Source organism: Pseudarthrobacter sp. fls2-241-R2A-127, assembly GCF_030209355.1.
GTDB lineage: Bacteria > Actinomycetota > Actinomycetes > Actinomycetales > Micrococcaceae > Arthrobacter.
This window is the reverse complement of the sequence record NZ_JARVSF010000013.1, coordinates 171,721-225,672: the sequence shown is the minus strand read 5'-3', so window position 1 is coordinate 225,672 and position 53,952 is coordinate 171,721. Positions and strand designations below refer to the sequence as shown.

Here is a 53,952-nt window from a genome sequence, read left to right as displayed (position 1 = left end):
GGAGGCGTCCTTCGCGCACATATGTAAACGCTCGGAATCTGGTGGTACTCGTGGTACACCCGCCGAAAACGCTGATCTGCCAAGGCAATACGGCGTACCACGTCCGCTCGGGCACGTGGTACAGACTCCCTCGGCCGCGGTCGCCTGACCCGCCGTTTGAGCAGGCCAGCACTGGGATCGGGAGGTGTACCACGACACGTGGTACACCTCGGCGCTGCGTCCTCCCGTGCAGCGGAGCATCAGGCCCTGACGGCCCTGACGGGAGCGATCGCGATGGGTCCCGCGTCCTGGTCGACCGGGCTTCCGAGTTATTCCGAGTGATTCGAGACAGACCTTCGAATGGTCGCCGGAATGGGACGCCGACTGCATTGCACATGATGAATCGACACTGATATAGTGGGCATCGGTGTTAGGGCCAGGAACCGTCACCAGGTGTTGTTGTCACAGGAACGTGAAAACAGAAAGGCCGGAGAAGCATCCCCGTGGGAAGGGAGCTCTCCGGCCTTTCTGCGCGTTCACGCTGGTGCGAGGCCCTGGGTGCGCCGGCCGCCTAGAAGGCGGCCGCGCTGCGGCCTCGCCGGTATCCCGCATTGGGGGACTCGGGTATGTGGGCACGGACCCGGTGGCCGTCCTCGACGGCGTACAGGATCTCGTAGGTGATGGAGACGTTGCGGTTGCAGGGCATCACACCCTGCCTCCGGCGCATCTCGAGCTTGCGGAAGCCAGCGACGGACTCGGCGCGTTCGAAGAAGCGGGCAAGCATCTCGCGGGCGCGTTCGTGCGCCTGCTCCGCCGTGCGGCCGCTGGTGCTCATGGTGAAGAAGTGCATGGACCCTCGATCGAAGGTCGGCCTCTCACCGGTGTCGAAGTCGCTGGCGAACCGCGCGCGGCGCACTTCGCTGCCGCTGGGGCGCACGAGCCGGCCTTGCGCGTCATACGCGCACTTGTTGACGACTGCCATGGTGGATCCACCTCCTCTCAGGTCTGGCTGACGAAAATCCTTCAGCCAATCCCCCGGTGACCGGATCACCCCGGTCACCCAAGAGCAGGCCCTCCGGAGCGACCGTCGGCCCACGGCCGAAAGGTCGCCCGGAGGGCACCAGCGTCAGTCCTGCACATTGAGCCCGGCCGCTATGCGGCCTGTGGCTCGCTTTCCCTGCCTTCTTCCCCGCCGGCTTCCCTGTCGTCTTGTGCAGGCCCGGGCGCGGGTGCCGCCATGCGGTACACCGCCAGGGCGCACGCGAGGAACGCCGCGGTCATCAGCAGCGCTGAGACGGGGTTCGCCAATGCGCCCAGCAGCTGGGCGGGGACAAGGACGGCCGCGAGGTTGAAGGCCAGGTGGAGCAGCACGCACGGCCACAGGACGCGGGCGCGTTCGTAGACCAGCGCCAGCAGCACCGCCAGGGGCAGCGTGGCAGCAAACTGGACGACGTTGGCGTGCAGCAGGCTGAAGCCCGCGGCGGTGACGAGCACCGCCGCGACGATGCCGACCCTGCGCCGCAGCAGCGGGTAGAGCAGGCCGCGGAAAAGCATCTCCTCGGCCACCGGCGCTGCCACCAGTGCTAGCAGGAGGGCCACGACGGGACCGGCGTCTGTCCTGGCTCGGGTCGATTCATCGAATCCCGCCGAGCCGCCCAGGGTATAGAGCCACAGGGCCAGGGACTGGCCGGCGAAGAACGCCAGAGCCAGGCACCCAAGCACCGTTCGGGTAAAGCGCGGTGTTCCGGACATCGGTCGGACCGTTGGCGCGTTGGCGAACCACCGGGGCCGGAAGAGCCTGGCAGCGCCGACGAGCAGCGCCACCAGGCCTCCGAGCACCGCCGTACCCAGGACGGGCTCGCCGACCACGGAAACTACGGCAAGGCCAAGTCCCAGGTAGGCGGCGAGCACGCCGAGGGGCACGAGGACACACCACGCGATGGAGACGAGCCGGGACTTGATGGGTGGAGCGGGCATCCCCGCCTCCTTTCCGTGGTCAGACAGACGCGGGGATCTGCTCTTCGATGACGGCCTGGACGCGGGTCTCGCCGCGGAAGGTGTTCAGCTGCAGCTTCGCGATGAAACGCAGCGTTCCGACCTCGGTGCGGCTGGCCGACCGGGTCAGAGCCGAAATCTCCGGCTCCTTCTCCTCGGCGACGTTCCACCACAGGCAGGACAGCCCGGACCTGGTGACCAGCCGCAGATGCTTCTTGCACAGGCGGCACACGCGGTAGCCGCGGGCGTTGGTCATCAGGTTGGCGTCGGTGCGCTCATGGCCGCAGTCAGTATCGGAACCGATCCGGTCCACCCGCAGCCCAAGGGGCTCGACAGCGATTTCGACCACCGGCTCGACGAAGCCGTGGCCGAAGGGCCGCAGCGCTTCCACACGCCGGACGAAGCCGACCAGAGGCTCCAGGTCGTCCAGGCCAGCATCGCAGTCCCGGTCCGGGCCCAGGACCAGGTCGGCCCGGCGCTCATCCTGGACGACAGCCAGCAGGGCAACCTGCGTGGCCTCCCGCAATGCTTCGACCAGACCGTCGAGCAGTTCCGCCCGGTCGACCTTGACGCCGCAGGCCTGCTGGTGGCCGATGGCACGCATGCCGTCCTGGTGCTCGAGCGTGTCGATGATGCCGAACCACGACGGTGCCCGGCCGGAGCCTCCGACGTAGTCATCCGGCCCGACGGGACGGTTGAGCACGACGACCGGGTGGCCGTGGCGCTCCATCAGCCGGTTGGCGAGCAGACCGTACATGCCCGGGTAGGCCTCGGAGAAGTAGACCCAGGGGGCCAGCGGCTGATCACCCTCCTCGAGCTCCTGGGTGTGGACCTCGACAAGCTCCTTGCGGCTCTCGTTGGTCGCGATGACCTGGTGTGCCGCCTCGAGCATCAAGTCCTGGTCAGGCGCGGTGAACACACCGAAGCACGGTGCGAGCGGGTCGCCCGTGCGGCGCGGGGAGTTCATCGCCGGCGCGAGGTAGAACCCGTAGAAGCCCTCGTCGATACTGTCGATGTCGCGGACCTTGCCTGCCTGGCCGAAGGCCTTCAGCAGGACCGCGAAGCCCTCGAAGGCCCGGACGAAGGCCGGGTGGTGCGGGTCGACGCGCAGCAGCTGCATCAGCGTCGACTGCCCGACGTCGATCGCCTCGGGGTCCGGGTCGAAGCCCCAGGGGGTCGGGACGGTGCGCGGCGCGGGCGCGTACAGCAGCCGTGCGATGGACAGCGAGTCGCGCACCAGCTGCCGGTTCTCGTACAGCACTGGCATGACGTCGGAGACGGTGCCCAGGCCGGCGAACAGGCGCAGCAGGCGGATCTCCCAGAGCTTCTCCGGCCGGTGGACGCGGGCATAGGCCTCCAACACCTGGTAGAGCACGTGTGCGCCGCAGATGCCGGTGTTGGCGTAGGTCTCGTCCATCCGACAGGGGTCGACGGTGACGTCGGCGCTCGAACCGGGTTCGAGCTCCTCGTGGTGGTCGGTGACCAGGGTCTTCCATCCCAGAGCCCGGGCGGCGGCGATCCCGCGGTGGGAGTTCACTCCCCCGTCGCAGGTCAGCAGGACCTTGGTGTCCGGCCACGTCGCGGCGATCTCTGCGATGTCCTCGGCCGTGAGGTCGTGGCCGCGGCGGTAGTCGGGCACGTGCAGCTCGACGTCGAAGCCGAGCTCTGACAGTCCGGCGTAGCCGAGCACACCGGAGGAGATCCCGTCCATGTCGAAGTCAGGGGCGATGGTGACCTTGTGGCCGGCGGCGCGGGCGTCTTCCAGGGCCTCGACCATCTCGGCCAGGCCCAGGAGCTCGTCGTGTTCAGCTGATTCGATCTCGCGGAAGTACTCGTCGGTCCAGCCGCGGCGCTGGCACATCAGGGCGAACAGGTCGACGCCGTCGTCCGTCAGTGGATGGTCGTCGACGGTCTGGAGAATGGTCATGGTGGGGGGCCTCTCGATCGTGTCGAATGGTCGGTTTACAGGGGTGGGGAAAGGCACCCGCTGGCAGTGTGATTTTAGCAGTGCTGCGGGTTTATTATGCTGGTATAGCAGCGTTTTCGGCCTATGATGAAGGCATTCGAAAGATCTGTCGTTCTGGCGTGCCCAAAGACTTCTCTAAGGTGGTTCGGATCGTCTACCATTCAAGACATGGCTATTCGAAATATTGTGGAGTCGGACATCAGTGGCAAGCCGGATGCTGCCACAGTCACCTTCGGACTGGGCGACACCTGGTTCGAGATAGACCTGACCGACGAAGAGCGCAAAGAGCTTGAGAAGAATCTCAAGGAATACATCAGTAAGGGTCGAAAGGCCACTAAGAAGGGCGAGAAGAAGCGACTCGTGCCCGAGACGACGCCCGAGGAACGTGAGGAGATCCGTAAGTGGGCGCGCGAGAACGGTCATGAAGTGCCCGAGTTTGGTCGCATTCCGAAAGCTGTCATGAAGGCCCACGATGAGGCACACGGCATCGAGCGGACTCTCTAGCCCCACCCTTTCCGCAGTCTTTCGGGCCATACCGGAGAGATTTCCGGCCACCTATTCGAATCAAGGATCAACAGCCCTGCAGCACCAGCTGCAGGGCTGTTGTCATCTCCGGGGTGTGCACTTGTCAGAACGGAGGCAGGCGCGGGTGGATGATGTCTTCGACCTCGATGCTTGCAGCCAGGGCGCGGGAGCGGGCGTGCACGGTGCCATGTGAGAAGTGCCCTGGCGTTCCGGGCATCAGCTGCTGCTGGCCGGTGCGTTGGTCGCACTTGCTGCAAAGGTCCAGGAAGGCGGCGACACGGACCTCCGCTCCCCCGGCGCGCATGGCGACGAGGGCATCGACCATCCGTTGGTTCCGGGTGAAGCCCGCCGCCTTGGGCTCAGCGCTCCAGTCGGCCGGGAACTCAATTACTTCGAAGCCGGCAGCCCGCCACAGCCGCTCGGCCATGGCGTCAGCACCCTTGGGACAGTGCCCTGAGAGGAGCACGGGTCGGGCGACCGCAGACGGTCCCCAGGCTCTCCAGGCCTCGTTCAAAGCCGCCTTCATGGCCTCCGCGGCGTCCCAGGTCCGGGAACCGGTCACGAGCAGGGCATGGCTGAATCCACTGGTCATCGTGATGCCTCCCGGCTGGTCATCTTGGTCATCGGCATAGATCCCGCCGAGGCCGCCGCGGTGGCAGTCCGGATTGTGATACTCGTCTGTCGCTGCATCATTCGCGTCCTCTTTCGCCGCAATGTTTTCCGGAATGATTCCCGGTGTTCCTTCTCAGTCGGCAGGTCACTACGCGGCAGCTGCCGACGCCTGGGCACTGTTGACCCTGGCACCGCCGCGTTCGTAATGGATTGCCACCCGGACCTTCCGGTCCTCGCTGAGCGGTGCGACGTGAAGGGTGTATCCACCGTCCTTGTCGCGCTCGAGGTAGGCGACGCAGACCGTGCCGCTCTCTTCATCGTCGAAGTCGACCTTGCCAAAGCTCTCCGCCGGAGTCGCCTCAGTGACTCGCTCTCCGTAGGGGATCCACGGCTTGGCCTCGCACCTTGCTCCGGTGTCGTAGGGCGAGAGCTGCGGCTGTGGCCGGCGTGCGGACCTGGATGCCTTCCGGGCGTGTGTCATGACGATGCCTCTTCTGTTTCTCGGGATGCAGGTGTCGGGCATCGAGTGCAGGTCCCGCCAGGGGTCCGCGGAGACTCGATGTACGGTCCAGCTCCCGTGCCAGCTCCGCTGGCCTGACGGCCTACTGGTGAACCGTGTCGGGAACTGCTCCGACTGGGCCGCGCAGCGGGCCGGCCGACGGGCCGTCCTCCTCGGACAAACCTGGTGCGCAGCGCCAGGTGATCCACCGCCTGGCTGCACCCTTTGCCGCGTCGTCCACCTGTGGACAAATGCGGCGGGGCAGGCGGGGTGTCCTCCACTCAAGCGCAGCGCTGGGCATAGCCGGAGGGAGCGCAGCGACTGACGGACCGGCGAGCGAAGCGAGCGGTGGAACCTGTCGGCTATGCCGACCAACAGCGTCTCGAAGCGCAGCGAGAGACCGGAGCGAAGCGGAGGGTCCGCAGGACCGCTGTTGCCAGGTTCCCTTATGCCCTTTTCCTCTCTTGCCGCCATTTCGCCATTCCACGGCTGGAGCGTTAGCGGAAGCCTGGAATATCAGGGGAAACGCCCCGTACACCCTTGACCCGTACACCCCCTCTCCATCCGCGCAGCGGGTGTACGGGTCATGTCGTTTCCGCTGGATTTACGGGCTTTTGGTTGTACAGCCCTTTTGCCGTCCGCTGCAACGCCGTACGGATGCATCTTCCGCACCACCGCGAGGCACGAGCGGGTACCCGTACGGGTCCTCACATGTAGCGTCAGCGACGTCGGGCGCAGCCCGGTCCGCACCCCCTGGTGGATCCTGCTGCCGCAGGCGCATCAGGCCCGGCGCGCAGCGTTCCACCACTCCTCGCGACCTGTCGCGTCAGGCTGTGGAAAACTCTGCTGTCACAGCACTGCACTGATCTGTCGGTGCGCTCGTCGCACCGGTGTGCGGGCGCTCACTCCGGCTCTGTTTCGCGGTCGCGCCAGCACCTGTCGCACCGCGTCCGAGGCGGGCCCACACCGCTTCCTTGCCGGGGTCCGTTCCGGGCCGGCCGACTGCCCCTCCTGGTGGCAGCTGCACCCCCGGATGAGCGACAGCGAGTCCTCGACGGCCACCGCCCGGCCTGCCCCTCGTGGACGCATCAGAAGAGGAGCTTTCCCGGGAAGCATGAAGCCTCCCTGGATCCAACGGCAGCCCCCGCTTCCACAGCGTCACCGAGCCGTCCGGGTCTCCCACCAGGTGCAGCTTCCTGAAGAGGCTCACGGGTTCTTACCTTCTAGACCCCCACCGCCCGTGAGCCTCTTCAGGAAGCGGAGTTTTTGCCCTTTCGCTCCATGCGGGGCCCTACTACCCAGTTCGCCTTTTCCCTCCGCTCTCCTTGCGGCCCCCCCGGGCGGGTCGGTGACGCCACAGGCGCAACCACAGCTGCTCCACCCTGCTCCGATAGCTCCTCCGCTCGCTCCAGGACTGCCTCGAGGTGTCGCAGGCGGGTGTTCCAGGTACCGGTCCGGGCCCGCATCGCTGGACCCCTTCTGGTCCCGGAGTGGACAGATCATTGCACCGGCATGGACAGACAGGGACACAGACCAGACCTACACAAGCCCCGAGAGAGTCCAGAAAGGCCATTCAGACACCATTAAGTGCCGGATGGCGCTCCTCGGGGCCGCTTCGGGCGCACTGCTGGTCTCATGATGGTCTCTCACAGGTCTGCTCTGGTCCGGCTCGCGACGGTGGACTGTTGCTGGTCTCTTCGAGGGCGCTTCTGTGCTTTGTGTGGGACCACCGAGCGCCCTCCAATGTGCCGTGGCCTGATCGAGGTCTTCTGCTGGTCCGCAGCGGACCGCGTGCCGGTCCCGGGTGAGCCCTTGATGAGTCCTGTGTCTTCTGGTTCCCCGGCTGACCCGTGGCCTTCTGCGGGTCCTGCCGGCGGCTCCCACGGGTCCCGCCGCGGCCATGGTCGCTCACGGTGACGCAGGCCTGATCTGCTGGTGGCCTTTTGCTGGTCTTGGCGTGGTCCTTGCAGAGACCATTGAAAGACCAGTAGAATGATGACTGATAAATGAGTCGAAAGGTCCCCGACTGGCAGTAGCGCCTCGGGGACCGCGCATGAGAGGGGGCCGCGATGACCGAGGACAGTGTCCATCAGCACGAGGGCGCAAGGGGGTGCTCGCAATGACCGATAAGGCCGAGCCGCGCCGTCTGCGCTGGAGCGTCCCGCGGGCCGACGAGTCGACGAACCGGTGGCTCGACGAGCAGTACGACATCTCGCGCTCGCTCCAGCTGTTGATCCGCGAGTCCATCCAGCGCGACGGCTACATCGACGTGGTCAACCGTCCCGTCGAGCAGCTTCCCCGGCGCGGCCGCCCGCCGCAGGGCGAGCAGGACCCTGGGCGCAGCGAGGCCCTTGACGGAGAGGAACGCGGCGATGACCGCCGTGACGGGAGTGAAAGCCAGCACGAGAGTCGCGAAGGCCGTGACGAGGCTGCCGTGCCTGTTGCTGTTTCTTCAGAGCCCGTGCAGCGCGTCGAGGCAGCCCAGGCTGTTCAGCCGCCGCCCACGCCTCCTGTCCGCGAGCCCCACCCTGTTCCCGCCGAGGAGCCTTCTGTCCCTTCGGGGCTGGACGCCTTCCTCACCCGCTGATCCGCACCGCACTTCCTGAGACACCGACTTCCTGACCGAGAGGGACACAACCATGAGCAACACCCGCACCGCCGAGAAGACCATCCAGCTCACCGGCGGCATCGACGTCGGCAACGGATACGTCAAGGGCGTCATCCGCGGCGAGGTCCACGGCAAGGAGGTCTTTGACACGATCGACCTTCCTTCTGCCGTGGTGAGCACCTCGCGCTCCACGCCCAAGGTGCCCGAGGCTGACTCGGATGCCTTCAAGATCGTGGTGGAGGACGACTTCTACAACCGCGTCGCCGCCTCGTTCACCACTCCCCTGATCGGGCACTCGGACCTGCGCACCTTCGGCCGCGCGGCACTGAGCACCCCTGGGTCGAAGTTCACGCAGTTCGAGGTCGTCGGATCCCGCTCGAAGGCCGACCAGGAACTGAGCTCGGTGCTCGTCCTGGGCGTCTTCGCCGCCAAGGCCCTGCGCGACTATGTCCGCGAGCACGGCGCGCTGCCGGACCGCGAGCTGCGCGCCACGGTGCGCGCAGGCCTGGCTCTGCCGATTGCCGAGTACGTGCAGCGCCGCAGCGCCTACGCTGCCCAGTTCGTGGGACTCCTGGGCGCGGCCGACCCCACGGTGCACCTGGTGACCGTGAAGAACTTCTCCACGCCGGTCACCGTGCGCCTGCAGTTCGAGGATGTGCAGGTCCTGCCCGAGGGCGCGTCCGCGCAGTTCGCGATCACCGACAAGGGCGCGCCGCTGGCGCAGGCTCTGCTGGACGATCTTCGGGCCTCGGACCCCGAGGAGGCCGCGCGCCTGCAGGGTGTCACCGCCGAGCTGCTGGTCGGTGTGCGCAACACCGTCGGCGTCGACGTCGGCGAGGGCACCGTGAACTTCCCCGTCTTCACCGACGGCGCGTTCAACTCCGAAGCGGCCAGCACGCTGGACCAGGGCTACGGCACCGCGCTGACGAACGCGCTGGACCGGATGAGCACCAGCGGAGACAAGGACCTGAGGTTCAAGAACCGCAAGGCGCTGGCCGACTTCCTGCAGCAGGAGCCCAGCGTATTCCTCCAGGGCAGGTTTGACCGCGCCAAGGGCTACGTCGACGAGGAGGCCGAGTACCTGGCCGAGGAGATCGGCGCACGCTTCGAGGACGTCCTCGCCGAGGTCGGCGGCACCACCGAGGTGGTGTACGTCTACGGCGGCGGTTCGGGCCCGATCAAGGAGATCCTGCGCCCTGTCCTGCAGAAGGCCGCCGGCGGCATCCCGGTGCTCTACCTCGACGCCGCGTACTCGCGCCACTTGAACCGCGAGGGCCTGTACCTGGCGGCGAAGGCCGTCGAGGTCCAGAAGCCCGAGGGCAAGCGCAGCAAGGCCGCGGCGTGACGATCATGCATTCGTGGCCCGGTCCTGAGAGGCTTGCGGTCGGCATCGAGATGATGCGTGCAGGCTGCCGATCGCGTACTGCTTCCTGTGGTACCGCTCACAGTGCTGAGCGGTACCACAGGAAGCCCCGAAAGAGACCACTGATCGACCAACAACAGACCACAGCCCACCCCAGGAGGGATCAATACCATGACCGACCACGACGAGACCCACGACGGACCCAAGAAGGACCAGCGTCAGACCTATGAGAAGCCCTCGGGCATCGTCGCACGGCTCCAGCAGCTGCACGAGGACCGACCTGTAGTCTTCGCCGTGCTCGTGATGGTGGTCTCCGGGCTGGTGTTCCTGCTCGGCGGAGTCCTCACCGGAGCTGTGGACCTCATCGGCATCTCTTTGCTGCCGATGGACAACATGCCGTAGCGCCCGGCAGGCACAGCGCGGGCGAAAAAGAGACCTCCCCGGCGGCAGCTGATGCTGCGCCAGGGAGGTCTTTGCGGTGCTGGTGATCCAGGTCAACAGGATGGTCAATCGATGCCATGCTCGGCCGACAGGGCTGCGAGATCGTGGCTGAGATCTTCCATCGCGGCGATGGCGGCCATGGTGCACTGCTGGGTCGCAGGGCAGCAGAGCGAACGGCGCAGACCTGCTCCGACGATCTCGACGGCCGGCATGTACTTGAAGAGCATGCGGTACATGCGCGAATCCTGGCCGTGGCCGAGCTGGTGCCGGATCGAACCGGCGTTGTCCTTCAGGTCGCTGGCCTTGATGAGCAGCGCCCGGGAACCGGAGTTGGCAAGCCGCGTGAGGTGCTCCTCATAGGAGGTGCTCCCGCCAGGAGTGGTCACCGCCCCAACGAGCACCGAGACGCGCCGGCCGTACAGCCGCGCCAGACAGCCCAGGGGATCCTCACCCGGCTGGCCGAAAGCAGCAAGCAGCTCTTTGCTGCAGTCCTCGACGACATCATGCAGCAGTGCTGCGGCAATCAGTTCAGCGTCGGTGACGCCCCAGCGCAGGAGGCGCAACGCCACGCGCAGCGGATGCTCGATGTACGGCACGCGAGGCATGTCTCCCCTGATGAAGCGGGTCTGCTTCCGGTGCAGGAACGAGGCCGTCGCAGCTGCGCGGGTCACGAGCTCCGTGTTCGTGGGCATGAGGTGTTGGATCTCCCGCTCGAGTTCGAACACGAGCATCGCAGGGTCCATTTGCTTGAGCGGGACACGCGTCGTGGTCAGGGTGGTCATGGCTCTTCCTTTGTTCGGGATGGTTCTCTTGCTGTTGCAAAACACCAGGCGCTGCCCCGCAGCGCGTGGACCCGCCTCAGAGACAGAGCGAGAGCCCCGGCCCCGCGCCGGAGCGCAGGAGCCGGGGCTCTGGTGGGATCAGGCAGGGCGACTGGTCATTGGTGCTGGCTGGGCTGGGTGTCGTTGTGACGGCGTAGCCGGGCAGCCCAGGTCTTCAGGCCCGGAAGTCCAGCAGCCCAGACAGCACCGGACAGGACCACGAGCACCACGCTCGCCGTCCAGTGGCCGGTCCAGGCGCTGGCTGCGATCGCGGGCAGCAGGGCGAGGACGTTCAGCACGATCCCCGTGACGAGGAGCGCCCTGCCGACACTCCGGAGGATCCGCTCGCGGCGGCCGGTGGTCTGCATCGTGTCAGGCATGGTGGTTCACGCTCCTTCGTCGTGGGATGTGTTCTCTCAGAGCTCGATCCGCTTGCCGCGGGCGAGCTCGGCAGCGGGGATGCTCAGCCGGTAACCGCCGACCGGGTAGCTGGGGTGGTCGCTGGCGACGACCGCGCAGTTCCACCAACCAGCGTGGCGCTTGCGAGGACGGGGTTCTTCCTCGCCCTCGGTGCGGGCCTCGCCGCGGTATTCGATGGGCACCACGACGACGCGGTGGCCTGAGCCCCGCTCGGTGGCGTGCCAGGGCAGCTCGATGAGCAGGTCCTGGGGCCACTGCTCGATGGTGACCGGCAGCTTGGACAGTTCGTGGTTGGCCGAGCCCTCGGGCGACTGCGCGAGGCGCTGGGCCTCCTGCTCGGCGGTCTCGACGAATCCGATCTTCTCGAGGAAGGACATGGTGATCAGTGCTCCTGGTTCATGGGTTGGGAAGTCGACGGGTCAGCCTCAACGCTGGACTCGCCGCGGACGAGATCAGCCAGCGCCTGGGCGTAGGCGTCTTTGGCCCGTTCGATTGCAGCCTGCTCGTAGAGTGAGTGGATCTTCTCGCCGGCGGCGATGCGGTCCTCGACCTCGTCCATTGCTATGACGGCGGCGGCGAGCTGGACCCGGGCCTGAGCCTCGGCACGCCGCAGCTCCGGGTAGAAGGCCTTGCTCGTGGCGAGCCGGTGGACGGCGGTAACGCGTTGGGCTTCAGCGTCGAGGTCGGGCTCGGAAGTGGTGGCAATGGACACGGTGATCCCCTCCTGTTTGATGAAGTCGTTTGTTCGATGCCGGACCTGGATCAGCTGCGCTGGTTCCTCAGCCCTCTGCCAGACGGCGGGCGGCCGCCTGGAAATCCGCGAAGGTGGTCTCGGCGCGTTCTGCCCGTGTGCCGTCCGCCGTGAACGCCGTGCCGCACCATCCCGTGACGTAGCGCTGGCACAGCTCGCGGTCGGCCTGGCGGGCCTGCTCGTCGTAGACGGGCGCGCTGACGACCAGCACATCAGAGCCGAAGTCGAATGGCAGCGCGTCCTGCATGGGTGCGGCGATGGTGCTCATGGCGGTTCTCCTCGGAATCCTGTGGGGCACGGCGCTGCACTGCAGGCCGTCCTTCGTCGATGACTCCTCCGTGACAGCTCCGCTGTCACCACCACTGGCTGCACCTGAGAATCGAAGATGAAGAAGAACAACAAGAAGGTTCCAACCCCGCGCCGGCAAAACGCGGATGATCCGCAGCATCGGCACAACCCCTCCACGCACCCTGGGATAGGCTTTCGGCGGAGTTCAAAATTCAACAAAGGGAGAGATTCGTGGCGGGAAGCGCGGTCTATGGCAAGGGCTACCACGCAGGCAAGCAGGATGCCCGTACAGAGGACCTGATCGCCGCGGGGGTCTTGGCGGCTGCAGGTCTGGTCATTGCAGGTGGCGTCAAGGTTTACCGGAAAGTCAAAGAGGCCCACGCAACCCGGCTGGAACAGCGGCTGAAGGACATCGACGACGGAGGTAACTCCGAAGATTCCGGCCAGCAGTAAACCACGGACACAAAAAAGAGACCCCACCGCCGGAGCACGCGCTCTGACGGTGGGGTCTTCTTCAGGCGAACGTCCTGTCCGCAGCGAAGTGCTCGTGCACGGCCTCGCGGGCGGCGGGGTATTCGTCGTAGGGATCCGGGTAAGCAGCATCGAACCGGGCAGCGGTGGTGATGCCCTGGAATCGGAGCAATTCCAGGAGATCCGGCAGGTCCTGTGCACGGCCGGAGAACTCCGCGGTGTCCGCGGCGATGATCTTGGCGCGGGTCAGCGTGGGGACACTGGCCAGCTGAAGCCTGATGCACTCGTACGCTGTGTCGTCGTCGATCCAGCGCGCCTGGTATATCGAGGCCACGAGCTCAGCGTCGTCACCGTCCATCACGTTGTCGTTGTTGATCCAGTCGCGCTCCAGGTTCATTTCGTCGGCCACCTCATGGATTGCCGCCATGACCTCTGGCGCGAAATCGCCGGTGACGCTGTCGATGTCGACGGTGAATGCCCGGTCCGCAGCACGGATGCCGTACTTCATGAGCGCGAAGCCGCCGATCGCACGGATCTGCACCGGGGCGTTCAGCCCCAGGCGCTTCAGCTTTCCGTTGAGCACCTCGAGCGCCCGCTCCAGCTGGGCCAGGCTGCACTTGTGGTCGTCGTGGCTCATCGTGCTGCTCCTTCTGGTCAGGAAGGAGCGGGTGTCTCCTTCGAGTCCAGATCCGGATCGGCTGTGCCGATCTGACGAGCCGCCAGGAAAGAGACGAGCCCGGCACCAGGGGCTCTCCCCCGTGCCGGGCTCTGTTCAGGCTCAGTGCATGCGTTCGATGCGCGTGGATCCGGACCCGTCCTGCAGGCCGGTGGCGCAGTCGTACCAGAAGCCGTTGGGCAGGCGGACCAGCGTGTGCGCCTCACGTCCTGGCCAGTTGCCGGCAGCTGCGATCGCGGGTACCGCCCGGCGGTCCATCACGCAGCTCACCCCCAGCTCCTCCACGACCTGCGGGTCGCGGACGTACTTCGCGGTGGAGCCATTGCGGGGATCGCACGGGACCTGCTTCATCCAGGCGGGGTGGTCGAGGACCCTCTTGACGAGGACCTTGTCGCCGACCTGGAGTTCGTCCAGCTCAGAGGGTGCTGTAGGGATGGGCATGTGGTTCTCCTGGTTCGTAGTCTGTAAGTGCAGCAGCTCAGCCGCGGCCGATGGAGGAGCACTGTGAGTGCGCACCGGCATGCAGTGCCACGGCGTTGTCAGCCGCCGTGCGGTACTCGGGGATCCGCTGGGGCTCCGGCTCGCCCTTGGGGAACCAGGGCATGGCGTAGCCGTCGGTGACCTGCTGTCGCGCGGCATCGTTGTGGGCCGGTGTGATGACGTAGGCGAGAGAACGGCCATAACGGTCAGTTCTGTCTGCCCCGGGGTCGTACTCGATGGTCACTGGCATGCCCTGCGGCAGGATGCCGCCAAGATGATCAGTGGCGGCCCTAGCGCCGCACTCGGGCTCGGCATCCTTGTGATAGTTCATTTCGGGCGCGTCGATGCCCAGGAGCCTGACTGTGTGCTCGGGGATCCCGATATGCTTGTCGGTCGCCTCGAGCAGGCCGGCCACCGGCAGCACGGCGACGGTGTCGCCGTCGATGACACGGATGACTTTGGTCTCCACGCTCGCCGGTTTGCCAGAGGACACCTGTCCCGGGTCCTGGGCTGCCGCAGTGCTGGTGGACGGCGTACCCGGGACGCCGGGGGCCTTCGGCAGGTCCTCGCAGCCGGTCAGCGTGACGATACAGAGCACGGCGGCGATGAGGCCGCCGAAGACAGATCCGGAGGGGGTGCGCTTCATGGTGGGGTTTCCTTGCTGGAGTGGTCGTCGGGCGCTCTGGCCGGGGTGGCAGGCGTGCTTCTCCACGGGCACGCCCGAGCCAGCTGTGCTGGCTGTTCCGGAAAGAGAAAGACAGGACCCCCGGCCCTGAGCGATGCGCTCGGTGCCAGGGGTCCAGTGAGAGAGATCAGTTGCCTGCCGCGACGGATCCGGAGTCGATGGGTTCGACGATGAAGACGCCGTCGGGCTCGCCCGTGAGCTCAGCAGCGAGCCGGCTCAGTGACTGGGCGTGGTCGAGCCTGTTACCGGCCCAGACACGCCGGCCAGCGTCGAAGTGCTCTGCGGCTTTCCTGGTCTCCTGTTCGGCACCGAGCGAGGCGATGTGTGCGAGCTTGCGGCGCACGTCCGGGCTGAGCTCGCGGATCAATGCGCTGCGTCCCTTGTGCGTCATGCCGAGCAGCATGCCGTTGCTGATGGGTCCGGTGTACATGGCGGTTTCCTTGCTGGTCAGGGTTGTTCCGGTCCGCGGGCGACGAGCACGAGGCGCGAGCCGCGGACGAGGTGGGCCTCACCGCCGACGGTGAGGATGTGGACAGTGCTGCCCACCGAGGGCCGCACCTGCTGGACGACGGCTGTGCCGCCATCCAGATCAGGGTTCAGGTCGCGCAGCGCGACCCGGTCGCCCCGGCGCAGCATCCGGGCGCTCTTGCCGCCGAGGATGCGGTGGCGCTCGGTCGAGCGCAACAGAGCCTCCTGGACCGCAGGACCGCCGTCTTTGACGATGTCGAGGAAGGCGGGGGTGATGGTGTCGGTCATGGCATTGCCCTCCTGGCTGGTGCAGCTGATGGATCGCGCGGGCCTGTACGACCCTGGGTCTGTGGCGCTCACGGGGATCGAACCCGTGACCTCTCGTGCGTCGCCCTGCAACGGGCCTGTAGCCTGGGTCTGCCTGACCAGGGATTGATGCGGAATCGAACCGCGGGCAGTCAGAACGCCGAGTGCTCTGCCGCTGAGCTAGAGCGCCGTGGGCCGGTTCCGGGAAGGAGCCGGCGAGGGGTTGTGAGGAAAGGGACGAGGAGCCGTTCGCCACTCACTTCCAGGTCGGTGCCCGCAGGGAGTCCGGAGCCGTGCAGCCGTCGCACGGCCTGGCCGCTGGCGCGAGGTGGTGCTCGACGAGATGGGACAGGAACCGGACTCCGACCTCGACGTCCGTCGTGAACGACTCGTCATCGGCCGTGCCGACGATCTGCGCGGAGGCGACCGTCGAGTCGATGTCCAGGTCGATGACCAGCTGCAGGGCGAGGCCCGGCGCGGGGCCGATCAGCTCGACGAGCACCTGGTAGTCCGGCTCGCACGAGTGCGAGACCCAGCCGACGTGGCGCTCGAGCTCGTCGGCGTCGTCGGCGGCGTTCAGCTCCTGGAAGACCGCTGCGACGGCGGACAGGAAGCCGGTGAGGGTGTGGTCGTGGTTGCGGTGATGACGGTGCTGCACGGAGGTCGACATGGCCCCTCCTCGGTCGATGGGTGGTGATCAGCGGATCTCGGAGTAGCCGCACTCCGGGCAGGTGTGGGTGCAGGCGCAACCGCGCCGGCCGGCCCGTTCGCGGGCCGTGGCGGGGGCGTCGGACTCCATCGGCACGCCATCGTTGGGGCAGCTGAGACCAGACATGGCGGACCTCCAGTGAAGTGTGGCAGGACGGGGACGTTGTCCTTCGTCGTCAGATCCGGATCGGCTGTGCCGATCCCCTCCACACAGGCCACGAACGAAACCTGAACGAAAAGACAGCGCCCCGCCACGCCGCTGCTGCCGGGAGGGCAGGGCAGGGCGCGCGGGGCGCTGGTGGGGCCGGAGCCACGGAGGGATCGAACCGCTCTGCACGGAAGCTCTCAGCGCCGGATCCCGACGGCGGCCTTGCACCGCTTGGTGAGGACCAGGAACTGGAAGAAGGCGACGGCAGCCGACTCACCGAGGAAGTAGTGCACTTCTTCGATCGTCATCCCACTGGGGTCGAAGTCGACGATCCGGGGATACGTCTCGGCGAGGATCCGCGCCGCCGCGGGAAGCCCGGCAGCCGGCTGGACCTCGGCGGCGGGCTCGAGCTGCTGGACCAGGCTCATTCGTCCTCCAGGTCCATCCGCCCGGTGACGGTGCGGAAGCGCTCCACGGGGCGGGTGCCGCCGTGATCGGCGACGAAGACCTGGCTGGCGTGAAGGCGCAGCTTCTGGATGACGGCGGTGACGACGTCGTCGACCATGGCCTCGACATCCGGTCCGGGGTGGTCGGTGATCACCGAGCCGACGACGGCGGTGAGCCCTGCGTGCAGGGCCTGGTCGTGATCGGTGGCCTCGACGGTCGCGTCGGCGACGATCTGCATGGCGGAACTCCTTCTCTTGGCTGATGACGTTGGGGGCAGGGCAGGACGGCGGCCAGCGAAAGCAGATCCCCGTCCGAGCAGCGCGAGGCTCCTCGGACGGGGACTGTCGGCGTGCGTGAGCCGCCTATTCGGTTGTTATTCAGTTGTGGGTTGTGCTGGGTGCGGGGCGCGCTTCTCAGGAGAAGGGCAGCTCCTCGCTGTGGACGGCGCTGGCGACGGCCGGCTGCGGTGCGGCAGCGGCTGCGACGGGAGCCGGAGCCGGCTGGGTCTGCAGGGCCTGGTTCTGCGCCTCGGCGGCAGCGACGCGCTCGTTCACGCGGGCCTGGGTCACCGAGCGGGGCTCGAGGAACGTGATGTCCTCGACGACTGCCTTGAGCTCGAAGACCTCGACACCGTTCTTGGTGTAGCGGTCCTGGCGCAGCTTGAGGTTCACGGCCACGAGGTCACCCTTGTGGATGCTCGCGAACGGGCCGATGCCGTTGGTGGTCGCGCGCACGAAGGCCTCGACCGGCACAGCGTCAGCGCCGCGGTTGCCATGGCTGTCGGTGTAGTTGTGGTCGGCCATCAGGGTGAACGCGACCTTCTTGGAGCCGTCCTGGTTGTTGAAGACGACCGGGTCCTTGGTCAGGCGGCCTATGACGGTGGCGGAGTTGCGGGGGTTCGACATGAGTATTTCTCCTCGTTGTGCACGAAACGCGCGGGCAGTGTCCCTGCTCCGCGCGCGATGGTGAGTTGAAGTGTTCGGTTGTCTCTCAGACCCCCATCCGGATCAGCTGTGCTGATCAGACGATGATCTTTCGAATGAAGACTCGGATCAGCTGTGCTGATCGAGCGCTCCTCAGTGCTCCTTCCGGATCAACTGCGTTGATCCCAGATGCCCTTGCATCACGGGTCCCGCATCAGCTGCGCTGATCGAACCCGGTACGCCCGGCCCAAGGCCAGCCCGGTGCTGCCCCCAGATCCCAGAGTTCAGCCTCGATCTGATCGGCCGCGGCCACGTCTCCGCTCTCGCAGGCCCGCCGGTAGTCCTCCTCCAGGTACGCGATCTGCCCGTCCCGGTTCGGGAACCGTCTCCGGAACAGCAACCAGCCCAGCCACGCGAGGCAGATCATGAAGGCAAGAGTGGCGATGAGGACTCCGGTGCTCTCGATGATGTTGTCCATGGCGTTTCTCCTGTCTGCTTCAGATCCGCAGCCGCCGGCGGACCAGGTCCACGAGCGTCGGGTCGGGTGCATGCCCCTGGGCCTGCTGCAGCTGCAGCCAGGCGAGGACGTTCTGCGTGTCCTGGGCCTCGAGCTGGCGGCGCTCGACCTCCAGCTGTTCCTCGCCGAGGGCGAGCATCCGTCCCTGGAGCTGCTCGATCTTCTCGAGGTGGCCGGTGCTCAGCTTCAGGACGCTCAGCGCATGGGTGTCCGCGGCCATCAGAGCGTGACCTCGACCTCGTGGGCGGTGGAGGCGAACGGACCGACGGTCACGGAGCGCATGATGCGCACGAGCCCCGCCTCCTGCAGGCGCTCGGCCAGGCCAGCGTGTTCCGACCAGTCCTTGATGAACACTCGCCCCGGGCCGGCTACGAGGCCATATGCCTCGAGGTTCACCGAGATGCGCTCGGGGGCCTCGTCGGTCAGGAGTACGAGGCTGCGCTGGGCGTCGGCGTGCTGCAGGGTGCCCGTGAGCTCGATGACGCCGAAGTCGACGGCGACGCTGTGCTTGATGACGGGCGGTGCGATGGTCTGGTCCATGGTTCTTCTCGCTTTCGATGCCTGCACAGGCAGGTGAATGGTTGTTGACCCCGGGCCGCCGTGGCTTCGTTGCCGGGCTGCGGCAGGAACGGTGTGTCCGGCGCTTCTCGCGACGGCCCGGGGCTGTTCGTGGTGCGGCAGTGGGCCGCATGAAGTCTTGACCCAGCCCCGCAGGAGGCCAGGGGGGCCGGAAGGGGTCTCTTTAGATTCCCCGGCGGGCCCAGTCGTAGACCTCGGCGGGACCGCGACGGGACCTCGCGGAGCCCTGGTGGCCCTGCCCCTGGATGAGACGAAGGGTCGGGCGGGCGGTGGGTACAGGAATGGGAACGAGCGAGCTGTCTGCCTCCTCGGCCTGCGGCTGCTGTGCTGCCGCCTTGTCTGTATGTCTGCGCCGGAGCGCAGCCTCGGCCTCGGCGTAGAGCCAGATGAGCCCGAGCACAAAGACGGCGAGCAGCACGATGAGGGCCCAGCTCTGTAGTGGTGTCATGGGCATGAGCGGGACGCTCCTTCGCTGGTCGGTGGTTCAGTCGATGAGTCCCCCGGCGCAGCTGCGCTGCGTCGCTGCATCCCTGCCCCGGGTCAGGAGGCCCGGCGGGCAACGGTGTGCCCACAGGCGAGGTACGCGATGTCGTAGAGCGGGGCCGGGCCCCAGGCGGCCTTCCAGGCCGCGGGCAGCGGCAGCGGCTCCGTCGTACGCAGGACGACGTCCTGCGGCATGCCAGGGATGCCGCCCTCGACATCGGGCACCGGATCGTCCCCGGGGGTGCAGCCGCCGCACCACTCCTGTTCGGGCAGGAGCGCAGCGGCGGCCTGCAGTTGGATCTGCTGTGCGATGGCGTCCGACGGCCGTGCGTCGTCGATGACGTCATGGAGGGGGCGGGCGATCGTCATGATGGAGTCCTTCGGTCTGTGTGCGGTCAGTGGGATGAGCGGGATGGCAGCCACCCGCGTCAGGGCCGCCGGCTCATCCCACGGCGAGCTGCGTGGCCCGCGACCAGCTGCCCATCCGGAACCGGATGGTGGCCGCCGGCGGGACATGGGTCCGGCAAATGCCGTCGGTGCCGCCGGTGCGCCAGGCCTCGTAGGCGAGCACGGCGATGGAGCCGGTCTTGATCCAGCACTCGCGCAGGGCGTCGAGGATCATCTCCTCGGTCCACTTCGTGGTCGCGCCCTGGAAGTGCAGCGGCTGCTCGGTGGTGTTCAGGCCCGCTCTCTCCAGGGCTGCATTCCAGGAGCCGAACCGGCGCTCCAGCAGCGGCGCGGATGGTTCGTCGTCGTGTCTGCGGCGGATGTAGTCGTTGCGCGGGAGGCTGTCCTGATCCGCGGCGCAGCGCAGGAGCGCGTCGACCATCTGCTGTTCGGTGTAGGTCTGGACAGGCCCTTGGAAGGCTCGGGCCGGCTCTGCGGGGTCGAACGCCGTGCAGGCGTAGCCGTTTCCGGCCAGCGCGTGGGAAATTGTGTGCTCCGAGATCCAGTGATCGTCCGTGTGTGGATCGGGGTTCTCGCACTGCACGCCGCCGCTCTCGTGGTGCTGGCACGGCAGGTGCTCCTGCACCTGCGGGTCTGCGATCTGGCAGCGCGGCATCAGGTCCGTCGGCACAGTCGTCCGGGTCATTGGCAGTCCCTCTCTCGCTCGGCGTCGTCCGGGCGCAGCAAGCCGTCCCGACCCGGCCCACCCAGGGACCGGGTGACGCGCTCGGGACGCGTCGAGCACCCGTCCGGATCAACTCCGTTGATCCCTCCCAGCCCAGCTGCCCCCTGGCGATACCAGGCATCGCCAGGGCCTGGCGCAGACCTTCTGTCAGCCGTCTTTTGTGTCGCTCTTCGCGCATCAACCGATAGACCATTCGATTGACCTATCGGATAAGATGTACTGGAAGACCAGTCGGATGCGGACTCTGTGCCATCCGGCGCAGACATCGACCCGACAGGAGAGGCCATGGCGATGAAGACCCCGATGACGAGGAAGGCGGCATTGTCCGCCGCCGCACTGGCGGTGCTGGGCAGCCTGCTCGCCGGATGCTCCGCCGGTTCAGAGACGGCGCAGCCATCGCCGAGCCCGAGCACCAGCGCGGCGAAGGTGACCAGCGAGAACCTCGGCAAGGCGCTGGACCGGCTCGTGTTCCAGGGCACCGGGGCCAAGAGCGCCGACGGCGGCGCGTGCCTGGTCCGCGCCGTAGAGGACAAGAAGCTCTCGGACGCCGCGCAGGCTTACATCGTGGGCAAGGGCAGCGACGACATCGCCGCGGTGGCAAATGGCCTGCGCGAGGTCAGCGCGATGGACGCCGCGATCATGCTCTCCCCCGAGCTGCGCGACAAGTTCGACGCTTGCGTCGACGCGGTGATCCCGCCGACCCCGGCCCCGTTTGCCACGACCAGCAAGGACGGCAAGGACGGCAAGGATCAGGTCTACGTGCCGCCGAAGCAGGGACAGGAGCTCCCCCAGGCCCGGCAGCCGGATCTTACGCCGAAGTTCCCGGTGCCGCAGGGCGCGAGCATCAACTCCTCCTCACAGCTGACCGCGGGGCTCGTTTCGACGTTCTCCTCCTATGCGCTGAACGAGGATCAGAAGAAGACCTACGCAGCCTCGGGCGCTTGCCTGGCGGGCGTCGTCTTCCAGGCAGGGTTCTCGCAGGAGACGCTGCGCTTCCTCGCCGGCGGCGCACCAATAGGGACCGGATCGATCTCGGACTTCCTGCCGAAGGACGAGGACAAGAAGATCTGGAAGTCGAAGGACTTCACCTCGGCACTCGTGGACTGCACGGCCAGCGCAAAGGTCTGAGGCTCATCCATCGCGGGTTTTCGTCCTGCCGTTGATTGGCTTCTACCGATCAAAAAGAAGAACCGGTGCATACTCGCACCGGTTCTTCTTTTCCTGTTCACAAGGCTGCCGAAGTCATAGCAAGCCCCAGATGGCAGCATTCCAGAGCGGAGTCCGCGTCACAGCACTTCGATGGCGACGTCGGCACTAGAGCCGTTTTGGCTGCGCATTGCCGAGGTGCGCGCGCACCACGGCAATGTCCCTCGTCGGGTCGCGCCGGATCCGCTTCGACTTGACGATGAACGCGGACTTCTCGATCACAACGAGCTTCAATCCATGTTCGGGGATAAGAAGGCGCTTGCGTTCGTCGTAGAGGCGACGTTGCTCGCCGCGACCGACACCAGAGACGGTCTGCCGCCGATCGAAGAACGGCGACGGCTTCGAATGCTGCTCCTCCTGGAACTCGACGACGAGCTTGAGATCGGACCAAAAGCCGTCCACGGGTAGCTTGGTGCCGAGGGGTCGCAAAGGGGACGGGTCGCCGCGGAGCCAATCGAACGTCGCTTGGCGACAGCTGCTCATGCCGAGGACGCCATCGCACAGGTCAAGCACGTAGTGCTCATCGGACGCAGTGCGGTCGACCATGCCGTGATTCTTGCAGAGTTCAGCCGAGAGGCCCATGCTTCATAGGTTCAAGAACGACGTTTGGTCCGCTCTGAGAGCTTAGGATCTCGGAACCAGGCTGATTCGGTCAGTGCCGGCGGCGGCCTGATACGGCCCGGTGCCAGTAAGCCGCTTCTGCACTTGTCAGAATCTCGTAGATCTCCTCGACCACGAACTTGCCCAAATAAGGGCGTTCCTCGGCGCTCAAAGTTCCCAGAGACACCAGTGCAGCCGCCAACAGCACATCGTCTTCAATCGAAGGCTCAACCCATTCCCGCACACCATCGTCGGTAAGGTCCTCCCAGACATATGGTGAGGTTGCTATGGCCTCCCTAACCGCGGCGAGTCGCACCCTTACGTCTCCGCTGCGGGACCGCGCGTAGAGACGGATCTGATATTCATCCGAGGCCGGGGGCACAAGGGGTGCCCCGCCGGCTAACGGATGATGAGCAGCAATGACCTGGTAGCGGGCCCGGGCAGGGTGTCGGTCATGGAGGTCCTGGCGTATTTCCCTGATGCGGTGCCCGGGGCGCAATGTTGCAATTCCAGGGATGCGGTTGTCCCGCCTATTCGCGTTGTGTGGTGCCATGACCTGTCCCGACAAGCGGCCAATAGGTGTCCCCCTCCCTCATGATAGGCCCGGTTCGGACGGAGGTTGAAGGGCACCGGATCGAGGCGGCTGGGCATACCGGAACGAGCTTGATCGTCCCTGCGGTTTTCCACATACGCCAGGACTCCCCTACCGGCAGTCGGCAACCGATGCTGCACTGGAGGCATGCTCAGCTACGAAGACATCATTCTGCTCGGCGAGGAACGGGTCTTGGTCATCCAGGAACACAAAGAGGGCCGTTGCTGGTGTGGCCAGACCTGGCAATGACCAACCTTGACGGGCGCTGTCTTGGTTGTATGGCTGGTGCTTCCTGATGCCGGACTGCTTGCTTCAGGCCGGACCAGGACCTTGCTGGGAATTCAGCAGGGTATCCGGGCGGAGGAGCATACTGAAACGGTTACACCTCACGGTCCGGAACGCGAATGATGATCATCCGGGATCCTTCCGGGATTTTGGCCTTCGCAGCAGCCAGGGTGGTGCCATAGTCGGGGCCCGTCGCGCTGACGCGCATCATTTCGCCCTGGGCATCTTCAATGGTCAATTCAACCTCCATAGCTCTGAGCATAGAGCCCTGCCCGGCCGTCCTCTGTCCGTTGGAGAAGAGAAAGTTGTCAAGTAACAGCATGCGCAGTGAGTAGCCTGCCTAAGACCGGAGCGAGACTGGGATTGCCGGTAAAGGATAGACTGCCTGAGTGCCCGGTCATGATCAAGAAGGCCCGTTCGATCGGGCGCAGCCGCTCAATCCATCACGTCTTCAGCAGCCCAAGGACAAGTCAGTCCAGTCTGAGCCCATTGAAGTGCCCAACCCTGAGGCCGCCGGAGCCTGCGAGCAGGATATGAGCCAGGGCCCGACCCGCTGGCAGCGGATCAAGGAGCATCCGGCTTTCAAGACAGGTCTCGCCGTTGGCGCTCTTGCGGCTGCTGGCGCGGTCACGTTGTTGACACTGAAGTCGCCCGAAGTATTCAAGCAGGTCAGCGCGGCGGTCTGGGAGAAAATCCCTGAGTTCACGGAGGCGGCTTTCGAGGGCATCGGCGAGGAGGCCAGCAGAAAGTCTCCGACCGAGCATAATGTCAGCGGGCACCAGCGCGTGCAGCACTACGGTCCCGGCGGCACCGAAACAAAGTTCGTCCAGGTATCGCCTTACTCGCGTGGAGGTAGTACCTAACAGGCGCATGCGATACTGACCGTGTCGAAAATTGCGGTTGTGCTTGTCGTCAGCGGTTTATGTCATATCAGAAACGGCTTCGGCGGGACGTATTGGGACGGTAGGGCCTTTGGGTATCTTTGATTTCCTTGCGAAGAAGGAAAAAAGCTGGGACGAGATCGATGTCTACGAGGGTGAAACGCCCCCGTGCCCCAACTGTGGGACGCCCCTGGTGAAAAAGTTTGTTTACTCCGAGATGTACTGCCTTGAGTGTCGCTACGGTCTAGATGACGATGACGATGACGATGACGACAGCGAGGCGCTGAGTGTTTACGATGCAGCTCAGATCTGGGCCTCACACGGTAAGGATGAGGATTACATGTTCGGGTATTCCTCGGAGGAACTCGAAGCCGCGCTTTAATGTGGCAGGTCGCTGCTCGAGTTTGCTGCCGGCGCGGGTGCTGTTGAGGTCCTGCGCTTCCCTTACCCCGCTATGCCACAGCGACCGGCAGCTCGTCCCAGTGGGTCGTGCAGCGCTTCGAGAGCATGGCGCGCTTCATCTCCCACGCCGGCGGGGTCTTCATGCCACCCAGGCCCACACCCACTGCCTGCGCGCCGAGCTTTCTCGTGATTTCGTCAAGTACCTTCCCTACTCCCCGATCTTCGAATTCGGATTGGAACACAGGTAGGAACTGAACGCCGTCACCCGCGCGCAGTCCCGTGAGTACAACTCCTGCACGGGCGTAGCGGATACCGGCGGTCGGAAACAGATCAGGCAGGATCACACTGGCAGCTTTCGTAAGCGCGATCGGGTCATCGGTCGGCATGGCCAGCGGAACAGCCCGGTGGGCTGAATGCGGGACGGTTCCTTCGTCGGCCCAGCCGGTCGAAGCCCACACCGAGAGCACGCCGGCGACGGACCCCTGGGCCCGAAGACGTGCTGAGACCCGCTGGGCGTAGATCGACAGAACCTGATGCATCTCGTCAGGGTCCGTAAGCTTGCGCGAGAAGCTCCTGGAATAGATCAGCTGGTCCTTGGCAGCCGGCGGCTGGGTCTCCAGCTCGATGCATTTTTGCCCGCGCAGCTCCAGGATGGTTCTTTCCATGACGACGGAGAACCGTTTGCGGAGCCATTTGGCATCAGCGTCGCGCAGTTCTCTGGCCGTGTGGATGCCGAGCGCAGCCAGGCGCTTGCCGTTACGCCCGGCGACGCCCCAGAGGTCAGTCACATGGAGGGAGTCAAGGATCCGGTCAAGCTGCTCCTCCGAAAACCGCCGGAGATCGAGAACACCATTGAACGCGGGGTTTTTCTTGATGCCGAGAGCCGCTACCTTGGCGAGGGTCTTCGTGGGACCGATCGCGACGCGGACAGGAATTCCGGTCAGCTGGAGGACAGTCCGTCGGATCTCCTGTCCCCGTGATTCGAGTTCTTCAGGAGCCCCCCGCAGCTTCAGCCAGCTTTCGTCGATCGAATACACTTCCTGCCACGCACTGAAGCGGCCCAGAATGGTGGCAACCCGTGCACTCAGCGAGCCATAGAGCTCATAGTTCGATGACCTGGCTTCGACGCCCTTGGCCTGGCACCAGCCGCGGATCTTGAACCACGGCTTGCCCATGATGTCAGGATCGAGCTCCTTCACCAGCGGGCACGCGGCAACCACACAGCCGTCATTGTTCGAGAGGACAAGGGTCGGCCGGTCATGCAGCGTGGGGTCGAAGACACGCTCCGCGTTGGCGTAAAAGGAGACGCAGTCTACGAGAGCGATTTGATCGGGTGCTGGGGTCAGAGTCGTCATTGCCACGGCTGGAGACTATAGGCGGGGTCTGACACCACGTTTGATTTTCGCAGGAGACAGAATCCATGTGACCACGCCCCAGACTGACATCTCCGTGTGTTCGTGGAGAACGATGTCCGCATAGTCGAGGTTCTCTGCCACGAGAACGGTACGTCCTTGGATGACGTCCAGCCGCTTGACGGTGTATTCGCCGTCAACGACGGCGATCACAATCTTGCCCGGAACGGGATCGATCCCCCGGTCCACGAGCAGCAGGTCGCCGTCATTGATTCCGGCTCCGGTCATGGAATGGCCGGCTGCACGCCAGACGAATGTGCAGGTTGGGTCCCGGACCAGGTGCTGGACAAGATCGAGGTCCCCCGACCAATATCCCTCTGCAGGGCTGGGGAAGCCGCAGGCGACGGCTTCCGGCGCAAACGGGAGTATCAGCGGCTCGTCGAGCGCCAACGGTTCTGGCTGCGAGGCCTGCATGTCCACTTCCTTTTCGAACATATGTTCGATGGAATCGTACGCCCGGGCGGGAACGGCGCGCAACGTGGAGCAAAATGCCGGGCGGACTGGACAGGCCTGGGCTCTGGGACGGCAGCCAGGAATAAAGGCCCCGGTGCGCTTCATGCGCGTCGGGGCCTTCTCTTTTTCCCACGAACGGGAGGTGCGAACCAACGTCCAGCGGCCCCGGCCTTGGGGTCGAGGAACCGAGGCCGCCTGGGACACGCGATCAGGCGCTGACCGGGTGACGCAGATGACCCTACCTCTCTGCCCGACCTCTCCCAAAGGTCTGTCACAAGTCATTGCCCAATCATTCGTGACAGGCATTCGAATGACGTTAGAATGGACTCGTACATCAGTCGAATATGACAGGAGAGGCCAGACATGACCGTCGTCGACGAGCCGAAGGCTGCGCCTCCCGCTGCGCGGGCTGCGACCAGGTCCGGTGGACCGAGCACCGACCAGAACGGCAGCGACCGCAGGGAGCGGGTCTTTACCCGCCTGTCCTCGGACGAGAAGCAGCGGGCGGAGTACTGGGCGCAGCGGCGCGGCTACCCCTCCGCCAACGAGTACTACGCCGAGGCGATCGCCGAGAAGATCCGGCGCGAGAATCTCGACTTCGACATCCCTGATCTGCTCACCGCGCGCATCAACCAGGTCGTCGACGAGCTCAAGGCGCTTTCGACGAACAACGCCAACCTCGAGCGGGTCGTGACCATGGGCTTCGATTCCCTGCTCGGGCTGACCAGGGGCGACAACTATCTGCTGGACGAGGAGAACGGGGAGCTGACGTGAGCCAGGGGCTGAACGAGATCATGCCGTCCACCGACGAGCTGATGGACGTCGACACGTCCTTCCTCGATGCGTACCGGACCGGCGGGAGCGAGGGCCTGAAGCGGGCCCAGGAACGGGCACAGCCGGCGGAGCCGGAGCAGGACACGCCGGAGAAGGATGAGGCCCCGCAGCAGAGCGCCGAGAACCTTGACCGGGAAACCGGTGCCGGCCAGCGGGGAGGCTCGGGAGCAGGCAGCGCCACTCCCCCGGCCCAGAGCGACGCCGTCGTCGTGGACACAGCAGCGATGCCGCAGGTGCACGACGACGCAGACGCCGAAGCACACCCCGCGGCCCTCCCGGTGTCGCCGCCGGAAGATGCCAACCTCCTCCCGCCCGTCCCGCTCCAGCACACCGACCATCAGGAGGCCGTGCAGTCTGCGGCGGCCAGGGGCGGCTCCGGCGGAGGGGACGAGGGCAGCGAGTCGTTGCCACAGAGCGGCTTCCGGCTCGACGGCGTGAAGAGCCAGCCTGCCGTCCGGGCCCTGCCCGAGGCCATCGTCGGCGCGCTGCGGGAGCAGCTGCGCTCAGCGGCCGTCCGTGAGCTCGGCGTCGGCGACACGGCGGCCCGCGAGTTCACCGAGCGGTTGAGCCAGGCAAGCCTGGTCACGGCCTTTCTGCTGGCCCAGCTCGACCTTGGACTGGCGACCGATGCTGCCACCCGGCGCGCGGCGCAGCTGTTCCGCTCCCGTGATCCGCTGCTGGGCAGCATCGCGGCGCGCATGGAAGCCCTGGAGCAGATGGGCCGTGAGCAGACCCAAGGCCTGGCCGCGCTGCACGGGCAGCTGGGTGAGGTAAAGGAGACCAGCGCGGCGATCGAGCAGGCACTCGCGTACTCGATCGCGGACCGCACGAGCAACTTCCTGCGCGGCTCGCACAATGTCCACGAGGCTCCGATCACGCACAAGGACGCGGTCTTCGTCCGGGACCGGGTGCGGGAGGCGACGAAGAAGCAGGCGAAGCTCGAGCGCGAGCGGGAAGGGCGGCCGATCCGGTGAGCACCGCCACGCACAGGAGTACAGCGACCGACGCCGAGCGGTTCTGGGAGAAGGTCGATAAGGAGGCGGGCAGGCTCGACGGCACAGGCTGCTGGGTCTGGACCGCCTCGGGCCGCTTCGGCCTGTCGAACGGCCGATCCTCGGCCACGCCGCGCCGATACGCCTGGGAGGCCCTGCAGCAGGAGCTCGGGCTCGGGTCCCTGACGCAGGACGAGATCCTGCGGATGGCCTGTGGTCGCAGTGCCTGCGTCAACCCCGGGCACATGCAGAAGGGGGCCAAGCCGCTGCGCCGGCCGGGCAGCCGTACCTGTGCCCGCGGGCACACGATGGACGCCGACAACGGCTACTGGGCCAAGGACGGCACCTGGGTGTGCCGTCCCTGCAAGCGCGACCACTCCCGCCGGTACCGCCAGGACCCGCAGTTCCGGGCCGACCAGGCTGCTGCCAGCGCCAGGTACATCGCCGCGGACCCGCAGCGGGCCGAGCGCAAGAAGCAGCGGCAGCGGCAGCGGTACCGCGATGACCCCGATTACCGCGCCCGGATCCGGGCGGCGGCGCGCGAGAGGCGCGCCAGGAAGAAGGCTGAGGAGGGCCGCGACGACCGGTCCGGCAACGCAGAAATGAAGGAGGCCGGGCGTGGCTGAGGTGCTGTTCCCGAAGAGACAGCGGTGCAAGGGGTGTGGCAAGGGTCTGGCGCTGCGTCCCCAGGACCCGGTGCTGCTCGGGCTGTACTGCGCTCCCCGGTGCGCGGGGATGTCCAACCCCGCCTCCCGGGCCGAGGACGCCCCGCGCGAGTGCACGACCATGCGCGAAGGGAAGAAGGTCTTCAAGCGCCGCTACCGCAGCGAGGGCGAGATTCCGGACCGGCTCCGCGAGGATCCCTCGACGAGCTGGTACAGCTGTGGACACTGTGGCCACTGGCACCTGGGTCATACCCGCATGGGGGCCGCCGAGAAGTTCCGCATGTTCGAGGACCTTGACGAGGACCTGCCGGACCTGTTGGTCAAGCTCCGGGGGAAGGCCTCCCACAAGCAGGTCGCCGAGGTCGCCGGCGTCCGTCCGATCCGGATCAGGGAGCTGGAGTCCGGTGTAGACCATCCGGAGAACCTGAAGACGCTCGGCAAGGTCCTGAAGGCCTACCGGGTTCGTCTGGGCGTCGCGCTGCCGCCCGGACGGTGATCAGCGCCGTACAGCATCAGCGATGCATGGACAGACGATCCGTGCTACTTTATAGCCATCACGATCAGCCCGTTGCCGCAAGGCGCGGGCTGATTTTCTTTTCAGGGGGAGGAACGTGGCGGAGTACGCGAAGCCATGGCTGTCGGTCGACGCGCAGATCGACCGGCTGGCGTGGCACGGGGCCGACGTCGGGGACCGGGCAGCCGTGCTGCTGGGTGCCGTCGGCTACTACCGCCTCACCGGCTACCTCTACCCCTTCCGCGAGTCCGAGCGCTACGCCGACGAGGACGGGCGCTCCCGCATCCGGGTGCTCAGCGGCTACCGGCCGGGCACGACGTTGCGCCACGCTGAGGAGATCATCGACTTCGACCGGCAGCTGCGCATGCTCGTCATGGACGGCGTCGAACGCATCGAGGTCGCCGCGCGGATGCGGATCGGCTATGTCCTCGGCCGCCGGTCCCCTTTCGCCTACGAGGACCCGGAGTGCTTCACCGAGGCCTTCACAGCCGAGAGCACCGATGTGCGGGATCCCGCGCCGAGCCCGCATGTGCGTTGGCTCCAGCGCGTCAACGAGCGGCGGGCCAGCTCCGACGAGCAGTTCGTGGAGCACTTCAGGCAGAAGTACGACGACAGGATGCCGGTGTGGGCGCTGACGGAGATCCTTGAGCTGGGACACCTGTGCGTGCTTTACCGCGGCATGCACCAGCAGGATGCCGAGGAGATTGCCCGTGAGTTCGGCGTGCCGACGAAGAAGGTCATGATCAGCTGGCTCGCCAGCCTGAACTACGTGCGGAACGTCGCTGCCCACCATGCCCGACTGTTCAACCGCAAGCTCCAGAACGCGCCGTCGCGGCCGAAGGTCGGAGTGGTGCCGGTGCTGGACCACCTGCGCGATGAGCAGACCGCCAAGGGTGTCTTCGGCACGTACAACGCCCTGGCCGTAATCGCGTACCTGCTGCGCGCCATCGACCCGGACACCGGTTGGTCCGGTCGGCTGGCGGCTCTGCTTCGCCAATTCCCGGTCTCACACGCCCTGACCATCGAGTCGATGGGCGCGCCTGTGGGCTGGGAGTCGCTCGAGCTCTGGCGCGGCTGAGGCGGAGCTAGGACCGGACGGTGAGCCGGCCTTCCTTCATGTCGTCACGCAGCTGCGACAGCATGTACCAGTGCGCGCCCTTGGGCTTGAGTGAGATGTAGTGCTCGTGCTGCTTACCATCCTGCTCCCAATCCAGGACCATCTCCGGACGGCGCAGCAGGCCCTGGTATTCGTCGACGTCGGCACGGATTTCCACGCGCACACGTTCGTCCGCAGGCGGCACCAGCAGCACCGCGACGTCGCCCTCGTAGCTCAGTGAGACCTCCTGGGCGAGGAGCCGCCGTACGTCGGCCGTGCAGATCTCTCCGCGGGCGACGTCGAAGACGTTCTTGCCGTGCGTGGCGCTCTCCCAGGCATCGATGCACTCGATCAGCATCGAGCACCCCTGGGCGATACGGATGATGTCCGCCTCGTCCGGCGGCCAGCTGCCCTCCTGCATCTCGATGAGCATGCTGCTGAAGTCCTGTGGTGTGCGCAGGAAAGCGTGGTCGAGGGCCATGGGATTCGTGCTCCTGGGTCGGGCGTGAGCGGGTGGCGACTCTATAGACGTTACCTCGATCCGGGGTCGCCGTGAATGATCCAGGCCCTCTCTGACCGGCGTGCCGGCGCGGGTCTCGCCGCTCCCATTCGACTCGCTGTGCGACTCGCTTAGACTCGCCATTCAACTCATTCTATCGATAGACTTGTGACTGATTTATGAGTCGACTGGTTTATGAGTCACCGACGAAAGGGAGTCATGATGGTTGTCGGGATCCTCACCGAGAAGCCGAGCGCGGCGCGGCACTTCGCTGCAGCCCTCGGCGGCATGAACGGCACGTACAACGGGGAGCAGTTCGTCATCGCCCACGCCCGGGGGCACCTGTACGAGTTCGTCGATCCGCACCGGATGGTGGCGGATCCGGACGTGGCCGGGAAGTACCGGACCTGGGACCTGGGCAACCTGCCCTGGGACCCTCAGCAGCTGGACTGGAGCCTGGAGGTGATCAAGAACGCGAGCGCTGTCGCCGCGGACGTGAAGCGGACCCTGGGCAAGTGCGACGAGATCGCGATCGCCACCGACGTCGACCCCACGGGCGAGGGCGGCATGATCGCGGTCAATGCCTTCCTCGAGTTGGGGCTGAAGCCGGGCAAGTGGTCGCGCATGTACTTCACTGATGAGGCTCCGGCCTCGCTGCAGAAGGCCTTCGCCGCGCGCAAGGTCATTCCGTCACTCCTGGACTTCGACGAGTACCGCAAGGCGCGCTACCGCTCACAGTTCGACCTGCTCTCGATGCAGTTCACCCGCATCGCCACGAACATGGCCCGCCAGTCCGGGCAGGACATGGTGCTGCGCCAGGGCCGGCTGAAGTCGGCGATGGTCAAGCTCGTCGGCGACCAGCTGAAGGCGTATAACGACTACGTCAAGAAGCCGTTCTTCCAGAACCGGTTCCGTGACGAGAACGACGTGATGTACACGAACCCGGAGGAGCCGCGGTTCGACCAGAAGGACCAGGTGCCGAACCAGTACGACCCCTCCCCCGTCGTGCTCGACGGCAAGGCGACGAAACAGACCCCGCCACCGAAGCTGCTGGACCTGGCCGCACTCTCGTCCATCCTGGTCGGCAAGGGAATCAGGGCCCAGCTGGTGCTCTCGACCTACCAGTCCATGTACGAGGCCCAGGTCGTGAGCTACCCGCGCACCGAGGACAAAACGATCACGCCTGAGCAGTTCAACGAGCTTGCGCCTCTGGTGGACAAGATCGCCGGCGTGGTCGGGGTGGATCGCAAGCATCTGACGCACCGCGAGCCGCGCAAGGCCCACGTGAAGCCGCAGGGGGCGCACGGTGCGAACCGTCCCGGCCCGAAGGTGCCGTCCTCGCTGGACGACGTCGAGCAGCGTTTCGGCAAGGCCGGCCGCCTGATCTACGAGACCCTAGGCAAGAACTACCTGGCGATGATTGCCGAGGACTACGTCTACGAGCAGCAGAAGGGCCACGTCAAGGACTATCCGGACTTCGTGGGCATCGCCAACGTGCCCATGTCGGCGGGCTGGAAGGCGGTGTTCGATCCGGACGCCGGCGACGACACCGCCGAGGGCGACGAGAACGAGTCGGCCAAGGGCCTGGGCACCAACGCTGAGCCCTTCGTCTTCGAGGGTGCGAACAAGCGCCCCGAGCACCCGAGCATGAAGTGGCTGATGAAGCAGCTGGAGAAGCGCGACGTGGGCACGGGTGCCACCCGGACCTCGACGTACTCCGAGGTGACCTCGACGAAGACGAAGTACCCGCTGCTGCTGGAGAAGGGCCGCAAGCTCACCCTCGCCGAGGCCGGGGACATGAGCTGGCGGCTGCTTCCGGGCACCCGGATCGGCGACCTGGCGCTGACCGAGAAGGTCTATGCCGATATGAAGGAGATTGCCGTAGGCACCGGCCCGAGCGCAGAGGAGCGCCTCGCGGTCGTGGCCGACTGGGTGCGCGAGGACATCGCGACCATGCAGAAGAACGCCGCGACGATGCGCTCCGCACTGGGGCTCAAGGAGGAGGCCGTCACCCGGAAGGAGCGGGCGCAGGGCACCTGGGCCAAGACGGGCAAGGATGTGGTGTTCGCGCGTGAGTGGGGCGGCCACCGCTTCACCGACGACGAGGTCGCCCGGCTGCTGGCCGGGGAGACGATCGAGTTTTCGGCGAAGAGCACCACGGGCAAGGCCTATGAGGTCTTCGGCGAGCTTGGCGAGGGCACCTTCAAGGGCCGGACTTTCGTCGGGTTCCAGAAGCTCGGCTTCGGCCGGCGCGACGCCAGCGGCAACGCGCTGCCGCCGGCGTCCTGGTGCCACTACACCTTTACGCCCGAGGAGATCGACCGCCTCATGGTTGGCGAGGGCGTCGAGTCAAGCGACTTCGTCTCAAAGAAGGGCAACCGCTTCCAGTGCAAGGTCTTCTTCCGCGAGGAGAAGAAGGGTGAGGGTAAGAAGATCGTGCCTGACTTCGAGGCCTCCCTGGACTCCCCGCCGAAGAGCTGGTGCGGGGTTGCCTTCACCGACGACCAGCTCGCGGCACTGGCCGCGGGCAAGACGATCAAGGGTACGGGCTTCACCTCGAGCAAGGGAAAGAAGTTCGACGCCGAGCTTCAGTGGAGGAACGAGGGCGGCAAGAAGAAGCTCGTCCCCTCCTTCGGCTGAGGTTGCGCGGACTCGTTCCTGAATGATTATTCGGATGCCAGTCCGATAGACTGCCCGTCCACTTAAATCAGCACGCCACGGTACCGCCCGACGGCATCGGATCGCACGTCCGAGTCGCTGGGCGGTGCCATTCTTGCGTCAGTCGCGCTCGATTCGATAGGTCTATCTAAGGTAGAGTGGTCATGTATCCCTCATCTATGAGGGCATTCGGACAGGCGCAGACAAATCAGTGGTGGCAGCAGGGAGAGATTCATGGCGAAGATGTCGTACAAGGTGCCGACGAGCCTCAACAGGTCGTTCCTCGACCACGAGATCACGCTCAGCAAGGGCGGCTGGGCGGCCAAGCCCTCCCCCATCAAGCAGCTGTTCTTCTTCGGCGGGGGCGCGCTGGCGCTGCTGTGGGCGGTGACGCAGACCTTCGTGGCGAGCTCGGGTCCGGTGTTCATCACGCTCTTCGTCATCTGGGGCCTGGCACTGATCGTCGACTTCGGCGGCATGACCAAGACCAAGGAGCTGCGGGCGATGAACGTGCCCGCCCTGCTGGCATACGCCCCGTCCCGGGCACGCAACGTCTTCACCCGCCGCAGCTCGGACCCGAGCGACTTCCACTCGATCGTCGGTATCGACGGCATCGAGGAGGACGGCCGGATCCACTTCTCCGACGGCGGTGAGGGGCAGGTCTACTTGGTCGTCGGTTCAGCGTCGTACCTGCTCTTCGACGAGGACCGCATCGGCATCCTGGACCGGGTCGACGCCTTCTGGCGCAAGATCGACACGAACTGCGAGTGGGCCTTCGTCACCACGAAGGAGCCGCAGCGGATCTACCACCAGGTGGCCTCGCTCGAGCACCGCAACCACGCCCTCGCGGTCCGCGACCCTGACCTGATCGAGCTGCAGAACGAGCAGTATGACATCCTCACGCAGCACGTCGGTGGCAAGTTCACCTCGATCCACCAGTACCTGCTGCTCAAGGGCAAGAGCGCTGACGCTCTGCGCCGGGCGCACATGGTGCTGCAGTCCGAGGTCGAGGGGTCCGCGCTGATGATCAAGGAGGCTACGGTCCTCGACCGCGAGGAGACCGAGCCCATGCTGCGGGTCTTCTACCAGGGCATCGAGGACGACCTGCACTCTCTCAAGGCCTCACTGAACTGACCGGGCCGAGCTGGACGAACAAAGGAAGGACGAAGGGTGACATGGCGCTGATGACGAAGGCCCGCGCGCAGCTGGGCATTCCGGGGAAGAAGCCCCGGGGCGGGGACGCGACGGCCGTGCCGGGCGTGGATGAACTGGAGGCCGCTCTCGACGGCGATCCCGCCACGGGCGGGACGGCGGAGCCGTCCGAGGTGACCGCGCCGGCGGTCGCCGCTGAGCCGGCCGAGGTGGCCGAGCCGAACAAGAACTGGTGGCAGCGCCGCCAGGAGATGAAGAAGCTGGAGGGGCGGTTCGACTCGTATCCGCACCTGCTGGCGCTCAAGCCTCGGGAGAAGTACGTCTTCCGCTCCGACTACTTCGAGGTCGACGGTTCCGTGGCGTGCGTGCTCGCGTTCTTCCACGACGACGCCGCGCACGACAACTTCGCCGCGTTCTGGGGCATCGACCGGATCCCGGACGGGCTCGACGAGCGCGTCACCGCGGTCGTCCTGGAGCAGGTGCGCCGGATGGACGAGAAGTGGGTGGATTCGTTCACCAAGCAGTCGGAGAAGCTCGACCGCCTTGACGCGAACGAGCAGGAGGAGACCGGCACGACCTCTTCCAAGCGCAAGGCCGCCAAGATCTCCTCCGACCTTGAGGTCACCATCGGCGAGATCCAGGACGGCGCGAGCTACCTGTCGGTGCACAACCGCCTGTTTCTCAAGGCTCCGGACCTGGAGACGCTGGACGACTCGGTCGACCGCGTCACGCGGCTGTACATCGACCGCTTCGGCACGCTGAAGGCTGCGGCGTACGCCGGCGAGCAGCGCCAGGAACTCTCGGGCCTGTTCAAGAACAACGAGAAGAAGCGCGGCAAGGGCTTCCACTTCACCTCGACCGAGCTCGCGGGTTCGTACTCGCTGGTGACTAACGGCCTGAACGACCGGGGCGGCGAGTACGTCGGCTACATGGTCGGCGACGTCAACAACTCGGCCGTACTCATGGACGTGAACCGGTACGAGCACCACGTTGTCGTGGCAGACGCGACCCTGAGCGAGTACCTGGACCGCCAGCGTGTGTCGAACATGTGGTGCTCGAAGATCTCGCAGGCCTGCATGCTCGGCAACGGCTCGGTGGTCCACCTCGTGCTGGACGGGGCGGACCTGGACAAGCTCGGCCCGAACTTCGAGCGGCTGACCTCGCGCGTGGACCTGAACCGCGGTGACGTCAACCCCTTCGAGCTGTTCGGCGACGAGGACGACGAACTGACGGTCTTCGCCGCGCAGATGGAGAAGCTCAAGCTGATGTTTGAGCAGCTCTACGAGACCACGGACGGGGCAATCGGCTCGATCATCCGCTCCGCGCTGGAGGACACGGCGACCGACTTCTACGTCGAGCAGGGCATGTGGCGGCACAACGCCAAGGACCAGCGGCACCGCCTGCGCGTGGTCAACATCCCGCACCAGCAGGTGCCGCGGCTGCAGATGTTCGTCTCGTACCTCGACACCGCGCACAAGGCCCTGCTGAACTCAAGCAAGACCGACCCCGACCAGCTGCGCGCGTACAACGTGCTGCGCGGCATCGCGAACACGATGCTCAGCACGAATGGCGACCTGTTCAACAACCACACGGCATCGGCCGTGGACGGGGTCCGGGATGCCCGGCGCGTGGTCTACGACTTCTCGCGGCTGATGCGCCGCGGCAAGGGCGTGGCCATGGCCCAGCTGGTCAACATCGTCGGCTTCGCCGTCGGCAAGCTCGGGCTCGGGGACACCGTGGTGATCCACGGCACCGAGCAGATTGACGACCGCGTCAAGAAGTACCTGCACGACCAGTTCGACCACATGCACGAGCGCGGCGGCCGCGTGGTCTACAGCTACAACGACGTGGACAAGATGCTCGCGGACTCGGACTTCAACAAGTTCGACGCCGCGGACTACACGCTCTTCGGGCCGATGCGCGACCGCACGGTGGCGGAGTACCAGAAGCAGCTGCACCAGCAGATCCCGCCGGACCTCGCCCAGCTCATCACGACCAAGGGCGAGAACCTTACCTACCTGCGCCGGGACGTGTCGAACGTGGTCTTCCACCTCGACCTCGCGCTGGGGATCAACCCCTTCCGCGAGGCCCAGCGCAGGCAGGTTCGTCTGGAGGCCGCCAAGGCCGACGAGGCGGCCCGGATGGACCAGCTGATGAAGGACGAGCCGGCACCCGGCGCGAAGCTCACCAGTGCCCGCCAGAGCGTCGAGTCCGAGGAGGACCGCTCCGAGGACCATGTGGGGCGGGCCGACCGCAGGAAGGCCATGAAGAAGGCCGGGACGGCCCCGTGGAAGCTGGGTAAGTCATGACGGCCATCACGGACACGACAGACAGGAAGGGAAAGATGAACGGGACCATCACGCTCGCGGCGCGGGCCCGGGCCGCGGCGACTGCCCGGGGCGGGCTGGTGCGCGTCCTGGCTCTGTCGCTGCTCGTGGCACTGGTTGTGCCGCTGCTGATGACGGTGTTCGCGCCATCGGCGCACGCTGCCGACGACGAGGACCGCGACAATTACTCGCTGTACCAGCTGGCGTCGAATGCCTCGACGTACTTCAGTCAGGAGAACTCTCCCGAAGGCAAGGACAAGCCCGAGGATCGGATGAACGAGGACTGGCGGGCGATCACCGCCGACCCGGCGACGGGCGGCGACATGCTCGGCTACGCCGACTCCGAATTCAGCCTCTTCAACGTAGTCGGTTGGCTCTTCGCCGAGGCGACGGGCTCCACGCAGACCATCGGGTACGACACGCTGAATGCGACAGCCAGCGGCAGCGGAAAGAACGTCTACTCCGGCATGGTGGACTACGCCCACTTCGGCGCGGCCAACGCCGACCTCGGCCTGGACACGATGTCCTCGGGCATCGGTGGACAGATCCTGTCGCTCATCGGCGGCGGCGCGATCTGGCTGCTCTACGCGATGGCGCTGGCCGTGGGCACGCTGTTCTATCTCATCATCCAGCTGTTGAAGGTGCTGAACCCGTTCATGTGGTTCTACCAGGCGGTCGCCGGCGTCGCGGACTCCGGCGGCAATACGAACAGCGCGCACCAGCAGGACCTCGCCGACGGGATGACCGGTGGCCAGGCCGGCGGCGGTGCCCTCGCGGGCCTGCAGCACTGGATCGCAAGCTGGTACGGCCTGCTGCAGTCCATCGCCTGGGAGGCGCTGGTCCCGCTCTTCATCGGGTTCCTGATTATTGGCCTGGTGCTGTTCAAGAAGATGGACCGCGGCTCGGCGATCAAGAAGCTCGTCGTGCGCGTCGTCTTCATTGGCGTGGGCCTTCCGCTGATGGGTTCGATGTACACCGGCGTCCTGGACAAGTTCGATGACTCGCTGCTGGGCCAGCACGCCGGCCCGACCCGCGTGGTGCTCTCCACGTACGTGGACTTCGAGGCCTGGATGATGAACGACCGCCTCGGCGTTCCTGATGAGGCCGTTATCGCCTGGGACAACGGCCAGGCCAGCAACAACGCGATGATGTCGGTGCGCACGACGGCACTGGCGATCAACAAGCAGGCGCACGGTTCGACCTTCCGCGACATCAGCGTGGGCCCCGGTGCGACCAATGCCGAGACGGCCTGGAAGAACAGCCTGGTCGGCATGGAGGGCAGCCCGGCGGGTGACTTCAACGCCGTGGGCGAGACCTTCGGCATGCTCAACAGCTACATCTCGGGCCAAATTACATCGGCGTCGGACTTCGAGTCGGGCATCAAGAGCGCGATCACCAACCTGCCGGTCAACAGCGACGTGAAGAAGGAGTGGTTCATCGACAAGAAGTCCTACGGTGACAGCGACAACTTCGGCGGGCACGGCGAGTCGGACTACATCCCGACCAACCACCCGGTGCTGGCGGTCGGCGGCAAGGGCCTTACCTCCTCGAACCCGGGCGGGAACACGACGAGCTTCTCGACCCAGGGCACCAAGCACGGCTGTGGGTTCTCGGTCTGGGCGGACAACGCCCCGGTTTCCTGCAACATGTCGGCGCTGTCGGCGTACAACTACCTGAACACCGGCTTCGGCCCCGACTCGATGACGATGTACAGCTCGAACAACGTCACCAGCGGCCTGACCCGCGAGGACCACATGGCGGTCAGCCAGGTCGGCACGGGCCCGGCGAAGTTCATGTACTGGCAGAACGCCGGCGTCGTCCTGGGCAGCATGGTCCTGCTCGGCTTCTGGTACGCCATCGGCATGCTGGTGGGCGCGGTCAAGCGCACCTTCAGCCTCGTGGCCGCGGTGCCGTTCGCCACGCTGGGCGCGATCGCCGCGATCAGCAAGGTGATCGTCTACTCCGTCGCACTGATCCTCGAGGTGCTGGTGACGCTGTTCATCTACCAGTTCGTCTCGGAGCTGCTGATCTCCATCCCGGACATCATCTCCGGACCGGTGTCGGCCTGGATGTCCCAGGACGGCCTGTGGGGCTCAGGCATGCTCGGCGGGATCATCGTGGTCATCCTGACCCTGATCTCCTCGCTGCTGATCATCGGCATCACCTTGGCGCTCCTGCGGGTGCGCAAGGTCGTGCTGCAGGCGATGGACGAGGTGTTCACCAAGCTGGTGGACAAGTTCCTCGAGACCAACACCGCACCGAAGCCGGACAAGAGCAGCATGCTCCCCGCGCTGGCTGCGGGAGCCGGGGCCGGAGCGGGCATGGCCATGGGTAACAAGCTCGCCTCCGGCGTCGGCGGCAAACTCGGCGGCAGCGGGGCCACGAAGCCCGGCGGCACCCCCGGTGGCCGCAAGGGCTCGTCGACCAACGCCGGCGGCCTGAACGGTGAGCAGAAGTCGCTTGCTGCCGGGAAGGGCGCACTGGCCCTGGCCGCCGGTCCGAACGACGGTCCGGAAGCCGGCCCCGACGGCGGCAGCCCCGCCGGTCCCGGTCCGGTTCCCGGCGGTGGTGGTGACAGCGGCGGCCGCGGCCCGTCCGCTGGTGGTCCCGAGGGTCCGGGCGACAAGGGCGGTCCTCTGCAGCTCACGGGCGGCAAGGCGGGGAGCTCCCGCTCCGACAAGGAGACTGCTCAGACCTTGAGCGGCAAGGGCGGCCTGTCGAACCTCGGCTACAGCACCGGCCAGGGTCCCTCCTCGCGGGGCGGCCAGGCCACCGGCGGCCAGACGAGCTTCGGGCTCGGCGGCGCGCAGGGTGCTCCTGGTACCGGGCAGCAGGGCCATGGCCAGGGTCAGGGCCAGAAGCGCGACGGGCTCACGGGCGGCACCGATAGCGGTGCGCACACCAGCGGTGGCCGCAAGGCGGACGCCGGCCAGTCGGCACCGACGCAGTTCGGCACCGGACAGCAGGCGGCTCCGGCCTCCTCGGGCCAGGGCCCGCGCTTCACCGCTGGTACCGGCGGGCCCGCGCAGGTGAACCCCGTCATCGCAGCGGTCCCGGGGATTCCGGGCACCCGGGCGACGCGGGCCGCCGAAGGCCAGCAGCCGCAGGCCAACGCGGGTTCCGGCTCCCGTGCTGTGCAGGCGGGACCCGGTATCCCGCAGGCCAACGGCAGTCAGCGCCGCAGCCCGCAGGCTCCGATCCAGCCCCGCACCGGCGCTCCGGCGCAGGCGCAGGGCCAGTCCGGTCAGCGTCTGCAGGCCCCGGCTCCTGCTCCTGCTTCTACCCAGCCCCGTGTCGGTGGCCGGGTTACCGGAGGCACTCAGGGCAGCCAGGGTGTCCAGCCGACTCCACGCAGCGGACGTCGATCGGCACCGGCGGCTCAGGCTCCGAAGGCCCCGGCCCCGAAGCCGTCGCAGCCGGCTCCGGCCCAGCCGCGGCGGACGGCGGATCCGGCTCCGAAGCGCACGGACGGTCCCGTGTCGCGGAGGAAGCCGGCTGAGGACCCGAAGAACTGATCGTTGGTGATGAGGGCGGCGCACTCCGACAAGGGGTGCGCCGCCCTTTGCCTGCCACGGGGGAAAGGATGGAACGGATGAATCTGCGAGGCAAGGCGCGCGACGAGTTTCCGCTGGGCTGGTGGCACTCGGGGCGCTGGTGGCTCGAGGGAGCGCGCGAGCTGGCGGTGAACTGCCTGGCCGCGTTGGCTGCTGTGTTCTTCCTGCGCGAGGCGCTGCGGCTGGTCCGCCATCGCGACAGCCCCGCTGATCTGGCGCGCCGGCGGGTGCCGACGGAGGGTTGGGTGGCCGGGCTCCTGCTCGGGTGCATGGCTTTGGGTAGTTCAACGGCCCTGGCGGCCCTGGCAGCACAGACGGGCTCCTCTGAACGGAGACTGGTCCAGGCTGCGGTCCTCATCGCCATCTTGTGGTGGCTGGCCAACGTGGTCGTTTCAGTAACCGCGCTTGCCGTGCTGGCCAGGTCGCGGGTCCGGCACCGGGACACCTGGGCCGAGATCGATTTCGTCGAGACACATGCGCCAAAGTACGGACGGCCGCCGGAGACGATCGAGGAGTACCGGGCGCTGCGCCTGAAGGGCGGACGGCTGTAGGGCTCATACGGGACTGCCAGCCAGTCAGACACAAGAAGACCCCGTGGACGTGATGTCCACGGGGTCTTCCTTTCCCGTCGGGCGGCAGTCGTACTGCAGCACCGGCCTCAATCCCTCCGGGGGCCCTTGTCGAAGATCCGCGAGATGCGGTCGATTCCCTCGGCGCTGAAGATGTCCGAGACGGCACCGGCGGTCCCGCTGCGCGGCAGCTCCGAGCGCAGGGTGAGCTTGGCGTACCCCCTGGTCGGCCGGGACTCGATGACGTAGACGATCTCGTGCGAAACGAAGGCCGAAGTGGCCGAGTCCGGCTTCTTCTGGTGGGTGAGCACCCGGAAGCCGGCCCGGGTGCCGATGTAGTCGAAGAAGCGTGTGAGTTTCTCCTCCTCGAGCTGCCGCCGCTCCCCCGCGTTGCGGCCGGAGACTTCGATCAGCTGGATGTGCGTGCAGTCCACATCGTCCGTCGGCCGGCGGATGTCGTCGAAATCCCAGGTGGCTCTTGCCGTGCGCAGCTGCTCGTCGCTGGGGTACGCCACCCGCCCCTTGTAGTACCTGATCGGTCCGATGAGCGTCATGCCCGACCTCCTGCATCCTGTCTGGCGCGCGGGCGCATCCCGGGAGAGAAAAGGCAGAGCCCCGCGGACGCGTGGTCCACGGGGCTCCGGTGCTGCAGGTCGATCGGGGCAGTCAAGGGGTCAGCCTCCTCAGCCGCAGTACTTGGTCTTGACGGCCTTGCCCTGCTCGCTGTCGACTGGCACGAGCACGACGTCGTTGACGCCGTTGGAGAAGACGAACTCCATGGTCGACTTGTCCTTGCCGAAGCTGATCGAGCCGGTCTCGGTGGTGCTGCGGCCAGCCTCGGTCCAGTCCACGGAGGACTTGGACTCGTTGATCTTGCCGGTGCCGCGGACGGTGTAGGCGTCCTTGAGCTCGCCCTTCGCCGCGGCCGCCTTCGGGTCGTCGAGGACGGAGTTGATGGAGTGGCAGGCGAGGTCCTGGCGGCTGGCGGTGTCGAAGTAGGTGATCTGGTCACCGTCCACGACGACGATGTCGCCGTTCTGTCCTTCCGAGGTGGCGAAGTACCGCCCGTCCCCGCCGGAGCTGCTGCAGCCGCTGAGCACGAGCGCGGCGCATGCCAGGGCTGCAGCGGTCGCGGCCAGCTTCGTCCGCGTCACGTGTGCGGTCCTGGTGATGTCCATGGTCTTCTCGTCCTTCTGGTCGGTCCTGTCGTCCTGGCTCTGTGTCCAGGCAATGAGTGTTCGGAAGGTCCAGCGTCTCGGCTCCACAGTTCAGAACTGTTTCCCCGAGCCCCCGTTCCCAGGCCATGCCCGGGAGCCGAAGCTGGACTATCCACGCCCGCCTGGACGGACGATCTGCTCAGCCGGGGCTGAGCAGGATTTCCACTCGTATACCTGTTTTCTCTACCAGTATGGCAGACCACGTACCACCTGTACCACCTTGCACATGTCAGTCAGGAGATGACAGGGACAACTCCAGACACAGAGAGCAGCACGCGGATCCCTGCGCGGAGAACGCCTGCAGGACCCCGGCGTCGTGTCCGGTGTGCCACTCGGACCCGTCGGGGCCGGGGGTTACACCGCACGCGGGGAGGAGGTGACCGGGTGTGGAGTAGAGGTGGTGGACGGTGCAGGGGGCAGAAGCAGCTGGCATGTCCCCATTGTCGGACACTGCGCCGCTTTGTGCCGAACCGGCAGCGGACCAGGATCAGTCCGTTCCGGACGTTGTCGGAGCCCTTTTATAGCTTGGTGCCCAGGGGATCGAAAAACAGGACCAAAGGTGATTCCCGGGAGAGAGGCGGCCGGCCGTAGCCGCCATCTTTGTGGGTCGCCTATTCGAATATGTGTTCTAAGGTTGTGTTATGTCCTCCGAAGAGTTCGCCGCTGCACTGCAAGCGCAGTATGCGCGGCGGGCCGGCCCGATCGGGCTGACCGTGGAGGAGCTCGACTTCGAACATTTCCCGGCCAAGAACGGGTATCCCGGAATCCCCGTCAAGGCATGGATCCGGTTCCCGAACTGCGCAGAACTGGTGGACGGCGAGGTCTTCGCCTGGACAGCGAAAGCGGTCGAAGTGACATGGAAGGACGGGCCGGTGACGTACCGGACCTGGGTGTGGAGTTCGGCGGTTACCCGCCGGGAAGAAATGATTAACAGGAATCTTGGAGAGCGGACCCGTGGCAGCAACAGCATCAAATAGCAAACCTCTGGACGCTCCAGTGGAGGTCCGCTTCACGGCGAAGGGGGTTCCCCTGGCCGTCAGGCATGACGGCAGGATCTGGGCCGTGGCCGCGGAACCTGTGCACTGGTTCACCCGTGCCGACTGGTGGAACACCGCCAAGCGGGCACCGGTGGGCAGCGGCGACCTGATCAGCGTCGAACACTGGCAGGTTCAGGTCCGGTTGACGTCCACTTCGGCGCTGCGAACCTTCGAGCTGCGCCGCGACCCTTTGTCCGAGCAGTGGCTGCTGGCCGGGATCAGCGACACCGGGGCTGCCGCGGCCTGAGCCCGCTCCATCTCGTCGACTCATCCCCGAGTGTGACGATTCGACTCGTATCAGATTCCATTCGATTGATCCTCTGACTCATTAGTTGATAGAGTGCCGATAGGCATTCAAAGCACAGCTATCTGAGGCAGGCAGTCATGACAGGACAGGTCACCACCGCTGAACGCGGTGTGGCTTCGTCTGCATCTGCCTCCCCGCGCAGGCCAGTGCAGATCTCGGCGGCAGCTGCAGCCGCGATCGCCGTCCGCCCGATCCCGGTGGAGGCCATCAAGGCCGGAGCCGCCGTGGCGGCCTCGGTGGCCATCCGGCGGGCGGAGGCAGCTGAGGCTGCCAAGCCTGCGCACTTGGGTCGCCGTCGGGCCGCCTAGTCCCCGAGAGTCAGCTCCACGACTGGCGTGAGCCCTTGACCCCGTGCTTGTTGCGGCGGTGGCTGGGCAGCCCGGGCAAAGGGAATTCCTGGCCGCACTCAGGACACGGCACTGGCTGCGGGTGCGCGTAGTTCATGTGGTGGCGCAGGTTGTTCCGGTAGCGGAACGTCCGGGGTTCTTCGCACTTGGGGCACTGGTAGCTGCCGTTCGAGGGCATGAGCGAGTACCCGCCCCCGCGGCGCGGCTCCTGGTCGTCAGCTTCGCCGAGATACCAGAAGCCGATCCGGCTCAGGTTCGTGCCCTGGGAGCCGAACATCCCCTTGACCGACCCGCGCTTTCCGTCGTCGGCGTAGACCACGACCTTGCGGAGGAAGGCCCTGATGATCGACTTCTGCTCCGTCTCGGAGAGCTCGAGGAACTCGGCCCCGCTGATGTCGGGGATCGCCCTCGGTCGCCCCTCGGTCTTCTCCGAGATCCGCATCTCGATCTGGCCCTTGAGGGCCTCCTCCTCACCGATGCGGTTCAGCAGTGCCGACATCGCGCTGGCCGGCGCGGTGTTGATCTGGGCCCGCAGGATCAGGATGGAGTCCCCCAGGGCATCAGCCTGTTCGTGGAGCTCGGACAACTCCGAGCTCGCGCTCCCTTCCGCGGCCTGGTTCAGCCTCTCGGCCTGCAGCTCCATCACCTCGGGGCTGTCGAGCGATCCGGCGACGACGTCGCGGATGAAGCGCTCCAGGGCTTCCCTGTTGATTGCAACGCCGGGGCAGTCAGCGCCGCGCATCCGTCCGTTGCACACGTACGATCCCGACTCACCCATCGACCTGTTGCTGGTCATCTTGGTGCCGCAGCCGGCGCAGTAGACGAGGCCGACCAGGGGAAGGCCTCCGGCGCGGGCCCGGGTCCGCTTGAGCGGTTGGGGCTTCATCAGCAGGCGCAGGGTTTCCCACTCGGCCTCCGTGCAGACCGCCTCATGACTCTTGACCGGACGCCCATCCTTGTCGATGACGATCTTGCGCGTGTCGCGGAAGTCCGGACCTGGGCCGCCGCCGCGTCCATCGGCCTTGGCCGTGAGCGAGTTGTATCCGGCCAGGAGCGGATGGCGCAGTAGCGAGGCGACGGCGCGGTATTGGAACGGCCGGCCCTCGCGGTTGGTCAGACCCTTCTGGTTGAGCTCCCGGACGATCTCGGCGACGGAGAGTCCGTCGAGCCGCCATTCGACGATTCGGCGGACGGTCTTGCTCTCCTCCGGGTGCAGCTTCAGCGTCTTCACGCCGTCGGCGTTGCGCTGCTCGGGCCGCATCCAGCCGTACGGCGCAGGGCCGTTCCAGCCGCCCTTCTGGCGGATGTTCTCGGCGGTGCGCTTCAGCCGCTTGCTCGTGGTCGCCGCCTCGGTCTCCGCCAGGCCGCCGAGGACGGAGATCAGCAGGATGGTGTCGGGCGATCGAGGGGCGAACACGCGGTCATGGGTGTAGATCGTGACGTTGTGGCGGTTGCAGGTGTCGACGATGCGGGCGGTGTCCATCAACCGACGTGCCAGCCGGTCAAGGTCCCGGACGTAGAGCGCCTTGACGTCGCCTTCGGCGAGGACCCCTTCGAGGCGGTCGCGCTCTGGGCGGTGCCGGTCGCGGTAGGCACTGACGACTTCTTCGAAGATGTCGTGCTTGGCGACCGTGTGGTGGTGCTTCCGGCTTTCCGCCATAATCCAGGCACGCTGGTCGACGAGCGACGCGTTGCCCTCGGTGGGATCTTTGGATCTGCGGATATAGGCAACGGCTCGCACCCGTAAAGCATACATTTTTAAGGGTGGTGACCCTCGTGGTCTGTGTATCGGTGTGATGATGGCCTCTGCAAGTGCTGCATTCCGCAAGGCTCGGCTTGGCCGACCACGTGGGTCGGACTCGTCAGCCGCCAAAATATCGCGAAGCGTAGAACGTGCGCCTCGGAACATGGAAGGCATCCTTGTTCCTAACTATCAGCGAGTTTCATCGTTCCTTTGCAGGTCGGGTACCCGGTGCAGCCGAAGAACCGGCCGTAGCGCCCTTTGCGTTCCCTCATCGTGTGTTTCTTGCATTTCGGGCAGACCACGGGGGTGATGTCGTCGCCTGTCGCGGATCGGATCTTGACGACACGATCTCCGACCAACTCGAGGAGGAACGCTGATTCCCTACCGGCGCGCGTCACCAAGAGCGCTGAGCGCTTGGCACGGGTCAGTGCGACATAGAACAGGCGTCGTTCTTCTGCGTGTGGGTAGGAGTCGGGGGCGGCCATGGCCAGTTGCAGGAGAGCATCATCCTCGACAATGCTGGGGAATCCGTTCCTCTCAAGGCCGAGCACAACGACGTAGTCTGCCTCCTTTCCTTTCGAGGCGTGCACGGTGTTGAACTCGATGGTCAGGTTGGCGTATCTGGCTTCCAGCGCCGAGGTGACATCGTCCTTGGACCGGGAGTACCGGCCGAGCAGCAGCACAGTGGCTGGCTCAGTGAGCTCTGAGTCAAGGGTTGTCAGGTGCTGCCGAACGGCCGATCCGTAGTGGCTGCGCTCCCGTACACTGACGGCGCATACGGTCTCGTCAGCCTCCGGCGCTGAAGATCGGACGTTCTTGGAGATTTGATTGGGGTTTTTCATCACGAATCCACCCGCGACATCGCACAGGGACTGCGGGGACCGGAAGGTGCGGTCCAGCCAGATGGTGGACGCTGTCCCGAACCAATTATCGAAGCGGGTCATCACACTGAGGTCTGAGCCCGCGAACCTGTTGATCGACTGCCAGTCATCACCGACCGCGTAAAGGTAGTTTCCAGGAGTCTTCATCAGCGCCCTCACCAGCGCCGCACGGGCAGAGCTGGTGTCCTGCATCTCGTCGACCATGACGAGCCGGTAAGGGCTCATCCAACGGCCCGACTCGACGTGATCGGTTGCGAGATTCAGCATGTCCTCGAAATCGATCTGGCCCGCGGCTCGGAGCTGACGGTCCCATTCGGCGAGGATGACGCCGTACAGGCGTGTGAAGAGCCTGGCCCGCAAGGTTCGGCTGGCCCGCTGCGTCAGCACGTCAGGGGTGAGGCGGTTGCCCTTCGCGTGGGCCATGAACGACCGCATCAGCGTCATCATGGCTGGTTCGGTGATCGGAGGCTCCCCTACCGCCTCCCGGTAGGGGTCTTCCTCGAGTTGGATTCCGTGTCGGCGGAGCTCCTGTTCGAGGTGCTCGAACCCGGACCCGTCCCGGATGGTTGCCGAGGTTGTCTCGATAAGTCTTGTGCTGTATCGAGTGTGGGTCTGACGCCGCCACGCCACACTCTCGGCATACCCGTCAAAATTTGGCGGCGGGTTGCCGTCTGAACCGAGCGCCCAGTGCTCATGCCAGACGTCGATGTCCGGATAGTAGAAGTCCGGCTGATACTGACGGTGGTGCGCGTCCGCAACGTCGTGCGCGTAGGGTCGCTCGTATTCATATCGGACGCCGTTCAGGAAGAGCCAGTTTGCGATCATCACCTCTTCCTGGCTCTTGACGACCTCCCCTGCGAGAGTGCCGAAGCCGTTAATACCTTTGTTCCTGTCCCACGTCTCAGGCTCGTCTTCGTCCCCGAGGTCCGGCAGTTGCCTGCCGAACACGAGCCGGAAAAGGTCCCAGTCACGCCGGAAGGCCGGGTCCCGGTCACGGAGCCCATCAACGATCGCCGCGAGCCGCCCGATCCCGTTGCCATTGGTGATGTCATCGGGGACTGAAGGTTTTCGACCGGTGGCTTCACCGACGACTCGCAGTCCGAAGGCGTGAAAAGTGCTCGACGCTACCGACGCACCGTCATCGCCGAGGCGAGAGACAAGCCGCTCCGAGAGCTCACCGGCTGCCTTCTTGTTGAATGCGAGGGCAAGGATCTCCGTCGGCTGGGCGATGCCACGCCGGATCGCATACCCGGCGCGGGCTACCATCGTCGACGTCTTCCCGGAGCCCGCGGCCGCGATAACACGCACCCGGTTGTCGAAGCAGACCGTCGCCCTCGTCTGCTCTTCCGTCAACGGCGACTTCTCGACCTTGCGGAAGAAGTCGGCAAGGTCGTTTTTCTCCCACTCCAGGAACGCCTCGTTGCGCTGGGCAGCCCACCTTGACAAGTCAGTGGTGCAGCAGGCGTCGACTGCGGCACGCTGGTCCTCACGTTTGCCCTTGGGAAGCCCGGAGAGCCTCGGATCGCTGTCGGCAGCCAGCCACACAGCGACGTCCGGACGGGAGTCCGCGAGCGCGGCGATCGTGTCCTGGTCCGCCCACCGTAGTCGGTCCATCACATCCCGGACCCGGGACCACCACAGGCTGGCCGCCTCGCCCTGCTCCTCAGCCTTTGAGAGCAGGGCGGCGAGATGCCGTCGCTCATCGAGCTCGGAGTGGTACGAAGCGGCAACCTCACGCACCGCGCGACGAGACAGCCCATTGAGCACCGTCTCCGTCCCGTGGACGAGAGTGACGATGAGCTGCCCTGAGCCTTCATCGACTGCGAGTCCGAGGACGTCGATGACATCAGCGTCCACCTCCCGGGGGATTCCGCAGACGCGCAGGCGGCCCTCACGGATCGACAGCACCCATGACCCGGCACCTCTGAACGCGCGTGCCCACCAACCCGGCTTCCACTCCGTCATGCTTCCCCCGACTCACACACGTCTTCAAAAGGAGACTATTTGCCCTCTTTCCACGGTATCAGCGAGGAATTGTGTGTCGTCGAGTGCGTTCACCGCGTTCGTGCTGATCCGCAGGTACTGGACTCGGCGGGCTTGCCCGTCAACCCTTCGATGGCATGGTGGAGGCGGGCCTCCCCATCATGGAAGGATATGGCAGAGGTCTTGGGAGAAGGAACGGGTTGTGAGCACCACACACGAAGAAGTGAAAGCCGACCACGGGGCGCAAAAGAAACGTCCGCTCGTCCGCGTTGAGCCGCAAAGCCACCGTGACGACGGGTCGCCCATCGCAGGTGAAGGTCAGGCGTATGTGACCCGGTCGGGCAAGCTGTTCCACACTCAATGGTGTGGGATCATGGACGGCCACTGGCGCGCCACCAATGGAGGCATCTACTTGACCATGCTTGCGGATGTGGGCCTGCGGGGACGTTGCCCGCAATGCGACCAGGACCCTGAAGAGAAGAAGCGCTCCAAATTGGAGCGTGCGGAGAAGCGGGCAGAGAGGCTGCGACTCAAAGAAGAAGCGAAAGCTGAGCACCGGGCAAAGGAACGGCCGCTCGTTCGCGTTGAGGCGCAAAGCCACCGTGACGACGGGTCACCTGTGGCAGGTTACGGACAGGTGTACGTCACACGAACCGGGAAACTGTTCCACACTCAGTGGTGCTCGATCATGGATGGTCAGTGGCGATCCGGCCAAAGAGGCATCTATGTGACCATGATAGCTGATGTGGGCCCGAGGGGACGCTGCACGCAATGCGACAGGGACCCTGAAGTGATGAAGCGCTCCAAATTCGAGCAGGCAGAATTGCGGCGACTCAACCAGGAACTGGATCAACTGGGCAGGACCATAGCGCGAACCCTCGTGGTGAAGGGACCGGAGGGGGTCAACACATTGGGCCCTCAAGTGATCCGGTTCAGGGAAACCGAGGCAGAGCTGACTGCATTGTCCGGTCGCGTCGGGGGCTCGTACTCATACGAAGCTCCGAACTCGTAGTTACTCCTTCATCGGACGACATCGGCCGGCTGCGAAGCTGGCGCGGACGGTTGCGAGATTCGACCAAGTTTGTCGTGGCTTCGCTGTGCTTCAGCCGGCGATTCCGAGTTTGCCGGCTCGCCCGCCCTTGATGCCATGGTCCTTGCCGTAGCGCCACAGGATGGCGTCGATGATGCGCAGTTCGGAAATGGGTGTCTGGACCGTAGAAAGCTTGTGAATGCGCCCCAATCGTCCAGCAAGGTCGGGGTCTTCCATGAAGAGGTTGTGCCAATTCAGCCATTGGCCTTCAGAGGTGTCTTTGCCCACGACTGCCCCAATTACTTTGTCCCAGATGGGGATGAGATGCGGTCGCTTCCTCGCCATGATCTTGCTGGCTGTGGTGGCCCCGACATCCCAGCGCGTTTTGGGTGTGCGTCTCAGCTCCTGCCAGAGCAGCCATGGGGGGCTGCCCTCCCCGAGAGTGGCTTCTGCTTCGGCGACCGTGAGGTCGCTCATCTTCACGTCGGTGGGTATATCAGCCAGGAGATCTCGTATTTTCCCCGCCAACAGCTCCTCCTGCAGTCCGATGATGGCCTGGGCCGGCACTTTGACGCTGAGCATGGACACGGCGACGGCGTCGCTGTCGGTGATCCTGTCCCTCACCTTCGGGTTGTCGCCGCGGTTCGCCCATTCATCAAAGTAACTGCCGGTACTGAGCAACCCCGTCTTTGTGGACGGTTCAAGGTAGTAGCGCCGGAGCAGTTCGGCTGCGGCTTCGACGTTATCTTCTTTCAGGATGGCTGGTAGTTCCATGAATCCCCCTATGGCTCCAATGCGCGGACTATGACCCTGACTGACCCTGCGACGTCGCTGGGTAGTCAGTCTGTATGGCGAACCTCAATTCCGGGGTGGTTCTCCATGACCCAGGCGGCCATCCGACGGCTCCGTGCCGAGATGAACTCCAGCGTGGCCTCCCGGTACGTTACGTACTCGTCTTTTGTGGCCGGCATCCCGGAACGCTTGAAGTTGTCGAAGGGCAGGTAGAACCGAACCTCTTCGTAGTCGGGTGTCACGAGGTCTTGAAAGTGGAAGAACTCCACAAACTCCTTGAACCCGTCGAAGAGCGCAAAGAAGTCCGCGTACGCGTTGATGACATCGGCCAGAGGGCTCTCCGGCTCTCCTGCGTAATGACGCCGGATGCACTCCAGGGTCAGATCCATCCGGTCGGCGATGAGCGACCTGAACCCCCGGGCCTGGTTCATCGTGGGTCGGTCCTTCTTCCTGACGGGCCAGATCATCGCGCTGCCGATGGTATACGGCGGATTCAGGTAGCGGGACCGCTCGTCTTCGTTCAGCGAGGCGATGGCGTTCGCCAGAGACCTCGTACGTGCCCGGTCGGTGTAGGAGTGCGTGATGGCATCACTGCCGTACCAATGCCTCGCCTCGGAGGGGTCAGTGAAGATGAGGTAGCCGTCCCCACGCTTCGGCGGCGCGGTCGGTTCGAAGACGACGCCGGGTCGCAGCTCCTTGGTCCACAGCAGCTCGTGGTCCGCCCGGAGATTCGGACTGCCACTGTCCGGGTCAGTCCCTGGAGGGGTGTCGGTCATGTAATTGAACGAAGTATCGAAGACGCGCGGCTGTTGCTGCTGCGGGTATTCCGGATCACTCAAGGTTCCCCCAAAGACCAGAGTTATAAGACGAACGAACCGGTGGTTGGGTCCGCAAATGTCTCGGCCATCGGCTCTGTCCCAGACTAGGTGTCACTTCCTGATATTGAAACCCCAAGTGGCCGACTGACTCTCGGCAACGCCCATGTTCCCTGGGGTTCTGATTGTGTGCCCATGCAGCACTGCACTTTCAGGGAATTCTTCCCATGTCCTGTACGTTGCAGGATCGGTAATACCCCCTCAACAGAGAAGAGATGCACCTCCGTGGCAACCGATTACGATGAGCTGCGCACCGACGTCAAGGAATCCCAGGAAAACTCCCTGGAGGCCCTGAAGTCCGCCAAAGCCCCGGATGCGAAATCCGTGGTTCAGGAGCTCGACGAGGCTGACGCCCTGGACGGCCTGACCCCTGGCGGGGAGTTCATTGCCGAAGAGCTGGTCGTCCAGGTCATTCCGCAGGCTGATGATGAGTTCACTTGCTGGTCCTGCTTCCTGGTCCGCCACCGTTCGCAGAAGGCCCGCGAGAAGGACGGCCATGCCTACTGCGTCGAATGCGAAGACTGAGCGGTTTTGGCCGGCTGTCCCGGAGCATATCTGGAACAGCATCCGCGAAGAATTCACCCTGCCGACAGCGGCAGACCTGGAGACGCATTTCCAATCCCTCGGCGACCCGGAGGCCATGCGCCGGGCAGTTCGGGTATTCATCGGCGAGGGAACCTTCTGCCCGGGCTTCCAGCTCAAAGATGGGCTCTTCCACGAAGCGGTGCTGCGCCTCTTTGACCAGGCGATGAGCCTGAAGATTCCTCATAACGTGTTCGCCGCCTGGATGGTCAGCCCACTGCCGGCAGAAACCCGTTCCCGGCCAGTGGACATACTGGGCAGCATGACGCTGCTCCAGAGCTCCTTGGTCGCCTTTGGTGACAGGTACCGGCCGGCCGAAAAGCGTAACTAGCGGCTTGGCTCTGCCGTATCCTAAGTCAGATGGCTTCGTGGAGGGCATGAATAAATGGCTGCACATGTACCCGACCTAGCGGGCATCCTGCCCGCGGTCCAGAATCTGACGAACCTCGCGAAAAGCTTCGAAACGGCGGTTGGCACGGGCTTCCCGAACTGTGACGACGTCGAGGGGGCCCATGCTTCATCATGGGAGCCTGGGCAGGCGGCCGGACTGCAAATTCACTACCGATCGATGCCTGACTTCGTTCCCGCAAGCTATCCCCTCGGTGTGGTTCCGAGCGGCCTGGAACGTGGGCACCTGACTCAAGCAGGTTTAAACCGGGAGGCAACCGTCTCACGCATCCTCGCCACCGCAACGTCGCCGGCTGGCTCTTCTACAAGCACTTTGGCCAGCCGTTTCGGCCAGAGTACATGAATGCCATGGGTCGAGAATGCGCCTCCGATCAAGGGCCAGTCGGCTTCAACAAAGCACAGCGCCCCGGTGACCGGAACATCCCCGACGAGGTCTCGCACGACGTCGACCTGTTTGAGCACCCCATCGACCAATTTCGTGCAATCCCGTCGGCCGACGAGGAGCTTCTCGACGCGGGGGCGAAGGATGCCACCCTCGATCTTCAGTTCAGGCCGTCCCTTGTAGCGTTTGGCGTCGATGACCCAGATTCCACTGGAAGTGATGGCTATGTGGTCGATGTTGGCCTTAGATCCGGGGATGCGTCGGTCGTGAAGGACGGCCAGGCCATCGGCGGCTAGGGCATCCAGCCGAGCGCCGAGGCGTTCCTCGCCAATCGCGCCTCGATCCCAGGCCTTGGTGCTTTGGCGTTCGTCGGAGACGGCGACTGCGATGCCGCCGAATGGCCCCCACTTCTCGCGGAGCTTTTCCTCGTCTTTCGCTTGGCGACGCTCATACTCGCGTCGGGCTGACGAGCCAGCGATTCCGGACTCAGTGGACAACGAGTTATCACCAACTCGTTCCAGGTGGGGGGTTGTTTCCGGGGTCTCGGTGGCACACTCCAAGCATCGGACGGTCTTCGTCTCGCTCTCGTAGATCGCTTCCGTCCCGGCCGGAAGAGATGCACCGCACAGCCGACACGCTCCGGCGTACCGGAGCCGCATCTTCTTCATGAGGACACAGGGTGGAGCATCGACACGGACCCAATCTGCTTGTAGATCACGGCGGTTAAAATGCGGATACGTTTACCATGGCTCAATCCTCGCCCACCGCATGTCAATTCCCTGCAAACCGTCCCAGGAGCTGAGTGGAAATCTTGACCGCCGGCCTTCCGGCGAGCTGTGATGACCTCGGGTGAACGCCCCGTAGGTCACTACGTTGTCTGCTGGCTGTCTGTATCCGGGAATTCACGGAGTGTGGCCGCTATGGCTCTGACTGCCGCCGGGTCCTCGGTCCAGTGCCGGGCCGTACGTGTGCAGGCGTGGAAGTTTTTCACTTTCGATGCCTTGGCGGCCTCAGTTAGTTCTGCCCACGCTTCCCGCAGTTCCGCTTGGAGCTCAGGTGACATGGGCGCGCCGGGGACGCGTTCCGCCGCCACGACTGGACTTATGGGTGCCGCGGTTGCGCCTCTTCGCCGAAAAAGACTTCTAAGACCCATTTCTGTTCCCCCTTTCCCCTCTGCCCAGAGTATCAATGTCCTCTCAATGCGTCCGGGACACTACGACCGAGCGCCCAGCCCCATGGCCAAGCGGATAGCAGCAGCCGAACAGACGCGTTATTCCCGTGCGGCGGGCGGCGTTTCCAACGCCGGAAACAACCCCGATCCATGCCCCAGACAAAGAGAAGAACGACAACTAGGAACTCGTTCGTTTGACCTCTTAGTCCAGTCG

General features: G+C 65.5%; 63 protein-coding genes and 1 tRNA gene. 24 read left to right on the top strand and 40 right to left on the bottom strand.

What is annotated here, in order from left to right; all coding sequences use genetic code 11:
- Positions 1-550 precede the first annotated feature (550 nt).
- The 3 genes from QRN53_RS11365 to QRN53_RS11355 form a co-directional block, all read right to left on the bottom strand.
- The gene (locus QRN53_RS11365; protein ID WP_056387565.1) at positions 551-961 is read right to left on the bottom strand and encodes a hypothetical protein; all 411 of its coding nucleotides are present in this window, start codon (positions 959-961) and stop codon (positions 551-553) included.
- A gap of 170 nt (positions 962-1,131) precedes the next feature.
- Positions 1,132-1,956, bottom strand: a complete 825-nt coding sequence (locus tag QRN53_RS11360; RefSeq protein ID WP_142133557.1) for a CPBP family intramembrane glutamic endopeptidase — start codon at positions 1,954-1,956, stop codon at positions 1,132-1,134.
- Positions 1,957-1,975: 19 nt separating this feature from the next.
- On the bottom strand, positions 1,976-3,901 hold the full coding sequence (locus QRN53_RS11355; RefSeq protein ID WP_056387572.1) for a DHH family phosphoesterase: 1,926 nt from the start codon (positions 3,899-3,901) through the stop codon (positions 1,976-1,978).
- 207 nt (positions 3,902-4,108) lie between these two features.
- Between QRN53_RS11355 and QRN53_RS11350 the strand changes: the two genes are divergently transcribed.
- On the top strand, positions 4,109-4,444 hold the full coding sequence (locus tag QRN53_RS11350; protein ID WP_056387574.1) for a histone-like nucleoid-structuring protein Lsr2: 336 nt from the start codon (positions 4,109-4,111) through the stop codon (positions 4,442-4,444).
- A 124-nt stretch (positions 4,445-4,568) separates the two neighbouring features.
- Here the strand turns inward: QRN53_RS11350 and QRN53_RS11345 are convergent, their stop codons facing one another.
- On the bottom strand, positions 4,569-5,057 hold the full coding sequence (locus QRN53_RS11345) for an SLOG family protein (RefSeq protein ID WP_056387577.1): 489 nt from the start codon (positions 5,055-5,057) through the stop codon (positions 4,569-4,571).
- A gap of 168 nt (positions 5,058-5,225) precedes the next feature.
- Positions 5,226-5,558 carry a hypothetical protein gene (locus QRN53_RS11340; RefSeq protein WP_056387581.1) on the bottom strand — a complete coding sequence of 111 codons (333 nt, stop codon included), beginning with the start codon at positions 5,556-5,558 and terminating at the stop codon, positions 5,226-5,228.
- 2,137 nt (positions 5,559-7,695) lie between these two features.
- Between QRN53_RS11340 and QRN53_RS11335 the strand changes: the two genes are divergently transcribed.
- From QRN53_RS11335 to QRN53_RS11325, 3 genes are all read left to right on the top strand, one after another.
- Complete coding sequence (locus tag QRN53_RS11335) at positions 7,696-8,163, top strand: hypothetical protein (protein ID WP_056387585.1); 468 nt, start codon at positions 7,696-7,698, stop codon at positions 8,161-8,163.
- 52 nt (positions 8,164-8,215) lie between these two features.
- A complete protein-coding gene (locus QRN53_RS11330) occupies positions 8,216-9,529 on the top strand; it encodes an acetate and sugar kinases/Hsc70/actin family protein (protein WP_056387588.1) in 1,314 nt (437 codons plus the stop codon).
- 189 nt (positions 9,530-9,718) lie between these two features.
- Positions 9,719-9,949: a hypothetical protein gene (locus QRN53_RS11325; RefSeq protein ID WP_056387591.1), complete on the top strand. Its 231-nt coding sequence runs from the start codon at positions 9,719-9,721 to the stop codon at positions 9,947-9,949.
- A 104-nt stretch (positions 9,950-10,053) separates the two neighbouring features.
- Here the strand turns inward: QRN53_RS11325 and QRN53_RS11320 are convergent, their stop codons facing one another.
- The 5 genes from QRN53_RS11320 to QRN53_RS11300 form a co-directional block, all read right to left on the bottom strand.
- Positions 10,054-10,770: an HD domain-containing protein gene (locus QRN53_RS11320; RefSeq protein WP_142133556.1), complete on the bottom strand. Its 717-nt coding sequence runs from the start codon at positions 10,768-10,770 to the stop codon at positions 10,054-10,056.
- A gap of 155 nt (positions 10,771-10,925) precedes the next feature.
- The gene (locus tag QRN53_RS11315) at positions 10,926-11,189 is read right to left on the bottom strand and encodes a hypothetical protein (protein WP_056387596.1); all 264 of its coding nucleotides are present in this window, start codon (positions 11,187-11,189) and stop codon (positions 10,926-10,928) included.
- Between the two features lie 36 nt (positions 11,190-11,225).
- The gene (locus QRN53_RS11310) at positions 11,226-11,606 is read right to left on the bottom strand and encodes a hypothetical protein (protein ID WP_021473549.1); all 381 of its coding nucleotides are present in this window, start codon (positions 11,604-11,606) and stop codon (positions 11,226-11,228) included.
- A gap of 5 nt (positions 11,607-11,611) precedes the next feature.
- Positions 11,612-11,941, bottom strand: coding sequence for a hypothetical protein (locus QRN53_RS11305; RefSeq protein ID WP_056387598.1), 330 nt, complete (start codon positions 11,939-11,941; stop codon positions 11,612-11,614).
- A 67-nt stretch (positions 11,942-12,008) separates the two neighbouring features.
- Positions 12,009-12,248 carry a hypothetical protein gene (locus tag QRN53_RS11300; RefSeq protein WP_056387601.1) on the bottom strand — a complete coding sequence of 80 codons (240 nt, stop codon included), beginning with the start codon at positions 12,246-12,248 and terminating at the stop codon, positions 12,009-12,011.
- 251 nt (positions 12,249-12,499) lie between these two features.
- Between QRN53_RS11300 and QRN53_RS11295 the strand changes: the two genes are divergently transcribed.
- A complete protein-coding gene (locus tag QRN53_RS11295) occupies positions 12,500-12,721 on the top strand; it encodes a hypothetical protein (RefSeq protein WP_056387604.1) in 222 nt (73 codons plus the stop codon).
- Between the two features lie 61 nt (positions 12,722-12,782).
- On the opposite strand, the gene QRN53_RS11290 is transcribed toward QRN53_RS11295, so the two are convergent.
- From QRN53_RS11290 to QRN53_RS11210, 17 genes are all read right to left on the bottom strand, one after another.
- The gene (locus QRN53_RS11290; RefSeq protein ID WP_056387607.1) at positions 12,783-13,376 is read right to left on the bottom strand and encodes a hypothetical protein; all 594 of its coding nucleotides are present in this window, start codon (positions 13,374-13,376) and stop codon (positions 12,783-12,785) included.
- 141 nt (positions 13,377-13,517) lie between these two features.
- Positions 13,518-13,856, bottom strand: coding sequence for a hypothetical protein (locus tag QRN53_RS11285; RefSeq protein ID WP_056387609.1), 339 nt, complete (start codon positions 13,854-13,856; stop codon positions 13,518-13,520).
- 37 nt (positions 13,857-13,893) lie between these two features.
- Positions 13,894-14,541 carry a thermonuclease family protein gene (locus tag QRN53_RS11280; RefSeq protein ID WP_142133553.1) on the bottom strand — a complete coding sequence of 216 codons (648 nt, stop codon included), beginning with the start codon at positions 14,539-14,541 and terminating at the stop codon, positions 13,894-13,896.
- 166 nt (positions 14,542-14,707) lie between these two features.
- A complete protein-coding gene (locus QRN53_RS11275; RefSeq protein WP_056387614.1) occupies positions 14,708-15,010 on the bottom strand; it encodes a hypothetical protein in 303 nt (100 codons plus the stop codon).
- 17 nt (positions 15,011-15,027) lie between these two features.
- Positions 15,028-15,336 carry a hypothetical protein gene (locus QRN53_RS11270; RefSeq protein ID WP_056387617.1) on the bottom strand — a complete coding sequence of 103 codons (309 nt, stop codon included), beginning with the start codon at positions 15,334-15,336 and terminating at the stop codon, positions 15,028-15,030.
- Between the two features lie 62 nt (positions 15,337-15,398).
- A tRNA-OTHER gene (locus QRN53_RS11265) sits at positions 15,399-15,544 on the bottom strand.
- A gap of 66 nt (positions 15,545-15,610) precedes the next feature.
- Positions 15,611-16,024 (bottom strand): hypothetical protein, encoded by a 414-nt coding sequence (locus tag QRN53_RS11260; protein WP_056387620.1) that lies wholly within the window; start codon positions 16,022-16,024, stop codon positions 15,611-15,613.
- 27 nt (positions 16,025-16,051) lie between these two features.
- Positions 16,052-16,189: a hypothetical protein gene (locus QRN53_RS11255; protein ID WP_156400144.1), complete on the bottom strand. Its 138-nt coding sequence runs from the start codon at positions 16,187-16,189 to the stop codon at positions 16,052-16,054.
- Between the two features lie 218 nt (positions 16,190-16,407).
- Complete coding sequence (locus QRN53_RS11250) at positions 16,408-16,638, bottom strand: hypothetical protein (RefSeq protein WP_056387625.1); 231 nt, start codon at positions 16,636-16,638, stop codon at positions 16,408-16,410.
- A complete protein-coding gene (locus QRN53_RS11245) occupies positions 16,635-16,895 on the bottom strand; it encodes a hypothetical protein (RefSeq protein WP_056387628.1) in 261 nt (86 codons plus the stop codon). The genes QRN53_RS11250 and QRN53_RS11245 overlap by 4 nt, the downstream gene beginning before the upstream one ends.
- A gap of 175 nt (positions 16,896-17,070) precedes the next feature.
- Entirely contained in the window at positions 17,071-17,562 is a 492-nt protein-coding gene (locus QRN53_RS11240) for a single-stranded DNA-binding protein (RefSeq protein WP_056387630.1), read from the bottom strand.
- A gap of 232 nt (positions 17,563-17,794) precedes the next feature.
- Positions 17,795-18,058 (bottom strand): hypothetical protein, encoded by a 264-nt coding sequence (locus tag QRN53_RS11235; RefSeq protein ID WP_056387633.1) that lies wholly within the window; start codon positions 18,056-18,058, stop codon positions 17,795-17,797.
- A 19-nt stretch (positions 18,059-18,077) separates the two neighbouring features.
- Positions 18,078-18,317 (bottom strand): hypothetical protein, encoded by a 240-nt coding sequence (locus QRN53_RS11230; RefSeq protein WP_056387635.1) that lies wholly within the window; start codon positions 18,315-18,317, stop codon positions 18,078-18,080.
- Complete coding sequence (locus QRN53_RS11225; RefSeq protein ID WP_142133551.1) at positions 18,317-18,664, bottom strand: hypothetical protein; 348 nt, start codon at positions 18,662-18,664, stop codon at positions 18,317-18,319. The genes QRN53_RS11230 and QRN53_RS11225 overlap by 1 nt, the downstream gene beginning before the upstream one ends.
- A 175-nt stretch (positions 18,665-18,839) precedes the next feature.
- Positions 18,840-19,130 (bottom strand): hypothetical protein, encoded by a 291-nt coding sequence (locus tag QRN53_RS11220; RefSeq protein ID WP_056387639.1) that lies wholly within the window; start codon positions 19,128-19,130, stop codon positions 18,840-18,842.
- Positions 19,131-19,216: 86 nt separating this feature from the next.
- A complete protein-coding gene (locus QRN53_RS11215) occupies positions 19,217-19,528 on the bottom strand; it encodes a hypothetical protein (protein WP_056387641.1) in 312 nt (103 codons plus the stop codon).
- Positions 19,529-19,601: 73 nt separating this feature from the next.
- Complete coding sequence (locus QRN53_RS11210) at positions 19,602-20,252, bottom strand: homing endonuclease associated repeat-containing protein (RefSeq protein ID WP_142133550.1); 651 nt, start codon at positions 20,250-20,252, stop codon at positions 19,602-19,604.
- A gap of 324 nt (positions 20,253-20,576) precedes the next feature.
- On the opposite strand from QRN53_RS11210, the gene QRN53_RS11205 reads away from it, so the two are divergent.
- Complete coding sequence (locus QRN53_RS11205; RefSeq protein WP_202986597.1) at positions 20,577-21,419, top strand: hypothetical protein; 843 nt, start codon at positions 20,577-20,579, stop codon at positions 21,417-21,419.
- A gap of 186 nt (positions 21,420-21,605) precedes the next feature.
- Here the strand turns inward: QRN53_RS11205 and QRN53_RS11200 are convergent, their stop codons facing one another.
- The 3 genes from QRN53_RS11200 to QRN53_RS11190 form a co-directional block, all read right to left on the bottom strand.
- Complete coding sequence (locus QRN53_RS11200; protein WP_056388145.1) at positions 21,606-22,043, bottom strand: hypothetical protein; 438 nt, start codon at positions 22,041-22,043, stop codon at positions 21,606-21,608.
- 106 nt (positions 22,044-22,149) lie between these two features.
- Positions 22,150-22,341 carry a hypothetical protein gene (locus tag QRN53_RS11195; RefSeq protein WP_162256812.1) on the bottom strand — a complete coding sequence of 64 codons (192 nt, stop codon included), beginning with the start codon at positions 22,339-22,341 and terminating at the stop codon, positions 22,150-22,152.
- Positions 22,342-23,068: 727 nt separating this feature from the next.
- The gene (locus QRN53_RS11190; protein WP_284975261.1) at positions 23,069-23,224 is read right to left on the bottom strand and encodes a hypothetical protein; all 156 of its coding nucleotides are present in this window, start codon (positions 23,222-23,224) and stop codon (positions 23,069-23,071) included.
- 139 nt (positions 23,225-23,363) lie between these two features.
- On the opposite strand from QRN53_RS11190, the gene QRN53_RS11185 reads away from it, so the two are divergent.
- A complete protein-coding gene (locus tag QRN53_RS11185; protein WP_142133549.1) occupies positions 23,364-23,837 on the top strand; it encodes a hypothetical protein in 474 nt (157 codons plus the stop codon).
- A gap of 109 nt (positions 23,838-23,946) precedes the next feature.
- The gene (locus tag QRN53_RS11180; protein ID WP_056387658.1) at positions 23,947-24,237 is read left to right on the top strand and encodes a hypothetical protein; all 291 of its coding nucleotides are present in this window, start codon (positions 23,947-23,949) and stop codon (positions 24,235-24,237) included.
- A 70-nt stretch (positions 24,238-24,307) separates the two neighbouring features.
- On the opposite strand, the gene QRN53_RS11175 is transcribed toward QRN53_RS11180, so the two are convergent.
- Together QRN53_RS11175 and QRN53_RS11170 are read right to left on the bottom strand one after the other, a co-directional pair.
- The gene (locus QRN53_RS11175; RefSeq protein WP_082581623.1) at positions 24,308-25,612 is read right to left on the bottom strand and encodes a Y-family DNA polymerase; all 1,305 of its coding nucleotides are present in this window, start codon (positions 25,610-25,612) and stop codon (positions 24,308-24,310) included.
- A gap of 15 nt (positions 25,613-25,627) precedes the next feature.
- Positions 25,628-26,104, bottom strand: coding sequence for a LexA family protein (locus QRN53_RS11170; RefSeq protein ID WP_235009458.1), 477 nt, complete (start codon positions 26,102-26,104; stop codon positions 25,628-25,630).
- A 381-nt stretch (positions 26,105-26,485) separates the two neighbouring features.
- On the opposite strand from QRN53_RS11170, the gene QRN53_RS11165 reads away from it, so the two are divergent.
- The 5 genes from QRN53_RS11165 to QRN53_RS11145 all read left to right on the top strand — a co-directional run bounded on the left by QRN53_RS11165 (position 26,486) and on the right by QRN53_RS11145 (position 30,205).
- The gene (locus QRN53_RS11165; RefSeq protein ID WP_056387660.1) at positions 26,486-26,896 is read left to right on the top strand and encodes a hypothetical protein; all 411 of its coding nucleotides are present in this window, start codon (positions 26,486-26,488) and stop codon (positions 26,894-26,896) included.
- A complete protein-coding gene (locus QRN53_RS11160; RefSeq protein WP_056387663.1) occupies positions 26,893-27,930 on the top strand; it encodes a hypothetical protein in 1,038 nt (345 codons plus the stop codon). Before QRN53_RS11165 ends, QRN53_RS11160 begins: the two co-directional genes overlap by 4 nt.
- On the top strand, positions 27,927-28,574 hold the full coding sequence (locus tag QRN53_RS11155; protein WP_056387666.1) for a hypothetical protein: 648 nt from the start codon (positions 27,927-27,929) through the stop codon (positions 28,572-28,574). Before QRN53_RS11160 ends, QRN53_RS11155 begins: the two co-directional genes overlap by 4 nt.
- Positions 28,575-28,683: 109 nt before the next feature.
- Positions 28,684-29,109: a helix-turn-helix domain-containing protein gene (locus QRN53_RS11150; protein ID WP_144599829.1), complete on the top strand. Its 426-nt coding sequence runs from the start codon at positions 28,684-28,686 to the stop codon at positions 29,107-29,109.
- 205 nt (positions 29,110-29,314) lie between these two features.
- Entirely contained in the window at positions 29,315-30,205 is an 891-nt protein-coding gene (locus QRN53_RS11145; RefSeq protein WP_285244019.1) for an Abi family protein, read from the top strand.
- Positions 30,206-30,212: 7 nt separating this feature from the next.
- Here QRN53_RS11145 and QRN53_RS11140 read toward each other — a convergent pair whose 3' ends face one another.
- Positions 30,213-30,704, bottom strand: coding sequence for a hypothetical protein (locus QRN53_RS11140; protein WP_056387674.1), 492 nt, complete (start codon positions 30,702-30,704; stop codon positions 30,213-30,215).
- Positions 30,705-30,941: 237 nt separating this feature from the next.
- Between QRN53_RS11140 and QRN53_RS11135 the strand changes: the two genes are divergently transcribed.
- The 5 genes from QRN53_RS11135 to QRN53_RS11115 all read left to right on the top strand — a co-directional run bounded on the left by QRN53_RS11135 (position 30,942) and on the right by QRN53_RS11115 (position 40,964).
- On the top strand, positions 30,942-33,362 hold the full coding sequence (locus QRN53_RS11135; protein WP_200830699.1) for a type IA DNA topoisomerase: 2,421 nt from the start codon (positions 30,942-30,944) through the stop codon (positions 33,360-33,362).
- A 252-nt stretch (positions 33,363-33,614) separates the two neighbouring features.
- Entirely contained in the window at positions 33,615-34,514 is a 900-nt protein-coding gene (locus QRN53_RS11130; protein WP_285244018.1) for a hypothetical protein, read from the top strand.
- Positions 34,515-34,639: 125 nt separating this feature from the next.
- The gene (locus QRN53_RS11125; protein ID WP_285244017.1) at positions 34,640-36,841 is read left to right on the top strand and encodes a hypothetical protein; all 2,202 of its coding nucleotides are present in this window, start codon (positions 34,640-34,642) and stop codon (positions 36,839-36,841) included.
- Between the two features lie 35 nt (positions 36,842-36,876).
- Entirely contained in the window at positions 36,877-40,374 is a 3,498-nt protein-coding gene (locus QRN53_RS11120) for a hypothetical protein (RefSeq protein ID WP_285244016.1), read from the top strand.
- A 77-nt stretch (positions 40,375-40,451) separates the two neighbouring features.
- Entirely contained in the window at positions 40,452-40,964 is a 513-nt protein-coding gene (locus tag QRN53_RS11115) for a hypothetical protein (protein ID WP_056387685.1), read from the top strand.
- A gap of 107 nt (positions 40,965-41,071) precedes the next feature.
- On the opposite strand, the gene QRN53_RS11110 is transcribed toward QRN53_RS11115, so the two are convergent.
- Both QRN53_RS11110 and QRN53_RS11105 read right to left on the bottom strand, forming a co-directional pair.
- Entirely contained in the window at positions 41,072-41,536 is a 465-nt protein-coding gene (locus QRN53_RS11110; protein ID WP_056387689.1) for a hypothetical protein, read from the bottom strand.
- A 129-nt stretch (positions 41,537-41,665) separates the two neighbouring features.
- The gene (locus QRN53_RS11105) at positions 41,666-42,160 is read right to left on the bottom strand and encodes a hypothetical protein (RefSeq protein ID WP_056387692.1); all 495 of its coding nucleotides are present in this window, start codon (positions 42,158-42,160) and stop codon (positions 41,666-41,668) included.
- 680 nt (positions 42,161-42,840) lie between these two features.
- On the opposite strand from QRN53_RS11105, the gene QRN53_RS11100 reads away from it, so the two are divergent.
- From QRN53_RS11100 to QRN53_RS11090, 3 genes are all read left to right on the top strand, one after another.
- Positions 42,841-43,176 carry a hypothetical protein gene (locus QRN53_RS11100; RefSeq protein WP_056387696.1) on the top strand — a complete coding sequence of 112 codons (336 nt, stop codon included), beginning with the start codon at positions 42,841-42,843 and terminating at the stop codon, positions 43,174-43,176.
- The gene (locus tag QRN53_RS11095) at positions 43,154-43,483 is read left to right on the top strand and encodes a hypothetical protein (protein ID WP_374111515.1); all 330 of its coding nucleotides are present in this window, start codon (positions 43,154-43,156) and stop codon (positions 43,481-43,483) included. The genes QRN53_RS11100 and QRN53_RS11095 overlap by 23 nt, the downstream gene beginning before the upstream one ends.
- A gap of 137 nt (positions 43,484-43,620) precedes the next feature.
- Positions 43,621-43,851 carry a hypothetical protein gene (locus QRN53_RS11090; protein ID WP_056387702.1) on the top strand — a complete coding sequence of 77 codons (231 nt, stop codon included), beginning with the start codon at positions 43,621-43,623 and terminating at the stop codon, positions 43,849-43,851.
- A 10-nt stretch (positions 43,852-43,861) separates the two neighbouring features.
- Here QRN53_RS11090 and QRN53_RS11085 read toward each other — a convergent pair whose 3' ends face one another.
- Both QRN53_RS11085 and QRN53_RS11080 read right to left on the bottom strand, forming a co-directional pair.
- Complete coding sequence (locus QRN53_RS11085) at positions 43,862-45,631, bottom strand: recombinase family protein (RefSeq protein ID WP_160141484.1); 1,770 nt, start codon at positions 45,629-45,631, stop codon at positions 43,862-43,864.
- Positions 45,632-45,816: 185 nt separating this feature from the next.
- Positions 45,817-48,480: a UvrD-helicase domain-containing protein gene (locus QRN53_RS11080; protein WP_056387706.1), complete on the bottom strand. Its 2,664-nt coding sequence runs from the start codon at positions 48,478-48,480 to the stop codon at positions 45,817-45,819.
- Between the two features lie 220 nt (positions 48,481-48,700).
- On the opposite strand from QRN53_RS11080, the gene QRN53_RS11075 reads away from it, so the two are divergent.
- Positions 48,701-49,510 carry a hypothetical protein gene (locus tag QRN53_RS11075; protein WP_285244015.1) on the top strand — a complete coding sequence of 270 codons (810 nt, stop codon included), beginning with the start codon at positions 48,701-48,703 and terminating at the stop codon, positions 49,508-49,510.
- Between the two features lie 90 nt (positions 49,511-49,600).
- On the opposite strand, the gene QRN53_RS11070 is transcribed toward QRN53_RS11075, so the two are convergent.
- Together QRN53_RS11070 and QRN53_RS11065 are read right to left on the bottom strand one after the other, a co-directional pair.
- A complete protein-coding gene (locus tag QRN53_RS11070; protein WP_056387711.1) occupies positions 49,601-50,302 on the bottom strand; it encodes a DUF6308 family protein in 702 nt (233 codons plus the stop codon).
- 65 nt (positions 50,303-50,367) lie between these two features.
- Positions 50,368-51,159, bottom strand: a complete 792-nt coding sequence (locus QRN53_RS11065) for a DUF6994 family protein (RefSeq protein WP_395858335.1) — start codon at positions 51,157-51,159, stop codon at positions 50,368-50,370.
- Positions 51,160-51,420: 261 nt separating this feature from the next.
- On the opposite strand from QRN53_RS11065, the gene QRN53_RS11060 reads away from it, so the two are divergent.
- Together QRN53_RS11060 and QRN53_RS11055 are read left to right on the top strand one after the other, a co-directional pair.
- Complete coding sequence (locus tag QRN53_RS11060) at positions 51,421-51,720, top strand: DUF4193 domain-containing protein (RefSeq protein WP_056387717.1); 300 nt, start codon at positions 51,421-51,423, stop codon at positions 51,718-51,720.
- Positions 51,692-52,108 (top strand): hypothetical protein, encoded by a 417-nt coding sequence (locus QRN53_RS11055; protein ID WP_142133544.1) that lies wholly within the window; start codon positions 51,692-51,694, stop codon positions 52,106-52,108. The genes QRN53_RS11060 and QRN53_RS11055 overlap by 29 nt, the downstream gene beginning before the upstream one ends.
- A 308-nt stretch (positions 52,109-52,416) precedes the next feature.
- Here QRN53_RS11055 and QRN53_RS11050 read toward each other — a convergent pair whose 3' ends face one another.
- On the bottom strand, positions 52,417-53,235 hold the full coding sequence (locus QRN53_RS11050; protein WP_235009457.1) for a nuclease-related domain-containing protein: 819 nt from the start codon (positions 53,233-53,235) through the stop codon (positions 52,417-52,419).
- Positions 53,236-53,952 lie beyond the last annotated feature (717 nt).

What these genes read in the sequence shown, in the direction of transcription:
- QRN53_RS11315 (WP_056387596.1), bottom strand. Translation starts at nt 11,189, where the DNA reads ATGCCTGACACGATGCAGACCACCGGCCGCCGCGAGCGGATCCTCCGG.
- QRN53_RS11280 (WP_142133553.1), bottom strand. Translation starts at nt 14,541, where the DNA reads ATGAAGCGCACCCCCTCCGGATCTGTCTTCGGCGGCCTCATCGCCGCC.
- QRN53_RS11210 (WP_142133550.1), bottom strand. Translation starts at nt 20,252, where the DNA reads ATGACCCGGACGACTGTGCCGACGGACCTGATGCCGCGCTGCCAGATC.
- QRN53_RS11115 (WP_056387685.1), top strand. Translation starts at nt 40,452, where the DNA reads ATGAATCTGCGAGGCAAGGCGCGCGACGAGTTTCCGCTGGGCTGGTGG.
- QRN53_RS11080 (WP_056387706.1), bottom strand. Translation starts at nt 48,480, where the DNA reads ATGACGGAGTGGAAGCCGGGTTGGTGGGCACGCGCGTTCAGAGGTGCC.
- QRN53_RS11090 (WP_056387702.1), top strand. Translation starts at nt 43,621, where the DNA reads ATGACAGGACAGGTCACCACCGCTGAACGCGGTGTGGCTTCGTCTGCA.
- QRN53_RS11165 (WP_056387660.1), top strand. Translation starts at nt 26,486, where the DNA reads ATGACCGTCGTCGACGAGCCGAAGGCTGCGCCTCCCGCTGCGCGGGCT.
- QRN53_RS11250 (WP_056387625.1), bottom strand. Translation starts at nt 16,638, where the DNA reads ATGAGCCTGGTCCAGCAGCTCGAGCCCGCCGCCGAGGTCCAGCCGGCT.
- QRN53_RS11285 (WP_056387609.1), bottom strand. Translation starts at nt 13,856, where the DNA reads ATGCCCATCCCTACAGCACCCTCTGAGCTGGACGAACTCCAGGTCGGC.
- QRN53_RS11220 (WP_056387639.1), bottom strand. Translation starts at nt 19,130, where the DNA reads ATGCCCATGACACCACTACAGAGCTGGGCCCTCATCGTGCTGCTCGCC.
- QRN53_RS11325 (WP_056387591.1), top strand. Translation starts at nt 9,719, where the DNA reads ATGACCGACCACGACGAGACCCACGACGGACCCAAGAAGGACCAGCGT.
- QRN53_RS11345 (WP_056387577.1), bottom strand. Translation starts at nt 5,057, where the DNA reads ATGACCAGTGGATTCAGCCATGCCCTGCTCGTGACCGGTTCCCGGACC.
- QRN53_RS11230 (WP_056387635.1), bottom strand. Translation starts at nt 18,317, where the DNA reads ATGGCCGCGGACACCCATGCGCTGAGCGTCCTGAAGCTGAGCACCGGC.
- QRN53_RS11120 (WP_285244016.1), top strand. Translation starts at nt 36,877, where the DNA reads ATGAACGGGACCATCACGCTCGCGGCGCGGGCCCGGGCCGCGGCGACT.
- QRN53_RS11190 (WP_284975261.1), bottom strand. Translation starts at nt 23,224, where the DNA reads ATGGAGGTTGAATTGACCATTGAAGATGCCCAGGGCGAAATGATGCGC.
- QRN53_RS11205 (WP_202986597.1), top strand. Translation starts at nt 20,577, where the DNA reads ATGGCGATGAAGACCCCGATGACGAGGAAGGCGGCATTGTCCGCCGCC.
- QRN53_RS11070 (WP_056387711.1), bottom strand. Translation starts at nt 50,302, where the DNA reads ATGGAACTACCAGCCATCCTGAAAGAAGATAACGTCGAAGCCGCAGCC.
- QRN53_RS11350 (WP_056387574.1), top strand. Translation starts at nt 4,109, where the DNA reads ATGGCTATTCGAAATATTGTGGAGTCGGACATCAGTGGCAAGCCGGAT.
- QRN53_RS11215 (WP_056387641.1), bottom strand. Translation starts at nt 19,528, where the DNA reads ATGACGATCGCCCGCCCCCTCCATGACGTCATCGACGACGCACGGCCG.
- QRN53_RS11260 (WP_056387620.1), bottom strand. Translation starts at nt 16,024, where the DNA reads ATGTCGACCTCCGTGCAGCACCGTCATCACCGCAACCACGACCACACC.
- QRN53_RS11135 (WP_200830699.1), top strand. Translation starts at nt 30,942, where the DNA reads ATGATGGTTGTCGGGATCCTCACCGAGAAGCCGAGCGCGGCGCGGCAC.
- QRN53_RS11270 (WP_056387617.1), bottom strand. Translation starts at nt 15,336, where the DNA reads ATGACCGACACCATCACCCCCGCCTTCCTCGACATCGTCAAAGACGGC.
- QRN53_RS11240 (WP_056387630.1), bottom strand. Translation starts at nt 17,562, where the DNA reads ATGTCGAACCCCCGCAACTCCGCCACCGTCATAGGCCGCCTGACCAAG.
- QRN53_RS11290 (WP_056387607.1), bottom strand. Translation starts at nt 13,376, where the DNA reads ATGAGCCACGACGACCACAAGTGCAGCCTGGCCCAGCTGGAGCGGGCG.
- QRN53_RS11275 (WP_056387614.1), bottom strand. Translation starts at nt 15,010, where the DNA reads ATGTACACCGGACCCATCAGCAACGGCATGCTGCTCGGCATGACGCAC.
- QRN53_RS11300 (WP_056387601.1), bottom strand. Translation starts at nt 12,248, where the DNA reads ATGAGCACCATCGCCGCACCCATGCAGGACGCGCTGCCATTCGACTTC.
- QRN53_RS11365 (WP_056387565.1), bottom strand. Translation starts at nt 961, where the DNA reads ATGGCAGTCGTCAACAAGTGCGCGTATGACGCGCAAGGCCGGCTCGTG.
- QRN53_RS11110 (WP_056387689.1), bottom strand. Translation starts at nt 41,536, where the DNA reads ATGACGCTCATCGGACCGATCAGGTACTACAAGGGGCGGGTGGCGTAC.
- QRN53_RS11050 (WP_235009457.1), bottom strand. Translation starts at nt 53,235, where the DNA reads ATGAAGAAGATGCGGCTCCGGTACGCCGGAGCGTGTCGGCTGTGCGGT.
- QRN53_RS11330 (WP_056387588.1), top strand. Translation starts at nt 8,216, where the DNA reads ATGAGCAACACCCGCACCGCCGAGAAGACCATCCAGCTCACCGGCGGC.
- QRN53_RS11150 (WP_144599829.1), top strand. Translation starts at nt 28,684, where the DNA reads ATGTCCAACCCCGCCTCCCGGGCCGAGGACGCCCCGCGCGAGTGCACG.
- QRN53_RS11105 (WP_056387692.1), bottom strand. Translation starts at nt 42,160, where the DNA reads ATGGACATCACCAGGACCGCACACGTGACGCGGACGAAGCTGGCCGCG.
- QRN53_RS11235 (WP_056387633.1), bottom strand. Translation starts at nt 18,058, where the DNA reads ATGGACAACATCATCGAGAGCACCGGAGTCCTCATCGCCACTCTTGCC.
- QRN53_RS11100 (WP_056387696.1), top strand. Translation starts at nt 42,841, where the DNA reads ATGTCCTCCGAAGAGTTCGCCGCTGCACTGCAAGCGCAGTATGCGCGG.
- QRN53_RS11310 (WP_021473549.1), bottom strand. Translation starts at nt 11,606, where the DNA reads ATGTCCTTCCTCGAGAAGATCGGATTCGTCGAGACCGCCGAGCAGGAG.
- QRN53_RS11055 (WP_142133544.1), top strand. Translation starts at nt 51,692, where the DNA reads ATGCCTACTGCGTCGAATGCGAAGACTGAGCGGTTTTGGCCGGCTGTC.
- QRN53_RS11140 (WP_056387674.1), bottom strand. Translation starts at nt 30,704, where the DNA reads ATGGCCCTCGACCACGCTTTCCTGCGCACACCACAGGACTTCAGCAGC.
- QRN53_RS11320 (WP_142133556.1), bottom strand. Translation starts at nt 10,770, where the DNA reads ATGACCACCCTGACCACGACGCGTGTCCCGCTCAAGCAAATGGACCCT.
- QRN53_RS11170 (WP_235009458.1), bottom strand. Translation starts at nt 26,104, where the DNA reads ATGTTCGAAAAGGAAGTGGACATGCAGGCCTCGCAGCCAGAACCGTTG.
- QRN53_RS11245 (WP_056387628.1), bottom strand. Translation starts at nt 16,895, where the DNA reads ATGCAGATCGTCGCCGACGCGACCGTCGAGGCCACCGATCACGACCAG.
- QRN53_RS11255 (WP_156400144.1), bottom strand. Translation starts at nt 16,189, where the DNA reads ATGTCTGGTCTCAGCTGCCCCAACGATGGCGTGCCGATGGAGTCCGAC.
- QRN53_RS11355 (WP_056387572.1), bottom strand. Translation starts at nt 3,901, where the DNA reads ATGACCATTCTCCAGACCGTCGACGACCATCCACTGACGGACGACGGC.
- QRN53_RS11335 (WP_056387585.1), top strand. Translation starts at nt 7,696, where the DNA reads ATGACCGATAAGGCCGAGCCGCGCCGTCTGCGCTGGAGCGTCCCGCGG.
- QRN53_RS11200 (WP_056388145.1), bottom strand. Translation starts at nt 22,043, where the DNA reads ATGGTCGACCGCACTGCGTCCGATGAGCACTACGTGCTTGACCTGTGC.
- QRN53_RS11130 (WP_285244018.1), top strand. Translation starts at nt 33,615, where the DNA reads ATGGCGAAGATGTCGTACAAGGTGCCGACGAGCCTCAACAGGTCGTTC.
- QRN53_RS11340 (WP_056387581.1), bottom strand. Translation starts at nt 5,558, where the DNA reads ATGACACACGCCCGGAAGGCATCCAGGTCCGCACGCCGGCCACAGCCG.
- QRN53_RS11360 (WP_142133557.1), bottom strand. Translation starts at nt 1,956, where the DNA reads ATGCCCGCTCCACCCATCAAGTCCCGGCTCGTCTCCATCGCGTGGTGT.
- QRN53_RS11175 (WP_082581623.1), bottom strand. Translation starts at nt 25,612, where the DNA reads ATGACGACTCTGACCCCAGCACCCGATCAAATCGCTCTCGTAGACTGC.